General features: G+C 70.6%; 49 protein-coding genes and 1 riboswitch (2 of these 50 cut by a window edge). Of the genes, 33 read left to right on the top strand and 16 right to left on the bottom strand.

All coding sequences use genetic code 11. From position 1 onward, the window contains the following. Window positions 1-790, top strand: the 3' portion of a protein-coding gene (gene ku, locus EER30_RS12950; protein ID WP_127500634.1) for a non-homologous end joining protein Ku. Its footprint begins 158 nt before the window's first position; only the last 790 of its 948 coding nucleotides appear in the window; the start codon falls outside the window, past its left edge; its stop codon occupies window positions 788-790. Window positions 791-794: 4 nt separating this feature from the next. Here ku and EER30_RS12955 read toward each other — a convergent pair whose 3' ends face one another. Continuing rightward, a complete protein-coding gene (locus EER30_RS12955) occupies window positions 795-1,397 on the bottom strand; it encodes an acyltransferase (protein WP_127500635.1) in 603 nt (200 codons plus the stop codon). Window positions 1,398-1,697: 300 nt separating this feature from the next. On the opposite strand from EER30_RS12955, the gene EER30_RS12960 reads away from it, so the two are divergent. The 8 genes from EER30_RS12960 (at window position 1,698) to EER30_RS12995 (ending at window position 13,158) form a co-directional block, all read left to right on the top strand. Continuing rightward, window positions 1,698-2,768: a Gfo/Idh/MocA family protein gene (locus EER30_RS12960; RefSeq protein ID WP_240669986.1), complete on the top strand. Its 1,071-nt coding sequence runs from the start codon at window positions 1,698-1,700 to the stop codon at window positions 2,766-2,768. Next, window positions 2,765-3,730 carry an NAD-dependent epimerase/dehydratase family protein gene (locus EER30_RS12965; protein ID WP_127500637.1) on the top strand — a complete coding sequence of 322 codons (966 nt, stop codon included), beginning with the start codon at window positions 2,765-2,767 and terminating at the stop codon, window positions 3,728-3,730. Before EER30_RS12960 ends, EER30_RS12965 begins: the two co-directional genes overlap by 4 nt. Then, window positions 3,712-4,842, top strand: a complete 1,131-nt coding sequence (locus EER30_RS12970) for a DegT/DnrJ/EryC1/StrS family aminotransferase (protein WP_240669987.1) — start codon at window positions 3,712-3,714, stop codon at window positions 4,840-4,842. The genes EER30_RS12965 and EER30_RS12970 overlap by 19 nt, the downstream gene beginning before the upstream one ends. Then, entirely contained in the window at window positions 4,839-5,846 is a 1,008-nt protein-coding gene (locus EER30_RS12975) for a hypothetical protein (protein WP_127500638.1), read from the top strand. The genes EER30_RS12970 and EER30_RS12975 overlap by 4 nt, the downstream gene beginning before the upstream one ends. Next, the gene (locus EER30_RS12980) at window positions 5,833-6,804 is read left to right on the top strand and encodes a methionyl-tRNA formyltransferase (protein ID WP_127500639.1); all 972 of its coding nucleotides are present in this window, start codon (window positions 5,833-5,835) and stop codon (window positions 6,802-6,804) included. The genes EER30_RS12975 and EER30_RS12980 overlap by 14 nt, the downstream gene beginning before the upstream one ends. Beyond that, entirely contained in the window at window positions 6,801-7,892 is a 1,092-nt protein-coding gene (locus EER30_RS12985) for a DegT/DnrJ/EryC1/StrS family aminotransferase (RefSeq protein WP_127500640.1), read from the top strand. The genes EER30_RS12980 and EER30_RS12985 overlap by 4 nt, the downstream gene beginning before the upstream one ends. A 122-nt stretch (window positions 7,893-8,014) precedes the next feature. After that, the gene (locus EER30_RS12990; RefSeq protein ID WP_127500641.1) at window positions 8,015-11,695 is read left to right on the top strand and encodes a DUF4082 domain-containing protein; all 3,681 of its coding nucleotides are present in this window, start codon (window positions 8,015-8,017) and stop codon (window positions 11,693-11,695) included. Window positions 11,696-11,709: 14 nt separating this feature from the next. Next, window positions 11,710-13,158, top strand: a complete 1,449-nt coding sequence (locus tag EER30_RS12995; protein ID WP_205650210.1) for a lipopolysaccharide biosynthesis protein — start codon at window positions 11,710-11,712, stop codon at window positions 13,156-13,158. A 257-nt stretch (window positions 13,159-13,415) separates the two neighbouring features. Here EER30_RS12995 and EER30_RS13005 read toward each other — a convergent pair whose 3' ends face one another. Continuing rightward, on the bottom strand, window positions 13,416-14,699 hold the full coding sequence (locus tag EER30_RS13005; RefSeq protein ID WP_205650211.1) for a glycosyltransferase: 1,284 nt from the start codon (window positions 14,697-14,699) through the stop codon (window positions 13,416-13,418). Between the two features lie 269 nt (window positions 14,700-14,968). Here EER30_RS13005 and EER30_RS13010 point away from each other — a divergent pair, with 269 nt between their 5' ends. Further along, on the top strand, window positions 14,969-15,838 hold the full coding sequence (locus EER30_RS13010) for a hypothetical protein (protein WP_127500642.1): 870 nt from the start codon (window positions 14,969-14,971) through the stop codon (window positions 15,836-15,838). Beyond that, window positions 15,835-17,208, top strand: coding sequence for an O-antigen ligase family protein (locus EER30_RS13015; RefSeq protein ID WP_127500643.1), 1,374 nt, complete (start codon window positions 15,835-15,837; stop codon window positions 17,206-17,208). Before EER30_RS13010 ends, EER30_RS13015 begins: the two co-directional genes overlap by 4 nt. Window positions 17,209-17,389: 181 nt before the next feature. Here EER30_RS13015 and EER30_RS13020 read toward each other — a convergent pair whose 3' ends face one another. From EER30_RS13020 to EER30_RS13030, 3 genes are read right to left on the bottom strand one after another with little or no spacing between them, the layout of a single operon-like run. Next, on the bottom strand, window positions 17,390-18,568 hold the full coding sequence (locus EER30_RS13020) for a glycosyltransferase (protein ID WP_127500644.1): 1,179 nt from the start codon (window positions 18,566-18,568) through the stop codon (window positions 17,390-17,392). Continuing rightward, complete coding sequence (locus tag EER30_RS13025; protein WP_127500645.1) at window positions 18,565-19,710, bottom strand: GNAT family N-acetyltransferase; 1,146 nt, start codon at window positions 19,708-19,710, stop codon at window positions 18,565-18,567. Before EER30_RS13025 ends, EER30_RS13020 begins: the two co-directional genes overlap by 4 nt. An 11-nt stretch (window positions 19,711-19,721) precedes the next feature. Next, complete coding sequence (locus tag EER30_RS13030; RefSeq protein WP_127500646.1) at window positions 19,722-20,843, bottom strand: right-handed parallel beta-helix repeat-containing protein; 1,122 nt, start codon at window positions 20,841-20,843, stop codon at window positions 19,722-19,724. Window positions 20,844-21,022: 179 nt separating this feature from the next. Here EER30_RS13030 and EER30_RS13035 point away from each other — a divergent pair, with 179 nt between their 5' ends. Beyond that, a complete protein-coding gene (locus EER30_RS13035) occupies window positions 21,023-21,679 on the top strand; it encodes a class I SAM-dependent methyltransferase (RefSeq protein ID WP_127500647.1) in 657 nt (218 codons plus the stop codon). A gap of 4 nt (window positions 21,680-21,683) precedes the next feature. Here the strand turns inward: EER30_RS13035 and EER30_RS13040 are convergent, their stop codons facing one another. Both EER30_RS13040 and EER30_RS13045 read right to left on the bottom strand, forming a co-directional pair. Continuing rightward, window positions 21,684-22,700: a TolB-like translocation protein gene (locus EER30_RS13040; protein ID WP_127500648.1), complete on the bottom strand. Its 1,017-nt coding sequence runs from the start codon at window positions 22,698-22,700 to the stop codon at window positions 21,684-21,686. Beyond that, the gene (locus EER30_RS13045) at window positions 22,697-23,920 is read right to left on the bottom strand and encodes an MFS transporter (RefSeq protein ID WP_205650212.1); all 1,224 of its coding nucleotides are present in this window, start codon (window positions 23,918-23,920) and stop codon (window positions 22,697-22,699) included. The genes EER30_RS13040 and EER30_RS13045 overlap by 4 nt, the downstream gene beginning before the upstream one ends. A 180-nt stretch (window positions 23,921-24,100) precedes the next feature. Here EER30_RS13045 and EER30_RS13050 point away from each other — a divergent pair, with 180 nt between their 5' ends. The 6 genes from EER30_RS13050 (at window position 24,101) to wecB (ending at window position 30,509) form a co-directional block, all read left to right on the top strand. Beyond that, window positions 24,101-24,958 (top strand): glycosyltransferase family 2 protein, encoded by an 858-nt coding sequence (locus EER30_RS13050; RefSeq protein ID WP_127500649.1) that lies wholly within the window; start codon window positions 24,101-24,103, stop codon window positions 24,956-24,958. Next, a complete protein-coding gene (locus tag EER30_RS13055) occupies window positions 24,955-25,842 on the top strand; it encodes a glycosyltransferase family 2 protein (RefSeq protein WP_127500650.1) in 888 nt (295 codons plus the stop codon). Before EER30_RS13050 ends, EER30_RS13055 begins: the two co-directional genes overlap by 4 nt. 328 nt (window positions 25,843-26,170) lie before the next feature. Next, entirely contained in the window at window positions 26,171-27,355 is a 1,185-nt protein-coding gene (locus EER30_RS13060) for a hypothetical protein (RefSeq protein ID WP_127500651.1), read from the top strand. Further along, a complete protein-coding gene (locus EER30_RS13065; RefSeq protein WP_127500652.1) occupies window positions 27,352-28,116 on the top strand; it encodes a WecB/TagA/CpsF family glycosyltransferase in 765 nt (254 codons plus the stop codon). Before EER30_RS13060 ends, EER30_RS13065 begins: the two co-directional genes overlap by 4 nt. 3 nt (window positions 28,117-28,119) lie before the next feature. Further along, window positions 28,120-29,376, top strand: a complete 1,257-nt coding sequence (locus EER30_RS13070) for a nucleotide sugar dehydrogenase (protein ID WP_127500653.1) — start codon at window positions 28,120-28,122, stop codon at window positions 29,374-29,376. Window positions 29,377-29,378: 2 nt separating this feature from the next. Then, on the top strand, window positions 29,379-30,509 hold the full coding sequence (wecB, locus tag EER30_RS13075; RefSeq protein WP_127500654.1) for a non-hydrolyzing UDP-N-acetylglucosamine 2-epimerase: 1,131 nt from the start codon (window positions 29,379-29,381) through the stop codon (window positions 30,507-30,509). 374 nt (window positions 30,510-30,883) lie between these two features. On the opposite strand, the gene EER30_RS13080 is transcribed toward wecB, so the two are convergent. From EER30_RS13080 to rfbA, 3 genes are all read right to left on the bottom strand, one after another. After that, window positions 30,884-32,362 carry a sugar transferase gene (locus EER30_RS13080; protein WP_127500655.1) on the bottom strand — a complete coding sequence of 493 codons (1,479 nt, stop codon included), beginning with the start codon at window positions 32,360-32,362 and terminating at the stop codon, window positions 30,884-30,886. 292 nt (window positions 32,363-32,654) lie between these two features. Beyond that, a complete protein-coding gene (locus tag EER30_RS13085) occupies window positions 32,655-33,269 on the bottom strand; it encodes a dTDP-4-dehydrorhamnose 3,5-epimerase family protein (RefSeq protein WP_127500656.1) in 615 nt (204 codons plus the stop codon). Further along, complete coding sequence (rfbA, locus tag EER30_RS13090; RefSeq protein WP_127500657.1) at window positions 33,266-34,138, bottom strand: glucose-1-phosphate thymidylyltransferase RfbA; 873 nt, start codon at window positions 34,136-34,138, stop codon at window positions 33,266-33,268. Before rfbA ends, EER30_RS13085 begins: the two co-directional genes overlap by 4 nt. A 46-nt stretch (window positions 34,139-34,184) precedes the next feature. Here rfbA and rfbB point away from each other — a divergent pair, with 46 nt between their 5' ends. Both rfbB and rfbD read left to right on the top strand, forming a co-directional pair. Continuing rightward, on the top strand, window positions 34,185-35,144 hold the full coding sequence (gene rfbB, locus EER30_RS13095) for a dTDP-glucose 4,6-dehydratase (protein ID WP_127500658.1): 960 nt from the start codon (window positions 34,185-34,187) through the stop codon (window positions 35,142-35,144). Continuing rightward, window positions 35,144-35,977 carry a dTDP-4-dehydrorhamnose reductase gene (rfbD, locus tag EER30_RS13100; protein WP_205650213.1) on the top strand — a complete coding sequence of 278 codons (834 nt, stop codon included), beginning with the start codon at window positions 35,144-35,146 and terminating at the stop codon, window positions 35,975-35,977. The genes rfbB and rfbD overlap by 1 nt, the downstream gene beginning before the upstream one ends. Here the strand turns inward: rfbD and EER30_RS13105 are convergent. After that, window positions 35,955-36,602 carry a hypothetical protein gene (locus EER30_RS13105; protein ID WP_127500659.1) on the bottom strand — a complete coding sequence of 216 codons (648 nt, stop codon included), beginning with the start codon at window positions 36,600-36,602 and terminating at the stop codon, window positions 35,955-35,957. The two genes, rfbD and EER30_RS13105, sit on opposite strands and share 23 nt — an antisense overlap. Window positions 36,603-36,803: 201 nt before the next feature. Between EER30_RS13105 and EER30_RS13110 the strand changes: the two genes are divergently transcribed. Then, window positions 36,804-38,993: an ATP-dependent Clp protease ATP-binding subunit gene (locus tag EER30_RS13110; RefSeq protein ID WP_127500740.1), complete on the top strand. Its 2,190-nt coding sequence runs from the start codon at window positions 36,804-36,806 to the stop codon at window positions 38,991-38,993. A 79-nt stretch (window positions 38,994-39,072) separates the two neighbouring features. Beyond that, window positions 39,073-39,960 (top strand): patatin-like phospholipase family protein, encoded by an 888-nt coding sequence (locus tag EER30_RS13115; RefSeq protein WP_127500660.1) that lies wholly within the window; start codon window positions 39,073-39,075, stop codon window positions 39,958-39,960. Window positions 39,961-39,963: 3 nt separating this feature from the next. Here EER30_RS13115 and EER30_RS13120 read toward each other — a convergent pair whose 3' ends face one another. Continuing rightward, window positions 39,964-41,475, bottom strand: coding sequence for a hypothetical protein (locus EER30_RS13120; RefSeq protein WP_164842308.1), 1,512 nt, complete (start codon window positions 41,473-41,475; stop codon window positions 39,964-39,966). Between the two features lies 1 nt (window position 41,476). Next, window positions 41,477-43,504: a hypothetical protein gene (locus EER30_RS13125; protein ID WP_127500662.1), complete on the bottom strand. Its 2,028-nt coding sequence runs from the start codon at window positions 43,502-43,504 to the stop codon at window positions 41,477-41,479. A gap of 304 nt (window positions 43,505-43,808) precedes the next feature. On the opposite strand from EER30_RS13125, the gene EER30_RS13130 reads away from it, so the two are divergent. The 8 genes from EER30_RS13130 (at window position 43,809) to EER30_RS13165 (ending at window position 52,784) form a co-directional block, all read left to right on the top strand. Then, window positions 43,809-45,470 carry a SulP family inorganic anion transporter gene (locus EER30_RS13130; protein WP_127500663.1) on the top strand — a complete coding sequence of 554 codons (1,662 nt, stop codon included), beginning with the start codon at window positions 43,809-43,811 and terminating at the stop codon, window positions 45,468-45,470. Continuing rightward, the gene (locus EER30_RS13135) at window positions 45,467-46,876 is read left to right on the top strand and encodes an alpha-amylase family glycosyl hydrolase (RefSeq protein ID WP_127500664.1); all 1,410 of its coding nucleotides are present in this window, start codon (window positions 45,467-45,469) and stop codon (window positions 46,874-46,876) included. Before EER30_RS13130 ends, EER30_RS13135 begins: the two co-directional genes overlap by 4 nt. Window positions 46,877-46,884: 8 nt before the next feature. Further along, the gene (locus EER30_RS13140; RefSeq protein ID WP_127500741.1) at window positions 46,885-47,937 is read left to right on the top strand and encodes an aminopeptidase P family protein; all 1,053 of its coding nucleotides are present in this window, start codon (window positions 46,885-46,887) and stop codon (window positions 47,935-47,937) included. A gap of 81 nt (window positions 47,938-48,018) precedes the next feature. Further along, window positions 48,019-48,726 carry an alpha/beta fold hydrolase gene (locus tag EER30_RS13145; protein ID WP_127500665.1) on the top strand — a complete coding sequence of 236 codons (708 nt, stop codon included), beginning with the start codon at window positions 48,019-48,021 and terminating at the stop codon, window positions 48,724-48,726. Between the two features lie 36 nt (window positions 48,727-48,762). Next, on the top strand, window positions 48,763-49,827 hold the full coding sequence (locus EER30_RS13150; protein WP_127500666.1) for a winged helix DNA-binding domain-containing protein: 1,065 nt from the start codon (window positions 48,763-48,765) through the stop codon (window positions 49,825-49,827). A gap of 17 nt (window positions 49,828-49,844) precedes the next feature. Then, complete coding sequence (locus EER30_RS13155; RefSeq protein ID WP_127500667.1) at window positions 49,845-51,038, top strand: cytochrome P450 family protein; 1,194 nt, start codon at window positions 49,845-49,847, stop codon at window positions 51,036-51,038. A 34-nt stretch (window positions 51,039-51,072) separates the two neighbouring features. Then, window positions 51,073-51,420, top strand: coding sequence for a hypothetical protein (locus EER30_RS13160; protein WP_127500668.1), 348 nt, complete (start codon window positions 51,073-51,075; stop codon window positions 51,418-51,420). A gap of 167 nt (window positions 51,421-51,587) precedes the next feature. Beyond that, window positions 51,588-52,784 carry an esterase-like activity of phytase family protein gene (locus tag EER30_RS13165; RefSeq protein WP_127500669.1) on the top strand — a complete coding sequence of 399 codons (1,197 nt, stop codon included), beginning with the start codon at window positions 51,588-51,590 and terminating at the stop codon, window positions 52,782-52,784. Window positions 52,785-53,118: 334 nt separating this feature from the next. Here EER30_RS13165 and EER30_RS13170 read toward each other — a convergent pair whose 3' ends face one another. Both EER30_RS13170 and EER30_RS13175 read right to left on the bottom strand, forming a co-directional pair. After that, window positions 53,119-53,418 (bottom strand): hypothetical protein, encoded by a 300-nt coding sequence (locus EER30_RS13170; protein ID WP_240669988.1) that lies wholly within the window; start codon window positions 53,416-53,418, stop codon window positions 53,119-53,121. Window positions 53,419-53,529: 111 nt separating this feature from the next. Beyond that, window positions 53,530-53,709 carry a hypothetical protein gene (locus tag EER30_RS13175; RefSeq protein ID WP_127500670.1) on the bottom strand — a complete coding sequence of 60 codons (180 nt, stop codon included), beginning with the start codon at window positions 53,707-53,709 and terminating at the stop codon, window positions 53,530-53,532. 428 nt (window positions 53,710-54,137) lie between these two features. Between EER30_RS13175 and EER30_RS13180 the strand changes: the two genes are divergently transcribed. Together EER30_RS13180 and EER30_RS13185 are read left to right on the top strand one after the other, a co-directional pair. Next, window positions 54,138-54,698: a TetR/AcrR family transcriptional regulator gene (locus EER30_RS13180; protein ID WP_127500671.1), complete on the top strand. Its 561-nt coding sequence runs from the start codon at window positions 54,138-54,140 to the stop codon at window positions 54,696-54,698. Between the two features lie 146 nt (window positions 54,699-54,844). Then, on the top strand, window positions 54,845-56,191 hold the full coding sequence (locus EER30_RS13185) for an AMP-binding protein (RefSeq protein WP_127500672.1): 1,347 nt from the start codon (window positions 54,845-54,847) through the stop codon (window positions 56,189-56,191). On the opposite strand, the gene EER30_RS13190 is transcribed toward EER30_RS13185, so the two are convergent. After that, complete coding sequence (locus EER30_RS13190) at window positions 56,166-56,618, bottom strand: C40 family peptidase (RefSeq protein ID WP_205650214.1); 453 nt, start codon at window positions 56,616-56,618, stop codon at window positions 56,166-56,168. The genes EER30_RS13185 and EER30_RS13190 overlap by 26 nt on opposite strands. Before the next feature lie 5 nt (window positions 56,619-56,623). After that, window positions 56,624-56,761, bottom strand: a riboswitch (cyclic di-AMP (ydaO/yuaA leader). Window positions 56,762-57,092: 331 nt separating this feature from the next. On the opposite strand from EER30_RS13190, the gene EER30_RS13195 reads away from it, so the two are divergent. Further along, window positions 57,093-57,671: the 5' portion of an FAD binding domain-containing protein gene (locus tag EER30_RS13195; RefSeq protein ID WP_255436596.1), read on the top strand. The gene runs 291 nt beyond the window's last position; only the first 579 of its 870 coding nucleotides appear in the window; it begins with the start codon at window positions 57,093-57,095; its stop codon lies off the right edge, out of view.

Here is a 57,671-nt window from a genome sequence, read left to right on the forward strand (position 1 = left end):
CAAGGAGGTCGACCTCGACGACATCGTCAAGGGCGCCGAGGTCGGGGACGGCTACGTGGTGCTCGAACAGGACGAACTCGACTCGGTCGCGCCCGGCCGATCCAAGAGCCTCGACATCCACCGCTTCGTCGAGCTCGCCGAGATCGACCCGCTCTACTACCAGAAGACGTACTGGCTGGGCCCGGGCAACGACGAGACCGCCAAGGTGTACGGGTTGTTGCGCGACGCGATGTCCGAGACGGGCCGCGCCGCCGTCGGCACGCTGGTGATGCGCGGCAAGGAGTATCTGACCGCCATCCGCGCCGACGGCAACCTGCTGGTCCTGCAGACGATGTACTTCGCCGACGAGGTCCGCGACCCCAAGGAGCAACTCGGCGACCTGCCGACCCGCAAGACGGCCAAGCCGGCCGAGATGAGCATGGCCGAACAACTCATCGACTCGATGTCCGGCGCGTGGAAGCCCGCCGACTTCCGCGACACCTACACCGACCGCGTCAAGGCCCTCATCAAGGCGAAGTCCAAGGGCAAGAAGATCAAGACCGCCGACCCGGCCCCCGACCCCACCGCCGCCTCGGACCTGTTCGACGTCCTGCGCCGCAGCGTCGAGGCTGCCTCCCAGCGGCGCTCGTCCGCCAAACCCGCCAAGAAGGCGGCCAAGCAGACAACGGCCAAGCAGACAGTGCCCAAGAAGGCAGCGGCCAAGAAGACGGCTGCGAAGCCCGCGAAGAAGGCCACGACCGCCAAGAAAGCCGCGACCAAGAAAGCCGGGGCCACGAAGAAGGCGGCCTGACTGGTCAGCGTTCGGTGAGCACTCCGTCGGACTCGACGTACTCGGCGCCGGTTGACGGGCACACCCAGATGTCGTCGCCCTTGGCGGTCAGGGGCTGGCCGGCTCGGCCGACCCAGCCGACGCGGCGGGCCGGGACGCCGACGACCAGGGCGAAGTCGGGGACGTCCTTGGTGACGACCGCGCCCGCGGCGACCAGGGCCCAACGGCCGACGTGGACCGGAGCGACGCAGACGGCGCGGGCGCCGATGGCCGCTCCCTCACCGACAGTCACGGCGACGGCGGTCCAGTCGTCGCCGGTCTTCAGGCGGCCCTCGGGGGTCACGGCGCGGGGGAACTCGTCGTTGGTGAAGACGGCGGCGGGGCCGATGAAGACGCCGTCGGCCAGGCGGGCCGGCTCGTACACCAGGGCGTAGTTCTGCAGCTTCACGTTGTTGCCCAGCACGACACCGGGACCCACGTACGCTCCGCGGCCTATGTTGCAATTCTGGCCGAGCGCCGCGTTCTCGCGGATCTGCGCCAAGTGCCAGATTCGAGTGCCTGCACCGATTTCGGCGCTTTCGTCGACGTCGGCGGCCGGGGCGACGGTCACGCCCTCGCGCTCTCTCATGGCATCTCTCTTCCGACGGTGCGAAGACGGTGCGAACCAGCGACAGCCAACGCGAAGCCGGCCCCGAGCGCATCGACAATTCGGTCCACTCTGACCGATGGTTGTCGCCCGGTCCGGCCGAGCGGCGCGAGCTTTCGGCCGAACGTACGGCATCGGCTCGCGGCTTCCGCCGGAATTCTTACAGTGCTCTGGCGGGGGAGTGGATCGCGTCGATAGCTTCCGGTCGAAACGTACCGTCCACCATGCACCGATGCATGCCGTTCCCCAGAAGCCGCGGCTTCCTGAACGAAACGGATGTCAGTGAATTCTTCACCCGCGCCCGGCGCGCCGATCGGCGTCGCCGTCGTCGGGGCCGGCTACTGGGGCCCCAACCTCGTCCGCAACTTCCAGGCCACCCCCGCGTTCCGGCTGCGCCGGCTGTGCGACCTGGACGTCGACCGGGCCCGCCGGGTCCTCGGCGACTATTCGACCGTGCAGGTCACGGCCGCCCTCGACGAGGTGCTGGCCGACCCTGACGTGCACGCCGTCGCCATCGCCACCCCGGCCGGCACTCACCTCGACGTCGCGCTGGCCGCCCTGCGCGCGGGCAAGCACGTCCTCGTGGAGAAGCCGCTCGCCGCCACGTACGCGGAAGGGTTGAAGCTTGTCGAGGAGGCCGATCGGCGCGGGTTGACGCTGATGTGCGACCACACCTACTGCTACACCCCGGCGGTGCTGCGCATCCGCGAGCTGCTGCACGGCGGCGAGCTGGGTGAGCTGCACTTCCTCGACTCGGTGCGGATCAACCTGGGTCTGGTGCAGCGCGACATCGACGTGGTCTGGGACCTCGCTCCGCACGATTTGTCCATCCTCGACTTCGTCCTGCCGCAGGGCGTCGTCCCGGTCGCGGTGGCCGCGCACGGCGCCGACGGCATCGGGGCCGGCCGGGCCTGCGTGGCCTATCTCACGCTCGAGCTCAGCAGCGGCGCGATCGCCCATATCCACGTGAACTGGCTGTCCCCGGTGAAGATCCGTACGGCGATCGTCGGCGGGTCGAAGCGCACCCTGGTCTGGGACGACCTCAACCCCAGTCAGAGAATCGCCGTGTACGACCGGGGGGTCGACGTCGCCTCACCGGACGAGCTCGGCGACGAGCAGCGCCACGACATCCTGGTGTCGTACCGTTCCGGCGACATGGTCGCACCGGCGCTGGTCGAGCGGGAGGCGTTGCGCACGATGGTCGAGGAGTTCGCGCGAGCCATCACCACCGGTGAGCCGGCGCTGACCGACGGCCGCTCCGGGCTGCGTGTCCTCAGCATCCTCGAGGCGGCCTCGCGCAGCCTCGCCGAGGGCGGAACAATGATCAAACTCGATGAAGGGCACATGGCGTGACGGGCGTACAGATCGAGGGCGCGCGCGCCCTCGTCACGGGCGGGGCGGGCACCATCGGCTCGCACGTCGTCGACGAACTGGTCCGCGGCGGGGCGGCCGAGGTCGTCGTGCTGGACAACTTCGTGCGCGGCCGCCGCGACAACCTCGCGCAGTCGCTCGCGAACGGTCCGGTGCGGCTGGTCGAGGGCGACATCCGCGACGCCGCGCTGGTGCGCGAGCTGACCGCGGGCCAGGACCTGGTGTTCCACCTGGCCGCCATCCGCATCACGCAGTGCGCCGAGGAGCCCCGGCTGGCCAACGAGGTGCTGGTCGACGGCACCTTCAACGTCGTCGAGGCGGCGGCCGAGGCGGGCGTCAAGAAGCTCGTCGCGTCGTCGTCGGCCTCGGTCTACGGCCTGGCCGAGCAGTTCCCGACCACCGAGCGCCACCACCCGTACAACAACGACACCTTCTACGGCGCGGCCAAGGCCTTCAACGAGGCCACGCTGCGCAGCTTCCACGCGATGAAGGGGCTCGACTACGTCGCGCTGCGCTACTTCAACGTGTACGGACCGCGGATGGACATCCACGGCCTCTACACCGAGGTGCTCATCCGCTGGATGGAGCGCATCGAGTCGGGCACGGCGCCGCTGATCCTGGGCGACGGGCTGCAGACGATGGACTTCGTGCACGTGGCCGACATCGCGAGGGCCAACATCCTGGCCGCCCGCGCCGACGTCACCGACGAGGTGTTCAACGTGGCCAGCGGAACCGAGACGAGCCTGTGTGAGCTGGCCCAGGCGCTCAGCGACGTGATGAAGTCCGACCTGGCCCCCGAGTTCGGCCCGGCCCGCGCGGTCAACGGCGTCACCCGCCGCCTGGCCGACACGAATGCCGCGGCCGACAAGCTGGGCTTCCGCGCCGAACTGTCGCTCGACGAGGGCCTGCGGGGCCTCGTCGACTGGTGGCGGTCGTCGCGATGATCCCGGTGATGATTCCCCAGCTCGGCGAGGAGGAGGCCCAGGCCGCGGCCGACGCCGTCCGCTCCGGCTGGGTCGCCCAGGGTCCCCGCGTGGCCCGCTTCGAGCAGGAGTTCGCGGCCGCCGTCGGCGCGACCCACGGCGTCGCGGTCAGCTCCTGCACCACCGCCCTGCACCTGGCCCTGGTGCTGCTCGACGTGCAGCCGGGCGACGAGGTCGTCGTACCGTCGCTGTCGTTCATCGCGACGGCGAACGCGGTCCGCTACGTCGGAGCCACCCCGGTCTTCGCCGACGTCGATCTGGCCACCGGCAACGTCACGGTCGAGACGATCGAGGCCGTACGCACCCCGCGCACCCGGGCGGTCATCGCGGTGCATCAGGGCGGTGTCCCGTTCGACACGGCCGCGCTGCGCAAGGCGGCCGACGGCTGGGGCGTCCACCTGGTCGAAGATGCCGCGTGTGCCGCCGGTTCGACCGCCTACGGGCAGCCGGCCGGGGCGGGCGCGACCATCGCCGCCTGGTCGTTCCACCCGCGCAAGCTGCTCACCACCGGGGAGGGCGGCATGGTCACGGTGGACGACGCCGCGCACGCGGCCCGGCTGCGGCGGCTGCGTGAGCACGGCATGAACGTCTCGGCCGCCGATCGCCACGCCAGCAGCCAGCCGGTGCTGGAGGCATACCTGGAGACCGCCTTCAACTACCGGATGACCGACATCCAGGCCGCGGTCGGGCTCGTGCAGCTCGGCCGTCTCGCCGGACTGGTCGCCCAGCGCCGTGAACTGGCCGCGCGGTATCAGGAGTTGCTGGCCGACGTCGAGGGCCTCACCCCGGTGCGGGACCCGGCGTACGGCCAGACCAACTACCAGTCGTTCTGGGTCCTGCTCGACGAACGGCATGAACGGGACGAGGTGCTGGCCGAGCTGGCCCGCCAGGGCGTGTCGGCCCGACGCGGCATCATGGCCGCCCACCTCGAACCGGCGTACGCGGACGTCGAGGCGGGACCGCTGCCGAACACCGAGCGGATCACCCGCGAGTCGCTGATCCTGCCCCTGCACCACAAACTGACCGCGGACGACCAGGAGCACATCGTGGGCGTCCTGAAAGGGCTCGCATGACGCCCGGTCTGACCACGACCCGGCTGCTGCGGCTGATGCGCCGCTCGATCGACGAGACCCGGCTCGACCTCACCGGGGCCGTCGTCCTCACCGAGGCGGCGACCGGACCGTACGCGGTCACGCCCGTGCTGGCCGCGATGGCCGGCGCGACCGAGGTCGTCGCGCTGACCCGCAGCACCCGGTACGGTACGGCGGCCGAGGTCACCCGCCAGACGATGGCCCTCGCCGAACCGGCCGGGGTCGCCGGGCGCATCACCGTCACCGCCGAACGCCGGCCGGCCGACATCGCGCGGGCCGACGTGGTCACCAACAGCGGCCACGTGCGCCCGATCGACCAGGCGATGGTCGATCTGATGAAACCCACCGCGGTCGTCCCGCTGATGTTCGAGGCGTGGGAGGCCGAGGCCGGGCGCACCGACCTCGACCTGGCCGCCCTGCGCAAACGGGGCATCGCGGTGGCCGGCACCAACGAGCGGCACCCCGCGGTCGACGTCTTCTCCTACCTCGGGCTGATGGCCGTCAAGCTGCTGCTCGACGCGGGAATCCCGCCCTACCGCAGCCGCATCGCCGTGCTGTGCGACAACCCGTTCCTCGACTTCCTGGTGCGCGGCCTGATCGCCGCCGGGGCCGAGGTGACGGCGGCGGCGTCGCTGGGCGAGCTGGTCAACGCCCCGCGACCCGAGGCCCTGATCGTCTCGATGCGCCCGACCGGCGGCCCGGTCCTCAGCCGCGCCGAGATGGACGTGGTCGCCACCCGCTGGCCGGGTCTGGTGGTCGCTCAGTACTGGGGCGACCTCGACCGCGACGGCCTGACCGATCGCGGCCTGGCCGTCTGGCCCGCGGTCCCGCCGGGCGCCGGCCACATGGGCGTGCTGCCCTCGGCCGTGGGCCCCGACCCGATCGTCCGGCTGCAGACCGGCGGGCTCAAGGTGGCCGAGGTGCTGCTGCGACCGGCCGGGGAGCGTACCGCCGAAGACCTGGAGTTCGTGGATGAGCTCGGCTGACCGGCCGCGGGTCGTGCTGGTCGGCGTCGGCCCCACCACCGCCACGGCGCTCGCCGGGCTGCTCGACGGCTTCGAGGTCACCACCCTGCTGCGGCCCGGCGACGACGACGTGACCGGCCTGGCCGCCCGAGAGGGAGTGACGGTCGAGGGCGACACGTCGGTCGCGTCGCTGACCCGGGTCGTCGACCGCGACCGGCCCGACGCCGTCGTGGTCTCGTCGTACGACCGGATCCTGCCCGCGGCCCTGGTCGCCGGGCGGCCGTTCGTCAACGTGCACTACGCGCCGCTGCCCCGATACCGGGGACGGGCGACGGTCAACTGGGCGCTCATCAACGGCGAGCCGGACGCGCACATCAGCATCCACTGCCTCGAACCGTCGCTCGACGCGGGCGGGTTGCTGTTCACCGGCAGCGTGCCGATCGGCCCGGCCGACACCGTGTCCACGCTGTACGACCAGCTCAACGACCTGCAGCGCAAACACCTCGGCGACGCCGTACGCCGCCGGCTCGCGGGCGACCTGGGCACAGCGCAGGACGAGAGTGCGGCCAGCTACTCGTGCACCCGGCTGCCTGAGGACGGTGAGATCACCTGGGCCGAGCCGACGGCGAAGCTCGACCGGCTGATCCGCGCCCTCGCGCCGCCGTTCCCGGCCGCCTACACCTACCTCGGTTTGCGCCGGCTGGAAGTGCTGCGCGCCGAGGTGCGGCACGACGCGCCCCGCTACGACGGGCGGGTCCCGGGCCGTCCAGTCGGCCGGTCGTCCGCCGAGGGCTGGGTCGACGTGCTCACCGGCGACGGCGTCCTGCGCCTGCGCACCGTACGGCTGGAGGGTTCGGAACCCGCTCCGGCCGCCACGGTCATCCGCTCGGTGAAACAGACCCTCGGCCTGCACACCCACGGCTTGCTGACCCTCATCGCCGAGCTCCAGAGCCGGCTCGAACCGCTTGGAGAGGCATGAACAAGATCCCGCTCGTCGACCTGGCCGCCGCCCACCAGGAGGTGGCCGAGGAGGTCGAGGCCGGATTCAAACGCGTCCTCGCCGCCACCGCGTTCGTCGGCGGGCCCGAGGTCGCGGCGTTCGAGCAGGAGTACGCGGCCTTCTCCGGCCTGCCGCACTGCGTCGGGGTGGCCAACGGCACCGACGCCCTCGAACTCGCGCTGCGGGCCGTCGGTGTGGGACCGGGCGCCGAGGTGATCCTGCCGGCCAACACGTTCATCGCGACGGCCGAGGCGGTGGCCCGCGCGGGCGCCCGGGTCGTGCTCGTGGACTGCGACCCCCGCACCTACCTGATCGACGTCGACGCCGCCCTCGCCGCCGTCACCCCGGCCACCCGCGCGATCGTGCCGGTGCACCTGTACGGTCAGCTCGCGCCGGTCGAGCGGCTGCGTGCCGGGCTCGCCGGTCGGGACGTCACCATCGTCGAGGACGCGGCGCAGTGTCAGGGCGCGACCCGTCACGGCCGTGGCGCCGGGGTCGACGGCATCGCCTCGACCAGCTTCTACCCGGGCAAGAACCTCGGGGCGTACGGGGACGCCGGTGCTGTGGTCACCGACTCGGAGCAGTGGGCGACGACCGTACGCACTCTGGGCAGTCACGGCGGCCTCAAGCGCTACACCCATGACCTGATCGGCGTGAACAGCCGTCTCGACGGTCTGCAGGCGGTGGTGCTGCGGGCCAAACTGGACCGGCTGGCCACCTGGAACGCGCGCCGTCGCGCGGCCGCCGCCCGCTACGACGAGCTGCTCGCCGGCCTCGACGTCGTGCTGCCCGAGACCCTCGAGGGCAACGAGCACGTGTGGCACATCTACTGCGTACGGGTTCCCCGGCGCGACGAGGTGCTCGCCAAGCTCAACGCCGAGGGCGTCGGCGCCGCCATCCACTATCCGATCCCCGTGCACCGCACCGGCGCCTTCGAACACCTCGGCGGATCGTTCCCGAACGCCGAGGCCGTCGCCCCGCAACTGCTGTCGCTTCCGATATATCCGCAGATCACCGAGGAACAGCAGGTCCGGGTGGCCGATGTGCTGGCGCGGGCGCTCCGCTAAGTTGCCCCTTCCTGGCTTAACGGTGGAGTCCGTGGTGTCGTACGCGGGCCATATCGTCGCCTGTGGACGAATCTGAATCTTCGAACTCCCCCTTTTCTCCGGCGTAGAGGCTGCAGGACGATATGAGCAACGCTTACTTCGATGCCGGTCCGATCCGGCGTCATCCGATACGGGCGGCGCTGGCCGCCGCCGCGACCGCCGCGCTGGTCGCCGCGGGCCTGGTCGGCCTGCAAACGGCCCCGGCGTCGGCGGCGACCTGCTCGCCGAACCCGGTGGTCTGCGAGAACGCGAAGGACGGCAACCCGTCGGGGGAGTGGGACATCCTCGGCGCGGGCGACGAGACCGTGCAGGGCTTCTCCACCGACATGAGCGTCAACGCCGGTGAGACCGTCCGCTTCAAGGTGCGGGCCGAGCACGCCTTCACCATCGACATCTACCGGCTCGGCTACTACGGCGGTGACGGCGCCCGCAAGGTGACGCCGCTCGGCACGACCTACCCGGCGCAGAACCAGAACACCGCCTGCGTCACCGACGAGGTCACCCAGATCTACGACTGCGGCTCCTGGGCCCAGACGGCGAGCTGGGCGGTGCCGTCCACGGCGGTCTCCGGCGTCTACATCGCGCTGCTCAAGCGCACCGACACGCCCACCGTGCCCGGCAGTCACATCACCTTCGTCGTACGGGATGACGCGAGCACGTCCGACGTCTTCTTCAAGACTTCCGACGCGACGTGGCAGGCCTACAACACGTACGGTGGCACCAGCTTCTACACCGGGCCGCAGGGGCGGGCCACGAAGCTGAGCTACAACCGGCCCTTCGCGACCCGTGGTGCGCTCGGCGGCCGCGACTTCCTGTTCAGCACCGAATATCCGACGATCCGCTTCCTCGAGCGCAACGGCTACGACGTCACGTACACCACCGACGTCGACGCCGACCGCCGCGGCGGGCTGATCGCCAACCACAAGGTGTTCCTCTCCGTCGGCCACGACGAATACTGGTCCGGCACGCAGCGCACGGCCGTCGAGGCCGCCCGCGACGCCGGGGTCAACCTCGCGTTCCTCAGCGGCAACGAGGTCTACTGGAAGACCCGCTGGGAGAACAGCAAGGACGGCGCCAACACGGCCTACCGCACGGTGGTCTGCTACAAGGAGACCTGGGACGGCACCAAGAGCGACCCGACCCCCGAGTGGACCGGCACCTGGCGTGACCCCACCTACAGCCCGCCCTCCAACGGCGGCCGCCCCGAGAACGGCCTGACCGGCACCATGTTCCAGGCCAACCAGGACGACCTCACGATGGAGGTCCCGTCCGCGATGGGCAAGAACCGGCTGTGGCGTCACACCAACGTCGCGCAGGTGGCGCCGGGCGGCAAGGCGACCCTCGCCCCGCACACCATCGGCTACGAGTCGGACGAGGACATCGACAACGGCTTCCGCCCCGCCGGCCTGATCCGGCTGTCCGAGACGACCGGCCCGACGCCGGAATACCTCATCGACTTCGGCAAGACGGTCGTCGAGGGCACCACCACCCACCACATGACGCTCTACAAGGCGCCCAGCGGCGCCCTGGTCTTCGGGGCCGGCACCATCCAGTACGCCTGGGGCCTCGACGACTACCACGACACGTTCTTCGAAGAGATCGACCCGCCCGACAGCCGCATGCAGCAGGCGATCATCAACCTGCTCGCCGACATGCGGGCCCAGCCGGCCACCCGGATGAGCAACCTCACCGCGGCGACCGCCTCGACCGACACCGTCGGCCCGACCGCGGCCGTCACCTCCCCGGCGGCGAGCGCCACGGCGGCCAACGGCGCGAAGATCACCGTGTCGGGCACCGCGGCCGACACCGGCGGTGGCGTCGTGGCCGGCGTCGAGGTGTCACTCGACAACGGCTCCACCTGGCACCCGGCCACCGGCACGACGAGCTGGTCCTACGCCGGGTACGTCTCCGGCGACGGCGCGGCGGCCATCAAGGTGCGGGCCACCGACGACAGCGCGAACATCGGCGCGATCGCCACCCGGTCGTTCACGCTGACCGGCTCGTCCACCCTGTTCGGGGCTCGGGTCCCGAAGGTCACGGCCACCAACGACTCCGACGCCACCGAGCTCGGCGTCAAGGTGATCCCGCAGACCGACGGGTTCATCAAGGGCGTCCGCTTCTACAAGGCCGCCACGAACACCGGCCAGCACCACGGCAGCTTCTGGTCGGTCGACGGTGACCTGCTCGCCAGCGGCACCTTCACCGACGAGACGACCAGCGGCTGGCAGACCCTCGTCTTCCAGCAGGCCGTACCGGTCGTCGCCGGCGCCACGTACGTCGCCTCGTACACGGCGCCGAACGGGCGCTTCGCGGCCGACCAGTGGTCGTTCGCCTATCACAACTGGCAGGCGCCACCCCTGGTCGCGCCGCGCAGCCAGGACTCGGGCGGCAACGGCGTCTACGGCAACCCGGGCGACTTCCCGGTGCAGTCGTACAAGGCCACCAACTACTACGTCGACGTGCTGTTCGACTCGTCCGCGCTGACCGCGCCCACCGTCTCGACGGTGACGCCCACGCCGAACGCGATCTACATGCCCACGTCGACCGCCCCCACGGCCACGTTCAGCAAGCCGGTCAACCCGGCGACCATCCAGTTCACGATGACCGCCGACGGCAACGGCCCGGTCACGGGCACGGCGTCCTACAACGCCACGACCCGCACCGCCACGTTCACCCCGGCGGCGCCGCTCGAAGCCGGCCGCAAGTTCACGCTCGAAGTGACCGCGGCCGACCCCAACGGCAACGTCGTGGCGTCGCCGCCGACCTGGTCGTTCACCACCGACCCGGGCACGACGACGGTGAGCAAGCTGTTCTCGCCGACCGACCTGCCGGCCACCCCCGCGATCAAGGACTCCGGCGCCATCTCGCTCGGCGTGAAGTTCACCCCGAACGCCGACGGCGAGGTCATCGGCATCCGGTTCTTCAAGGGCACCGGCAACGGCGGCACCCACACCGGATCGTTGTGGACGGCCACCGGCGGCCGGCTGCGGCAGGCCACGTTCGTCGGCGAGTCGTCATCCGGCTGGCAGACGGTCTACTTCGACGAACCGGTCGACGTGGCCGCGGGCACGAGCTACGTGGCGTCCTACTTCGCGCCCCGCGGCAACTACGCGGTCAGCAACGGGTTCTTCAACACCAACTGGACGAACGGCCCGCTCAGCGCACCCGGCGGGGGCAACGGCGTCTACCTGTACGGGTCCGACGGCTGGCCGCAGAGCTCGTGGAACAACACGAACTACTGGGTCGACCCGCTGTTCGTGGCCGCGCCCCCGCAACCGCAGCCCGAGATGCCCGCCGACGCGGTCACGCTGTTCGACCCGTCCACGGTCCCGGCCAACCCGAACTGGAACGACTCGGGCAACGTCGAACTGGGCCTGCGGTTCACCTCGGACGTGGCCGGTCAGGTCAAGGGCATCCGCTTCTACAAGGGCGTCGACAACACCGGCTCGCACACCGCGACCCTGTGGTCGTCCGACGGTGACCCGCTCCGCACCGGCACGTTCGTCGGTGAGACCGGCTCGGGCTGGCAGACGATGCTCTTCTCCAGCCCGATGACGATCACCCCCAACACGCAGTACGTGGTCTCGTACCGGGCGCCGGTCGGCCACTACGCGGTGCAGGCCGGGGGCTTGAGCACCCCGGTCGTCAACGCCCCGCTCAGATCGGTCGCCACCGGCGGTTCCTACCGCTACGGCGGCGGCTTCCCGACCAACCAGGTGGGCAGCAACTACTACGTGGACGTCGTGTTCACACCCGCGAGCTGAGAGGGAAAGGTTCGTTGAAGCTGGGGGTCCGGGAGGACAGTTCGCTGTCCTCCCGCGCCGGCCGGGCGCTCGGCTGGAGTTTCGCCAGCACCGCCCTGTCGAAACTGAGCACACTGGCCATCGGCATCGTGCTGGCCCGCATCCTCGGCCCGCACGAGTTCGGCACCTTCGCGGTAGCCACCGTGGCGCTGCTGGCCCTGCTCAGCTTCAACGAACTCGGGGTGAGCCTGGCCATCGTGCGATGGCCGGGCGACCCCCGCGAGATCGCCCCCACGGTCGCGACGATCTCGGTGCTGACCAGCACGTTGGTCTTCGCGGCCTGCTGGTTCGGCGCCCCCGCGTTCGCGACGGCGATGGGCGAACCCGACGCCGCCTCGGTCGTACGGGTGCTCGGCCTCAGCGTCATCGTCAGCGGCCTGGCCGCCACCCCGGTCGCCCTGCTGCAACGCGAGTTCCGCCAGGACCGCAAGATGATCGCCGACCAGGTCGGAAGCTGGACGAGCGCCCTGACCTCGGTCGGCTTCGCCCTGGCCGGCACCGGCGCCATGAGCCTGGCCATCGGACAGCTCACCGGCTCGATCATCGGCGCCGTCCTGTTCATCGCGTTCGCCCCCCGCTCCCTCCGCTTCGGCTTCGACCCGGCCAAAGCGCGCGCCCTGCTGCGCTTCGGCCTGCCGCTGGCCGGTTCCAGCATCGTGGTCTTCGCCGCCACCAACGTCGACAAACTCGTCGTCGGCGCCGTGCTCGGCCCGGTGCCGCTCGGCTTCTACGTGCTCGCCACGAACCTGTCGAACTGGCCGGCCACGATGTTCGCCCTGCCGGTGCGCTCGGTAGCCCCCGCCCTGCTGGCCCGCCTCCAGGGCGACCCACCGGCGATGCGCTCCACGTTCCTGTCCGCCGGCGGCCTGCTCGCCGCCATCACGCTGCCCGCCTGCGTGGTCCTGGCCGCCGCCTCCGGCCCGATCATCGGCCTGGTCTACGGCGCCGTATGGCAGCCGGCCGCGGCGGTGCTGGTCTGGCTGGCCCTGCTGGCCGCCCTGCGCATTCTCTTCGAGCTGGTGTACGACTATTTCGTCGTCCTCACGCACACCAGGGTCGTCTTCACGGTGCAGGTCGTGTGGCTGGCCGCCCTCATCCCAGCCCTGTACGCCGGCGCCCACCTCGGCGGCGTCAACGGCGCGGCCCTGGCCGCCTTCGCCGTGGCGGCAGTGGTGGTTGCCCCGATCTACCTCTTCGAACTGTCCCGTACGGGCATCGCGGTCTCGGCCGTGGCCCGCCGGCTCGCCCTTCCGGCCCTGGCATCTCTGGCCGTCGCGGCCGTGGCAGCGACCGCTTCCCACCTCATCGAGAACAACCTGCTGGCCGCTGCGGTGGCCGGTCTTGCCGCGGGGGTGGGGCTGGCGCTTCTCCTTTACGGCATGCGGGGGGCGATTCGAGCACTCCGCTCAGTCGACGCGACGTAGCCGGTTTGCGTCGGTCTCCCGCTCGTTGCATCGGGTGCGGCGGGCTTTCCAGGCGGCCGTTCGTCGTGGTTGGGCTTCGGTGGGACTGGTTGCGCTGGTGGGGTGGTCGCGGTGGGCTTTCCAGGCGACCAGGGAAAGCCCTATTAGGAACTTTTCAGGCACGCACGAGCTGGGACCACGACGGCTGCCCGCCTGGGAAGCCCTCGCGACCACGCAGCCACCGTGACGGGAAGCGGGAAGCCGCACCCCTGAGCGACCTACCCGCCTGGCTTCTCCAGCACTGTGCTGGCCAGTTTCACCGCGTTGAAGTCGTCGGTCTTGCGAGTTCCGCGCAACGATCGATACCGCTGCCGCACCTTATGACCGCCGACCCCGACCGCCGACCGCAACCCGTCCGCGGCCTGCCCCAGCACCGGCCGCCGCGCCGCCTCGAGGGCTTCGCGATAAATGCTCTCCTGCACCACCGCGGCCCGCCCCAAACTGAACCGTGACACCGCCAATTCCCGCCCGAATGCCCCCAATGTGGACCGCATTCCAGCATCCGCGATCACGGAGCGCAGGATCGCCGCCAGCCGCTGATGCCCGGCGGCCGGGTCGTCGGCCACTCCGTACCAGCCCTGGTGCAGAAACAGGTCGCGGCTTTCCGGCGTGAGCAGCTTCCAGAAGCCCTGCTCGCCCTGCACGACCAGCGGTTTGGCGAAGGCCAGCGACCGCAGGGCCGAGCCGCCCATGCCCAGCATCACGTCGGCCGCCGCGTACGCCGGCCGGGGGTCGAAGAGCTGCCCGGTGAGCACGACCGCCCGCCGCCCCGCCCGCGCGTCGGCCTTGGCCGCCCGTTCCCGTACGAGGTCGCGGGCGTTGCCGTCGCCGACCACGATGAGTCGCACCGGCAGGTCGCGGGCCAGTTCACCGACGACGTCGATCGCCGTCAGCACGCCCTCGAGTTTGAGTTCGGGCACCAGCCGGCAGACCACCACGACGTCGACCGTGGGTCCGGCCGGGTGGTCGTCGCGCAGGTCGAAGCGGGTGCGGAAGTCGTCGACGGGGTGCCCGGGAGCGTTTGCCTCGACGTCGACCGGCGGCTCGATGAGATGGGTCGGTCCGCGCCGCCCGCGCGCGGCCTGTTCCTGCAGCGCCCGGGTTCCGACCACCAGCGACATGTCGCGCGGCAGGAACGGCGCGATCGCCATCGACATGACCGTGCAGACCGCGGCCGGTCCTCCCCGGGGGAACGTGGCCGCCGCCGCTTCCAGGCCGGGTGGCCACTCGTACCCGTGGATGATGTCGAGGCCCTCGTCGCGGATCATGCGGCGTAGCTGGCGGGTGACCGCGGGGGAGGGGCGGCGGCGGCTCGCGGGCACCGGCACGTGCCGCAGGCCGAGGTCGTGGACCATCTCGACCAGTTCGCCGTCGTCGCCGACCACGGTCACGCGGTGGCCCAGGTCGCGTACGGCCGCGGCCAGCTCGATGGCGTTGAGCTGGCTGCCGCCCATGGCCATGTCGTGGGGGTACACCGCGATGTTCAACTGGGAGTCACCCATCGTTCCCGCCCGTCCTCGCTCGATACCGGACGGATTCTAATGAGGATCGCGGGCGCCGTTCGGGCCTAAATGACGAGGCAGTCGTCGGCTTGCCGACACGACCAAAAATGTTCCCGTCACATCGTTGGGATCTCCGGCCTTCCAGCGGATGGTGGAGAGGTCAGAGGCCTCGCTAAGGTTCCCCACAGTTGCAGGCGAGGTCGATGGCTGCCCGCTCAGCGCCATCCACTCGGCACGGTGGCGGGGCCGCCCGTTGAGGAGAGACATCTGTGGACTTTTGGGACGCCACCAAGGTGATGTTCCGTCGCTGGTACCTGACTTTGCCGCTGTTGCTGCTGACAGCCGCGGGTACCGGTTATACGGCCACCGCCATCGAGGCCGACTACGTCCTCACGTCGTACGTTCAGCTCATCCCCTCACAGACCGCGCTGCCCGAGGAGGAAGCCCGGAAATATCCGGTCAACCCCTGGAACCAGCTCGGCCTCGAGGCGCTGACCCAGGCGGCCAACTACTCGACGGTGGACGCCGTCTTCCTCGAGCGACTCGAGAAGGACGGCTACAGCACCAACGTCAAGATCACCACGGGTGACCCGGTGGCCGGGGCGACGTTCGAGGTGATCGGCAAGACCCAGGAACAGGCGACCCTGACCACCGACGCGCTCATCAAGCGATACACCGAGAGCACGCGGGCGCTGCAGGCGCAATACCGGGTCCGCCCCCAAGACATGATCACGGTGCAGCGCCTCGACCAGGGTGAGAACCTCGAGCGCCCGGGCGGCAAGGTCAAGCGCGCCATCATCGCCGTCTTCGGCACCGGGGTGCTGTTCACCGCCGCCCTGACCATCGGTGTCGACGCGTGGCTGCGGCGCCGCAAGCGCAAGGTCGCCACCCCGGAGCCGCAGGCCGCCGAGAAGGCCACCGGTCTGGCCACCGCCGTCGCGAAGCAGGGACGGGTGTTCAACGGAAACCAGGGGCGCGACCAGGCAACGGGCCGCGACCAGGTCGCTGAGACCGTGCGCATCCACCTGCCCAACGGCGTACGCCGCGAGGTCGGCGTGAAGCGCGAGACCGGCGAGGCGACCATCGTCCTGCCGACGCCGCAGAGCACGATGAACGACAACCGCGGCAAGCCACGTTGAGCGCGCCGTCCATTCACCCGGCTGACTTCGAGCCCGCGGTCGCTGGACGGCAAACCTACGTCACCCGCCGGCGGATCGGCGGGTTCGACGCGGCCGCTCTCTTCTGCGTGATGATCGGCCTGCTGACGATCCTGCCGTCGCTGGCGATCCTGCCCAGCACCAGCGCCGACGTCGGCCGGCCCGCCGTCATCCTGTGCGTCCTGATGTTCGCGTGGTGGCTCGGCTCCCGGTTCCACCCGCGACTGGCGATGCCGGGGCCGCAGCCCATCCGCTGGGTGGTCCTCGTCTTCTTCCTCTCACTGCTCATCTCGTACGCCGTGGGCTTCGAACGGGGCCTGACCGGCATGGAGGCGAACGCGGCCGACCGTCTGCTGCTGGGCGCCGTGGCCTTCTTCGGCGCCATCCTGCTGACCGCGGACGGCCTGTCGAACTGGGACCGGCTGCGCCTGGTTCTGAAGGTCTTCATCTGGTGCTGCGTCTACATGTCGATCGTCGGCACGCTGCAGCAGATCCTCCCGTTCGACCCGGTGTCCTACCTGAAGGTCCCCGGCCTGCAGACCGGCGAGCTCATCGGCCTGCAGGAACGAGGCGGCGGCGTACGGGTCGCCGCCACCACGACGCACTATCTGGAGCTCTGCGGCACCCTCGGGCTGGCCTGGCCGATCGCCATTCACTTCGCGATGTTCTCCGATACGGTCCGTGAACGCCGCCGCTACATCCTGGCCGCGTTGCTCGTCACCGTGGGCATCCTCGAGACGATCTCCCGGTCGGGCATCCTGGCGATGGCGATCAGCATCCTCGTGCTGATGCCGCTGTGGACGTGGCGCCGCCGCTACAACCTTCTCGTGATGGGCCTGGGCATGTTCGCCGCGGTCTCGGCGGTCTCCCCGGGCATCGGGCGCACGCTGATCAACCTGTTCGCCGACGCCAGCGACGACCCGAGCATCACGTCGAGAACCGAGCGGTACGCGATGGTCGGCCACTACTTCGCCCAGCGTCCGTGGTTCGGCCGGGGCACGGGCACGTGGGTGCCCCCGCAATACCAATATCTTGACAATCAGTGGCTGCGAACGGCGCTCGAGAACGGCGTCGCCGGCATGCTGGCCCTGGCGGTGCTGCACATCGTCGCGCTCGTCCTGGCCGCGATCGCCTTCCGCCGCGCCACCGAGAAGGCCGACAAGCACCTGTGCCTGTCCCTGGTCGCCATCCAGATCATGGCGGTCTTCATCGCGTACACGTTCGACGTCTTCGCCTACTCGACCTACACGATGATGCTGGGCGTGATGATCGGCCTGTGCGGAACGGTGTGGCGCTTCACCCACCCCGCCCGCCAGGTCCGCACGTCAACCACCCATTGGTTCGGTCCCTGACAAAGCCCCCGAACCGGGGCCGTGTGGGCTTTCGTCGTGGAAGGGCACACGTCAGCCCTGGTGCCGGCTTGCTCGGACAGTCGGTGGCCCGGGGGCCCGAGCCACCGCCACGGAGCCGGCCGACGACGTGGTCGCCGTGTCCGTCCAGGACAGGTCAGGCCGTTGCTGCCGCGAAGACTTCCTATCCGCGGCTGTAAGCGGCTTCCAGACCGAGCAACCCGGCGATCTGGGCCGCCCGCACGTGCCAGCTGTGCCGCTCGGCGAATTCCCGGCGCGGGCCGGCCGGCCGACGCTGGGCGAGCGCCTCCCCGACCCCCGCGGCGAACGCGGCCGGACCATCAGCCAGGGTGACCAGATCGGTGTCCAGCCACACGTGGGCCGGCAGTGACGTCGCCACCACGGCACGGCCCGCGGCGAGGTATTCGAGCGTCTTCAGCGGGAAACTGGCCCGGTTGAAGGCGTTGTCCGCGTACGGGGTGAGTCCGACATCGATCAGGCGCAGGAACGACGGCATTTCCTCGTACGGCCGTGAGCCCGCCCAATGCACGTTGGCCCGCCCGGTCAGCGCCGTGAACCGTTCCGCCTGCCGGTACCCGTGAGCCAGCGGCCCGACGATCAGCAGTGAGCATCCGGCGTCGGCCACGGCTTCCAGCAGCGACAGGTCGATGCGGTCGTTGACGTGGCCCACGAACCCGGCCACCGGCCCCGCTAGCGAGACCCCGGCCGGCCGGGGAGCGTCGTCTACCGCGGCGTACACCTCGGGCGAGCATCCGTTGGGCACGAGCACCGCCTGATGGCCGTCGGCCGAGTAACGGTCCCGCAGCCCCGGCGACACGACCGTGACCGAATCGGCCCCTCGCAGTGCCGCGTTCTCGAGCCCGATCAGCCTTTCCCGGGGCAGCCCGAGCATCTCGGCGCCGGCCACGAGGTCGTCGGTGACGTGCAGCAGCCGGTGGCGGGCGGGGAGGTCGGGCCAGCTCTCGTCCACGCGGCTCGACACGACCGCCGCGACCGGATCACCGGGCCCGAGCAGTTCGCGCACCGCGGCCCGCACCGCCCGATGAATCAACGGGGCCCGCAGATGCCGCAGCACCGGCCGTGTCATCCCCGGCGTCACCCGGGTGACCAGCCGGGCCAGACGCGGCGTCTGCACCTGAATGCGCGGTGCCGCCGCCACTCCGGCCAACTGCGGCTTCAGAAACCGGGTGAGAGCCGAAACGGGCGGGTCGACGTACAGGACCGGGCCGTAGCGGCCGAGAGCCGTGGCCAGCTGCCTGTCGGTCCCGGCGGGCCCGTCCCACCACCCGGTGGCCAGATAGACGATGAGATCCTGACGGCGGCCCTGGAGCTCTGAGCTCACGCGGACTCCGCCAGCTCGGCCCGCTTACGCCGCCGCAGCGCGGCGACCCGCTCCCGGCCCAGCACCCGTTTGCCGAGAGCGACCGCCCCGGCCGCCGCCGTGCTGAGCAGGTTCAGCGCCTGCGCCCGGGGCCGCGCGGCGAAGAACAGCAGGTCGGTCTCCTCCCACGACTTGTCGCTCATCGACTGCTTGTACTGCGCGTCGCCGTAGCCGTAGTCGAACGTGTCGACGTCCGGGTCGCCGGCCAGTTCCTCGAGCACCCGGGCCAGCAGGATCCCGCCCGGCTCGTCGTCCGACCGGGCGCCGTCGAACGCGGTCTCGAAGAGCTGGAACGTGCCGTTGTAGGTCACGCCGTTGAGGTAGGCGACCGGCACCTCGCCCATCGAGAGGAGCCAGATGCCGTACGGGCCCCCGTCCGTCGCCCACCGCACGAGAGCGCGATGCAGAGCGTCGTCGGCGAACCCGACCCCGATGCCGCGCTGGTAGCTGGTCGACGCGATCTGGTCGAGGGTCCGTACGACGTCGGTCACGTCGTCGCCGGGCCCGATCCGGCGGACGCTCATCTTCGACTCGGGGTCGGCCAGACGCTTCAACCGTTTGCGCATGCGCCAGCGGGTGCCCTTCGACCGCCGGCCCAGCAGCGCGTCGAATCCGCCGCTGAGATCGGAGGTGTGGTGGACCTGCCGGGTGGCCCCGTGCCCGCGACGATGCCACGACAGGTGCGTGGCGGCGACCCGGTGCAGCTCGCCGTCGACGAGCACCTTGGAGAGTTGAAGGATGTCGGCGACCCCGCGGCGCAGGCAGGCCGTGAGCGCGTCGAGGACCGCACGCTGGTCGTCGGCTGTCTCGGCGCCCACGATGCCGCCGTCGACGACGACCAGCCACCGGGCCTGCGCGGTGAGCAGCGTGCGGTAGCCGGCCTTGACCCGCACCGGACGACGTTCGACGCGCGCGACCACGAGGATCGGTCCGCGACCCTCCCGTTCGAGCAGCAGGACGTACGGCTTCCCGTCGTCGCCCAGTGCGTCCTGCACCAGGGTGAACAGCGGCCGTCCGGCGTGCGGGACGGTTATCGCCAGCGAGTCCCATCGTGGGCCGAGTGCGTCCAGGTCGGCGCGGGTGGTGGCGACGGTGATCTGCATGGTGACCTCTCTCAGCCCCAGTCCGGCTCGTCGTCGGCGGGCTGACCCGTCTCGAAAATCTTGTTGCCGCGCCGTACCAGGTCGGCCGGGAGCTGGCTCTGGTACCAGATGCCGTACACGCCGACCTTCGGGTTCTCCGAGGTCGAGAACCAGTTGTCGATGACCTGGATGCGGGTGGCGGGGTGGCCCTGGTCCTGGACGTAGACGGTGTAGTTGCCGCCGGCGAGCAGGTTGTCACGGATGACGACGTTGTCGATCGCGCCGATCGAGCTGCCGACGCTCACCGCACCCGTGAGGCTGCCGCCGGTCAGGGTGATGGTGTTGCGGCGGATTATGCCGTTGTTGCCGATCGAGCTGATGATGCCGTCGACGTGCCAGTCGTCGTCCGGCCCGTCGTCGGTGGAGTGGATCCACGAGTCCTCGACGATGTAGTTGTCGCCGACCTCGACGCCGTGCCCGATGTTACGCAGCTCGCAGCGTTGCAGGTGCACGCCGTCGCTGCCCATGACCGCGCGGTAGACGAGTTTGGATCCGTCGATCTCGCAGTCCTGCAGCTTCAGGCCCTTCACCGACGTGTACTGGTGGACGACGGTGAACGAGTCGCGGCCCTTGTTGGGCAGGTCGGGCGGCGCGGTGATGCGCGAGCGTTTGATGGTGACGTTGTTGGCCTGCACCGAGATGCTACCGACCAGGTCGATCCCGTCGATGACGGTGCCGGCCTTCTTGACGATGATTTCGCCCTTCATTTTCTTCAGCTTCACCCCCTTCGGCACGCCGGTGTTGCCGGCGCCCGGGAAGCGGGCTCGCGCCGGAGCGGGCACGACGGGCTGGGCCGAGGTCGGCTTCGCGGTCGGCGAGGCTGACGGCGACGTGAGGCTGGTGGCCGGGCCTAGGCTGGCCGACGGCGACACCGGGGCGGAGGGCGCGGTGCGGCCGGGCGTCGGAGCCGGTTCCGCCGACTGCGCGGCGGCCGCCTCGCTCGCGGCCGGTGAGGGGTTGCCGGATCTGAGCGCCAGGGCTGTTCCGCCGCTGGCGACGAGCACCACGGCCACTGCGGCGGTGATGATGAGCCGGCGCCGCAGCGACCACGGCTCCCGGTGTGTTCCGTCCGTTGGGGCTTGGTCGCTGTGCATCCACGTAGGGTGCCGTACAGACTGGACACCGGCCTATGAGCGGGTCGGCCAAGGTTGTGTCGGGTAAACGACCGAGACATCCGGACCGTTGGGTCGGGCAGACTGCGGGTCTACGTTGCTCGCAGAGCCGATTCGTCAGGCCGTGGTGCTCGTCCGGCCGCATAGGGAGTCAATCAACAATGGGCTGGAAGTCGATTCGCGACCGTCTCGTCGGCGGCGATGAGTCCTGGGGCGGGCGCCGCCGGGCCGAGCGGTGGGCGTGGTTCACGCGCTCGTTCCCCGAGCTCGACCAGATGACGGTCATCGACCTCGGCGGTGACCCGCACACGTGGATGCAGTCGCCGGTCCACCCCAAGCACGTGCACGTCGTCAACATCGAGCCGCTCGAGACCGAACTGCCCGACTGGATCGAGACCGACTACGCCGACGCCTGCGCGCTGCCCGAGCCGATCGCGTCCCGCCGCTACGACCTGGTCTTCTCCAATTCGGTGCTGGAGCACGTCGGCGGCCACGAGCGGCGCGTGCGGTTCGCCGAGAACGCGCACAAGCTGGCGGACAACCACTGGGTCCAGACGCCGTACCGCTACTTCCCGGTCGAGCCGCACTGGGTCGCCCCCGGCATGCAGTTCCTGCCGGTGCGGGCCCGGGCGACCCTGGCCCAGAAGTGGCCGCTGGCCCACGTGAAGTCGTCCGGCGTGCAGGACGCCCTCGACGGCGTGCTGTGGACCGAGCTGATCGACCGCACCCAGCTGCGCTACCTGTTCCCCGATTCGCGCATCCTCAACGAGCGCCTCGCCGGTCTGACCAAGTCGATCATCGCGGTCAAGAAAGACTGAGCCCCTACCGTACGACGGCCGGCGACCACGCGTCCGGCACCAGGACGCGCGGTTCGCCCGAGCCGTCGGCCGGCACGGCCCACACGTCGCTGGTCGACGCGCCCGCGTCGCTGGTGCGGGCCAGGCTGTAGAGCACGGTCGTGTCGTCGAGCCATTCGGCCTGGTCGTCCACGCTGCGCGTTTCGGCCAGCACCGTCTCGACGCCCGTGCGCAGGTCATAGACGGCCAGGCGCCACTGGCCGGGCGGCAGGTCGCCGTGCTTCTTGAAGGCGACCCGGGTGCCGTCGGGCGACAGCGACGGGCATTCGACGTCCTCCCGGAGCGAGGTCATCGTCTGCTTGCTCAGGCTGCCCCGCACCAGCCACGTCTTCCCGCCGGAGGCGGCGGTGGCGAAGAACGCGTCGTCGCCGGCGAACGTCACGCCCCAGAAGTTGCGGTCGGCCGCCGTGACCCGCTTGCCGCCGACGAAGAGCTTGAAGTCCTCGAGGTCGAGCGACTTCTTGGTGGCCAGCCGCGTCACCACCGTGCGGGTCGAGAACTGCCCGATGGCCGCGTACGAGTCCCCGTAGACGAACGTCGTGGTCGCGGCGAGCGCGGCGTCGCGTGACAGCCGCACCCGGCTCGGCAGCCCGGTCAGCGGCAACGTGCCGGTGGCGGCCAGGTCGGCCCCGAGCACCTCGGCCCGGTAGGTGTTGGACAATCCACGCCGAGCGGACAGGCACACCGTGCGCTGCATGGCCGCGTACGCCCGCTCGCAGGAAACCTCGGTCACCGCGCGCGGCCCGCCGGGCGCGCTCAGCGGAACCGCGGCGAGGCGGCCGTAACCGCCGCCCAGCGCGGTGTTGCGGAAGACCAGGTGGGGCGCGGCCATCGTCGTCGCCAGGTCGGCCACCGGCACGGACGGCGCGGAACCGGCCGCGGCGGCCTGGTCGCGATGCACCCGCAGCACGTAGAAGCCGGCCGCGGCCAGGGCCAGCACGACGACGCTGGCCAGAGCGGCCAGCCGGATACGGGTGTTCACGGACGGGCCTCCGAGGGGCGCAGCATCAGCCAGGCGACGGGCAGGGCGGCGGCGAGCAGCACGCCGATGACGAGCAGGGCGTTGCCCCGGCCGATCAGCACCCACAGGCTGCCGAACGCCAGGGCGGAGACGAACCGCGAGAGGGCGACGACGGTCTGCGCGGCCGCGATGCCGCTGCCCCGGATCTCGTCGCTGACCAGCCGGCTCACCAGTGCGGGCAGCACACCGTCGGTGGCCGCGTAATAGGTGCCGAGTAACAGCAGCACGAGGATCGTGGTCGCCACCCCGCCGAACCGGCCGCCCGCCGCCAGGTACGCCGCGAGCAGGGCGACGTGGCCGCCCACGAAGACGCGGGCCCGGCCGATACGGTCGGCCAGCCGGCCGAGGGGGAGCGCGAACAGCAGGTAGGCGACGTTCGTGCCGACGTAGAGCAGCGGGAACAGACTCGCGGTCAGGTCGTCGCGCTGCTGCACGGCCAGGTAGAGGAATCCATCACCGACGGTGAGCACGCCGAGCAGCGCGGTCGCGGCCAGCGGGCGGCGCAGCCCCTTGCCGGCGATCTCGCGGAACACACGGCGCAGACCGACCCGCGCGGCGCTCGCCCGGGTGCGGACGTCGGGCACGAACAGCAGCAGGACGGCGAACCCGACCACGGCGAAGGCGAACGAGACGACGAAGACCGAGTCGTAGCTGCCGGGGACGAGCGCCAGCAGCGCGAACGCGACCAGCGGGCCGAGCACGGCGCCGATCGTGTCGAGGGTGCGGTGCACGCCGAACGCGCGGCCGAGCTGGGCCGGTTCGGACGACTCGGCGATGATGGCGTCGCGCGGCGCGGTCCGCAGGCCCTTGCCGAGCCGGTCGGCCGAGATGACACCGACGATCGCGGCGAAGCCGTGGGCCGGCAGCAGCGCGATGCGGCTGAGCGCCGAGACGCCGTAGCCGACGACCGCGATCCACTTGGGGTGGCCGCCGCGGTCGGCCGCGTAGCCGCCGCCGATCCGTACGACCGCACTGACGCCCTGGTAGAGGCCGTCGACGAAACCGTAGGCGAGGTAGCCGAGCCCGACCGCGGTGGTCAGGTAGAGGGGGAGCACGGCGGCGACCATCTCGGACGAGATGTCGGTGAACATGCTCACGATGCCGAGCAGGACCACCGTCGAGGCCACCCGGCCCGCGGGACCCGCGGAATTCGCGGGCCGGTCGCGTACCGAGACGTACACGTATAGCCCTTCCTCTCCTGCTGTAGCCGGTATTGCCCGACCACCACCTTGACGCACGAGCACGTGTGCGCGGGAGTCGGCCGTCCGGTCGGGGCTGACCGGCCGAGAAGCCGTCCATCGTGGCCGTCCGGTGTGTCCGGCGGGGTGGTGCCCGCCCGCGCGCATCGAGATACTGCCTGCGTGATCAGCGTGGTTGTCCCGGCGCACAACGAGGCGCCCGTGATCGGACGGTTACTCCGAGGTCTCCTGGACGGTGCGAAACCGGACGAGCTAGAGGTCGTGGTCGTGCCCAACGGGTGCACAGACGACACTGCCCGGGTCGCCGGCTCGTTCGGCGATCCGGTGCAGGTCGTCGAGGTGGAGAGGCCCGGCAAGTACGCCGCGTTACGAGCCGGTGACGACCGGGTCTCCGGCTCCGAAGTGGTCTATCTGGACGCCGACGTCGAGATCGGCGCCGACGACGTACGCCGTCTCGCCGAGGCCCTGCGCGAGCCCGGTGTGCTCGCGGTCGCGCCGCAACGGGTCGTGGCCACCGAGCGGTCGTCCTGGCCGGTGCGGTGGTACTACGACGTGTGGCAAGACCTGCCGGTCGTACGGGAGGGACTGTTCGGCCGTGGCGTCATCGCGGTGTCGGCCCCGGCCCGCGAGCGGCTGCGCGCGGTGCCCGACGTGATGGGCGACGACCTCGCCGCCTCGGTCGCGTTCACCCCGGCCGAGCGGCGCGTCGTCACCGGCGCCACCGTGGTCGTGCACCCGCCCCGCACGCTGGCCGACCTGCTGCGCCGCCGGGTGCGGTCGGTCACCGCGACGACCCAGCTCCAGCAGGCTCAGCTCCAGATGGGTCGGCCCGGCGCGGTCGACGCCGCCCGCACGACGAAGGCCGACCTGCTCGGCGTCGTGCGCGCCAAACCCTGGGCCGCCCCGAAACTCGCCGTCTTCCTGGCCGTCACGCTGGTGACCCGCCGCCGGGCCCGCCGCGCGGTGCGGGCCGGCGACTTCAGCACGTGGCTGCGCGACGAGAGCAGCCGGGCCGCATGAGGGTCGCCGTGGTCGTCGTGACCTACAACAGCGCCGCCGTGCTGCCGGGCCTGCTCGAGTCGCTGCCCGAGGGGCTCGACGGGGTCGAGTGGGGCCTCTACGTGGCCGACAACGCCTCGGCCGACGACAGCGTGGCCATCGCCCGCGGTCTCGTGCCCGGCTGCCACATCGAGCAGACCGGACGAAACGCCGGATACGCCGCCGCCTTCAACGCCGCGCTGCGGGTCGCCGAGCCGTACGACGCCGTGCTCCTGCTCAACCCCGACGTGCGCCTGAAACCGGGTTCGGTGGCCACGCTGTTGGCCCGGCTGGGCGACGGCGTCGGTATCGCCGTGCCGCGCATCCTCGGCGAGGACGGCCACGTCGCCTACTCACTGCGCCGGGAACCGACCGTGCGCCGTGCCCTCGGCGAGGCCGTACTGGGCCAGCGCGCCGGGCGGTTCCCCGCGCTCGGTGAGACGGTCCTCGACCGCGAGGCCTACTTCCGCGACGGCGCGACCGACTGGGCCACCGGCGCCGTCATGCTCATGTCCCGCGAGTGCCTGCAAGCGTGCGGCCCGTGGGAGGAGCGGTTCTTCCTGTATTCCGAGGAGACGGAGTTCGCCCTGCGGGCCCGCGACCGGGGCTTCGTGACCGAGCTGGTCGCCGCGGCCGAGGTCGTGCACATCGGCGGCGAGTCGCGGGTCTCGCCGGCCCTGTGGAGCCTGCTGACCGTCAACCGGGTGCGGCTCTACCGCATGCGGCACTCCCGGCCGGCCTCGGCGTTCTACTGGTCGGCGGTCTTCCTGCGTGAGGCATCTCGTGCCATGCTGGGGCATCAGCGCAGCCGGCAGGCCGTGGCCGCGTTGCTGCGCCCGGCCCGCCTGCCGTTCCCGCCCGCTTAACCGTTCGTCCACTTTAGAGGCATGCGCCCCGGCGCATGCCTTTTTGTGTGCCCCGAGTCATCACCGGAACGGTTGCCGATCAGCCCTGAACCGTCGAATCCGTATTGACCTTTCTGAGTGGGGCTCGCTCCGGTCGGACGGAGTAATCGGTTGGGTCGCCGCAATTCGGGGCGTACCGGCATGTCAGCTACCGGTCACACCTTCCGGTGGACTCTTCGTACTCAGTAGCCTCACCCTCGGCTCCGCAGAAGGCGCGACAGCTCCGCAGAAGCGTTGGCGGGCAAGAACTTCAGGCCTCTCGGCCGTCCCTGCTGCTCGGAAGGACGACATGACGTCAGCACCCGCGAGATATGTCCACCTCGACGGTGAGACGGCCGAGCTGACAAATCGGCTTATCGCCCTCGCCACGCGCGGACTCCCGGACATGTACCGGGCCGAGAGCGACGAATTCGCCTTCACGCGCATATTCGCGCCGGAGCAGACATACCTGTCCGGAACGAGCCTTCGGTACGCCGCCATCGTGGCCCTCGGGGTGACCTGGCTGCCCGCCGCCCAGCAACCCGCGCTGCTGGGCGGGCACGAGCTCGAGAAGTTCGTCTCGCTGCTGATCGAGCGTCAGGCGAGCAGCGGCAACCTCGGCGACATCGCGCTGGTCGCCTGGAGCGCCGCCCAGATCGGCCACCCGATGCTGTCCGAGGCCCTGCGCCGCCTGCACGAGTTCGACCGCCGCACCGCCCCGGAATACGTCGTCGAGGCCGCCTGGGTCGTCTCCGCGCTGGCCGCCGCCCGCACCCACGCCGACGTCGAGGAGCATCTGGCCCAGGCCCGCCTGCGGCTGCTCGCGAGCGTGCGGCCGGGCAGCCCGCTCTTCCCCCACGCCACCGGCCCCGGCCTCGTCAAGCCCTACCGCGACCACGTTGCCTGTTTCGCCGACCAGGTCTATCCGATTCAGGCACTGGCCCGGCTGCACCACACGGCCGACGACCCGGCCGCGCTGAAGGCCGCCCGCACGGCGGCCGAGCAGATCTGCCGCCTGCAGGGGCCCGACGGGCAGTGGTGGTGGCACTACGACGCCCGCACCGGCGATGTGGTCGAGGGCTACCCGGTCTACACCGTGCATCAGCACGCGATGGGGCCGATGGCGCTGCTCGACCTGACCGACGCGGGCGGCGGCGACTACGCCGAGCCGATCCGCAAGGGCCTGCGCTGGCTGCTCGGCCCGGCCGAGCTGAGCGAGAACGACGAACACGGCGAGACCGTCGGGAACGGCGAGCCGATGCTGCTCGACGAGCAGGGGCTGACCGTCCGCAAGGTGTTCCGCGGCGACCCGCGCAAGGTCGTGCGGGCCGCGCGCACGCTCGCCACCCGGGCCAAGCCGGGGCTCGACGTGCCACTGCTCGACCGCGTCTATCAACCGACCTCCCTCGACCGCGAGTGCCGGCCGTACGAGTTCGGCTGGCTCTACTTCGCGTGGCTGGCCCAGCTCGACGAGCCGATCGAGGTCATCCGATGACGACCACCACCGCCGGCAAACGCGACCTTTTCGGCGTACGGCTCGACGCGCTCACCCTCGAGCAGACCGTGCAGCGCTGCCTCGACTCGGTCGCCACCGGCGAACTGCTCGAGGTCGGCGTGGTCAACGCCGCGAAGATCGTGAAGATGCGCGGCGACGACGCCCTGCGCGAGGCGGTGACCGGCTGCGGCCTGATCGTGGCCGACGGCCAGTCCGTGGTCTGGGCGAGCCGGGTCCTCAAGCAGCCGCTGCCCGAGCGCGTCGCCGGCATCGACCTGTTCCAGCGCCTGCTCTACATGGCCGAGCTGCAGGGCCATTCCGTCTACTTCCTCGGCGCCCGGCCCGAGGTGCTCGAGACGATGGTCGAGCGCATCCGCAAGCAGCACCCGCGGCTGTCCGTCGCCGGCTGTCGCGACGGCTACTACCCCGCCGAGGAGTCCGAGGCGGTCGCCGACACCATCAAGGGCAGCGGCGCCGATCTGTTGTTCCTGGGCATGACCTCGCCCAAGAAGGAGGTCTTCGTGGCCACGCACGGCGCCCGCACCGGCGCCAAAGTGGTGCACGGAGTGGGGGGCTCCTTCGACGTGCTGGCCGGGGTCGTCAAACGGGCGCCGGTCGTCTGGCAGCGCCTGGGCTGCGAGTGGCTCTACCGGGCCCTGCAGGAACCGCGCCGTCTGGGCCGCCGGTACCTCACCACAAATGTCGCCTTCGTCGGGCTCGTCGCCCGCGAATGGCTGCGCAAGCCATCTGGGGGGATTTAACACATGCGAGTCGTCATCGCCGGTCAGGGCTACGTGGGGCTGCCTCTGGCCGTCCGCGCGGCCGAGGTCGGTCACGAGGTCGTCGGCTACGACGTCGACACCGTCCGGATCGGCCGTCTGACCGGGGGAGACTCTTACGTCGAGGACATCCCGGCCGAGCGGCTGCGGGCGGCGCTCGACAGCGGGCGTTACCGGCCGAGCCTCGACGCGGCCGACTGCGCCGGGTTCGACGTCGCCGTCATCACCGTGCCGACGCCGCTGCGCGACGGGGTGCCCGACCTGTCGTACGTGGAAGCCTGTTCCGAGATGCTCGGCGGGCACCTGCGTCCCGGCGCGCTCGTCGTGCTCGAGTCGACCACCTATCCCGGCACCACCGAAGAGGTCGTCGGCCCGATCCTCGAGAAGGCGTCCGGGCTGACCGTCGGCGCCGACTTCGCGCTGGGCTTCAGCCCCGAGCGCATCGACCCGGGCAACCCGACGTGGAACCTGGTCAACACCCCCAAGGTCGTCTCCGGTACGGACGAGGCGTCGCTCAAGCGGGTCAAGGAGTTCTACGACACGGTCGTCGAGACCACCGTGACCGTCTCGTCGATGCGCGAGGCCGAGCTGGCCAAGCTCATCGAGAACACGTTCCGCCACGTCAACATCGCGCTGGTCAACGAGATGGCGATGATCTCGCACGACCTCGGCATCGACGTGTGGCAGGCGATCGACGCGGCCTCGACCAAGCCGTTCGGCTTCATGAAGTTCACCCCCGGCCCCGGCGTCGGCGGCCACTGCCTGCCGATCGACCCGTCCTACCTGTCGTGGCGCGTGCAGCGGGCCCTCGGCCAGAGTTTCCGCTTCGTCGACCTGGCCAACGACATCAACAACCACATGCCCGACTACGTCGTACGCCGCCTGACCGCCGCCCTGAACAGCCGGCAGCGCTCGGTCTCGGGCAGCCGCATCCTGCTGCTCGGCCTGGCCTACAAGAAGAACACCGGCGACGCCCGCGAGTCGCCCGCCGTCCGGGTCGTGCAGCTGCTGCGCCAGATGGGCGCCGAGGTGCGCGTGGCCGACCCGCACGTCGTCGAGGCCGTGCACGGCGCCGACGACCTGACGATGGTCACCGCCGACGCCGCGGAGCTGCGCGCGGCCGACGCCGTCGTGCTGCTGGCCGACCACGACGAGTTCGACTACGACCTGATCGGCCGCGAGGCCCGGTGCCTGCTCGACACGCGGCGGCGCCTGAGTGGCCCGACGGTCGAGGTGATCTGAGGATGCCGAGGATCGTCATCGTGGCCGGCGCCCGGCCCAACTTCATGAAGGTCAAGCCGGTGATGGACGCGCTCGAGGCGCGCGGCGCCGACGTCGTGCTCGTGCACACCGGCCAGCACTACGACGCCGCGATGAACGACGTGTTCTTCGCCGACCTCGGCCTGCGCCCGCCCGACCGGCATCTGGGCACCGGCTCGGGCACCCACGCCGAGCAGACCGCCCGGGTGATGACCGCGTTCGAGCCGCTGGTCGAGGAGCTCAGCCCCGACGCGGTCGTGGTCGTCGGCGACGTCACCTCGACCCTGGCCTGCGCGCTCGTCGCGGCGAAGGCGGGCGTCGTCGTCGCGCACGTCGAGGCGGGCCTGCGCAGCCGCGACTGGAGCATGCCCGAAGAGGTCAACCGGCTGGTCACCGACCGGCTCAGCGACCTGCTCTTCGCGCCCTCGCCCGACGGCGTCGACAACTTGCGGGCCGAGGGCTACCACGACGACCAGATCCACCTGGCCGGCAACGTCATGATCGACACGCTGTTCGCCAACCTCGACCGCGCGCTCGCCTCCGACGTGCTGCACCGGCACGGGCTCACCCCTGGCGGGTACGCCCTGGCGACCCTGCACCGGCCGGCCAATGTGGACGACCCGGCGGTGCTGGCCGGGTTGCTGCGCGCGTTCGGCGAGGTGGCGCGGGAGCTGCCCGTGGTGCTGCCCGTGCACCCCCGCACCGCGGTGCGGCTCGAGTCGGCCGGCGTACCCGAGGGTCTGCGTCTCGTGCCGCCGGCCGGGTATCTCGACTTCATCGCGTTGCAGGCGTCGGCCCGGCTTGTGCTGACCGACTCGGGCGGCATCCAGGAGGAGACCACCGCGCTCGGCGTGCCCTGCCTGACCACCCGCGACTCGACCGAGCGACCGATCACCCTGACCGAGGGCACCAACCTCCTGGTCGGACGCGACCCGGCGCGCATCGTGGCCGCGGCCCGCGAAGTTCTCGCGAACCCGCCGGCCAAGCGCTCGCCGGCCCTGTGGGACGGGCACGCGGGGGACCGGGTCGCCGACGTCCTGCTGGCCCACCTGGCGTCGCCGGTCCGGCCGCGCCCGACCGACGTACGGGACACGGCGGTCGGCTCACCGGCCTGATCGGCACGGAAACCGGCCCGGCTCCTGCTCACACGGGGGCCGGGCCGGATTTCACCCCGGCCCGCCACCGGCGCCACGGGGTCCGGGCCGCCGGTCGTCGTGGTGGCGGGCCGAGCGGCCGGTCGCGCTGGTTCGAGGTTGCGCGAAGCGAAAATCGCAGGCCCTATTTCAAGAGAACCGGCCTCTCCTTATCCATCGTCAACGCGAGATCATGGATATGGGCCCCTCGGACGTGACCGAGGCACCTACATCCTTGATCAGCTGAGTGCTCAAAGTGCTGAGGGCCCAGGTTCCTGGAATTCGGTAGGGGTCATGCGATCACCGTGACAGCCGCACCAAATTGGTCGGGGCCACCGGCATCGGCTGTGGCTGCTCTAGTAGGCGCCCGAGCTACGGGCGACGGCACTGACGGTTCGCGCCAAAATGGCCAGATCCATGGAAAGCGACCAGTTCTCCACATACGTGAGATCGAGCCGGATCGACTCTTCCCACGACAGGTCGGAGCGCCCGGAAACCTGCCACAGCCCGGTGAGCCCCGGCTTGACGACGAGGCGTCGCAACATGTCGGACGGGTAACCCGCGACCTCTTTGGCGAGCGGCGGCCGGGGCCCCACCAACGACATGTCGCCCTTCAGCACGTTGACCAGCTGCGGCAGCTCGTCGAGCGAGAACCGCCGCAACCACCGACCGACGGGCGTGACCCGCGGGTCTTTGCGCATCTTGAACAGCTCGCCGTCTGTGTCGTTGAGGTTCCGCAGTTCGATCAGGCGCGCTTCCGCGTTCACGACCATCGTGCGGAACTTGTACAACGTGAACAGCCGGCCGTCCTTGCCGACCCGTTCCTGCCGGAAGATGGCCGGCCCTCGCCCGCCGCGGCCGAACATGACCAGCGCGGCCACGACGGCCAGCGCCGGCGATGCGAGTGTCAGCAGGACCAACGCCCCGATCCGGTCGAATCCCGCCTTGACGAGCCGGGCGCTGCCTTTCAGGCGCGGATGCTCGACGTGCAGCATCGGCAGGCCGTCCACGGGCCGGATCGTTGTGCGGTCACCGGCCACGTCGACCAGGGTGCTCGCCACGATGAGGTCGATGTCGTCTCGTTCGAGCTGCCACGCGAGCCGCCGCAAGGCCGCCCCGTCGATCTCCGGGCACGACAGTACGACCACTGTGTCGGCCTCGCAGCGGGTCACCGCCGTCGCCACTCCGTCGAAGTTGCCGAAGATCGGCGGCAGCCCGAGCGTGATCCCGTTGCGGATGTGCCCGGGCGGCAGGCAGGCTCCGATGACGTCGAGCCCGTGGTGCCGTTCGCGGCTGAGGCGCCGGGTCATGTCCGCGACCGCCCGCTCGTGTCCCACCAGGATGACCCGATGCAGGTGTTGCCCTCGGGCCCAGCGCCGGTGCAGGATCTGCCGGCTGCCGAAGCGCCCGGCCAGCGTGACCAGCACCGCCATCGGGATCGCGATAATGATGTAGCCGCGCGCCAATCGCAGGTCGAATGCGAACGAAACGACCGCGAGCCCGGCGGTCAGGGCCAGTCCGGCGCGAAACACTCGAGCATACTCGTCGGTGCCGACGAACAGATGGCGGGGTTCGTACGCGCGGTTCAGTGTGAGGCAGGCGACCCACGCAACAGGAATTACAAATGTCAATAGAAAATAGCCGTTGGCGAACGGGTCGCGGTTCGGCGACCCGAACCTGAGGAACAGGGCCGAGCCGGCCGCGGCCAGGGCGACGAGGAAGTCGAGAACGTAGAGGGTCAGCAGGTAGCGGTTCTGCCAGCCGGATCGGGCGGCGTTGGGCCTCGGGTCCGTGTTGAGCTGCGCTGTTCGGTCTCTGAGGTCAACTGTCGACATCGACTCGACTGTCCGCACGCGGTGCCCCCATCATCGACTTCTGTCAATCGCCTGTCCGCCTGTCGGGGCCGGCCGGATCGGCCTCCCGCCCCGCGCGGACGCACACCACAGAGATTGCTGAATGGTCACCCGTCCGCGCTACGCCCGTCCGTATGAGACGTGTACCGGTTCGGATGAGGGGGCTTCAGGAACGGTGTCCAAAGTGGTCACAATGGACGTTCTGCTATTTCGGCACGCATCGACGCGCACCGTAGCGAAATTGCGGGCGATATAGCAAGAGATCAGGCCCGGGTCAACGATCGCCGCTGTCATGCTCCCGACGCTTCTCCGTCCAGCGGACACAGTCGTCGTACCGGGGGAGCAGTCCCGCCTCGCGCGCCTCGCTCAGCGTCGGCGCCGCCGCGTCCTTCGGCGAGAGCAGCGCCGCGCCGGCCGGCCACGCAATGCCCAGTGAAGGGTCCAGCGGGTGCACACCGTGTTCGTGGCCGGGCCGATAGGTGGCCGAGCAGAGGTACGCCACCGTCGCCCCCTCGGTCAGCGCACAGAACGCATGCCCGAGCCCTTCGGCCAGATAGACCGCCCGCCGTGAGACGTCGTCGAGCGGCACCGCCTCCCACGCGCCGAACGTGGGCGAGCCGACGCGCAGGTCGACCACCACGTCGAGGATCGCGCCCGACACGCACGTCACGTACTTCGCCTGCCCGGGCGGCACATCAGCGAAGTGGACCCCTCGTACGACGTCCCGCGCCGAGGTCGACAGGTTGGCCTGGGCCAGATCGAGCCGGTGCCCGACCGCGGCGGCCAGGGCGTCGAAGCGGTACCACTCCAGGAACGCGCCACGCTCGTCGCGGTGCTGGACCGGCGTGACCTCGAAGGCGCCCTCGACGCTCAGGGGTCGTACCTTCACCGGAATCTCCCATCGAGAAGCCCGAGCAGATATTCTCCGTAGCCGCTCTTCATCAGGGGTGTGGCCAGGCGGCGCACGTCGTCGTCGGAGATGAAGCCGAGCCGCCAGGCCGCCTCCTCGACACAGCCGATCTTCAAGCCCTGCCGTTCCTCGATGACCCGTACGTACTCCGACGCCTGCACCATCGACTGGAAGGTGCCGGTGTCGAGCCACACCGTGCCGCGCTCCAGCACGGTCACGTCGAGGCGGCCCTGGCGCAGATACTCCTCGTTCACCGCCGTGATCTCCAGCTCGCCGCGCGCGCTCGGTTCGAGTTTGTCGGCGATGGCGACGACGTCCGCGTCGTAGAAGTAGAGCCCCGGGACGACGTACGTGCTCTTGGGCTGGGCGGGCTTCTCCTCGATGGAGACGACGTGGCCCTCGCCGTCGAACTCGACGACCCCGTACCGCTGGGGGTCGGCCACCGGATAGGCGAAGACGCGGCCGCCGCCGGGTTCGCGGAAACGGGACAACTGCCGGCCCAGGCCGACGCCGTGGAAGATGTTGTCGCCCAGGATCAACGCCACCGGCTGGTCACCGATGAAGTCGGCGCCGATCCGGAACGCCTGGGCGATGCCGTTGGGTTCCGGTTGCACGGCATAGGTCAGGGAAAGCCCGAAACTGCTCCCGTCGCCCAGCAATCGCTGGAATTGTGGCTGGTCCTCGGGGGTCGTGATGACCAGGATCTCGCGGATCCCGGCCGACACGAGCGTGGTCAACGGGTAGTAGACCATCGGCTTGTCGAAGATCGGCATCAGCTGCTTCGAGGTCGCGATGGTAAGGGGCCAGAGTCGCGAGCCGGTTCCCCCGGCGAGCAGAATTCCGCGCACGGACGAAGGTTACGGAGCGCGCCCACCCTGTCTACACTCGCCAGCCGTGCACATTTTTGTGACCGGCGGAGCCGGATTCATCGGATCGGCCTATGTCCGTGCCGTCCTTCAGGACGATGCCGTTTCCGTGACCGTCCTTGACTTACTGTCCTATTCGGGCAACCGCGACAACCTGCCGGAATCGCACCCGCGGTTACGCTTCGTGCAGGGCGACATCACCGATACGGACCTGCTGCGCTCGCTCCTGCCGGGGCACGACGCGGTCGTTCACTTCGCGGCCGAGTCCCACGTGGACCGTTCGATTGCCGGGGCCGAGCCCTTCGTACGCACCAACGTGCTCGGCACCCAGGCCCTGCTCGACGCCGCCCGCGTGGCCGGAACCGGCCGGTTCGTGCACGTTTCGACCGACGAGGTCTACGGCTCGATCGACGAGGGTTCGTGGACCGAGACGTGGCCGCTCGCCCCGAACTCCCCGTACGCCGCCTCCAAGGCCGGCTCCGACCTGATGGCCCTGGCCGCGCACCGCACCCACGGTATGGACGTCGTCGTCACCCGGTGCTCGAACAACTACGGCACGCACCAGTTCCCCGAGAAGGTCATCCCGCTCTTCGTCACCAACCTGATGGACGGCGGCACGGTCCCGCTCTACGGCGACGGCGGCAACGTGCGCGACTGGCTGCACGTCTCCGACCACGTCCGCGGCATCCAGCTCGTGCTCGAGAAGGGCCGGGCGGGCGAGGTCTACAACATCGGCGGCGGCACCGAACTGACCAACCGCGAACTGACCGAGCGGCTGCTCGACGCGTGTGGCGCCGGCTGGGACAGGGTCGTCCCGGTCACCGACCGCAAGGGGCACGATCGCCGCTACTCACTCGACGTCACCAAAATCAGTGAAGAGCTCGGGTACGCCCCCCAGGTCGGACTCGACGAGGGTCTGGCCGCGACGGTCGCCTGGTATCGCGACAACCGCGCGTGGTGGGAGCCCCTGAAGGCGCGGGCACTCTGATGCGGTGGCTCGTGACCGGCGCGGGCGGCATGCTCGGCCAGGACCTGTGCGCGGCCCTGGCCTCGGCGGGGGAGACCGACGTGGTCGCGGCTTCCCGCAGCGACCTCGACATCACCGACCCGTCGTCCGTGCGCGCCGCGGTCGCCGGGGCCGACTTCGTCCTGAACGCGGCGGCCTGGACCGACGTCGACGGTGCCGAAGCCGCGGAGGAGGCGGCCACGGCGGTCAACGGCGACGCCGTACGACTCCTGGCCTCCTTCGCCGGCCCTCGTCTGATCCACTTCTCCACCGACTACGTCTTCGACGGCTCGGCATCGGTGCCCTACCTCGCCGACCACCCCCAGGCGCCCGTCAACGCGTACGGCCGGAGCAAGGCCGTCGGCGAGCGAGCCGTTCTCGACGCGGGCGGTTACGTGATTCGAACCGCCTGGCTCTACGGCGCCCACGGCCCCAACTTCGTACGCACCATGCTCCGCTTGGCCGAGTCGCGCGACACCCTCGATGTGGTCGACGACCAGACCGGCCCGCCGACGTGGTCGTGGGCCCTGGCCCAGCAGACCGTCGCCCTGGCCCTGGCCGACGCCCCGCCCGGCGCCTACCACGGAACCGCGGCCGGCAGCACCACGTGGTTCTGGCTGGCCCGAGCCGTGTTCGCCGACGCGGGTCTGGACCCCGCCCGCGTGCGGCCCACCACCAGCGACCGTTTCCCCCGCCCGGCCCGCCGCCCGTCCTACAGCGTGCTCTCCCACGACGGCTGGACCGGCACCGGCGTCGCCCCGCTCGGCCACTGGCGTTCGATGCTCACCGACGCTATGCCGGCTCTTCGTCGCTGACGTCCCGTTCGCTGGATCCCGCCGGGCGGTCGGGACCCTCGGCCAGCAGGGCGTCCAGGGTCCGGCGGGCCGCGGGCAGGGAACCGCGCAGGCTCACCGTGCGCAGTTCGCGGTCGAGGGCGGTGGCCGCGTCGCGGACGTGCCGGTCCGGGCTGGTCGCGCCGGCGGTCAGGGCCGCCTCGACTCGGGTCCACAGGTGCCAGGTGTCGTCGTCGAGCAGGCGGTGGGCCGCCCGGTCGAGCGCGACGCAGGTGATGTCGACGGCCGCTTCCTCGCCCAACTCGGCCACCCAGGCCAGTTCGTCGGCGGCCGGCTTCAGCGAGGGCGACTCGTGCAGGACCACGGCATAGAGCATCGCGAGGACGGTTGTCCGGTGCGGTTCGGTCGCAAGGTGCGGGAAACGGGCGGTCAGTCGTGCGGCGCGGCCCAGTGGCAGGTCGACGGACTCGCGGGTGTCGCGGACGCGGGCGTGGTACGGCCGCTGTTCGCGCTGGGCGAACGGCGTCTCGCGGCGGCCCTCGGCCAGCAGGCGCGCGGCGACCGAATAGGCCACCCCGAGCTGGGCGGCCAGCGCCCGGACGGCGCGGCGGCGGGCCCGGTCGTTGCCCTGTTTCGTCCCGGTCATGGCGGCCTCCCCTCCCCGCCATCGTAGGGCGATCCGTCGTATGCTGTGGGGGCCGCGCGCCGGCACGAGCGTCGCGAGCCCCCCACGCGGGCCCGCCTGAAACGCCAAGAGGCTCCGACTCAGCGCATCTCACCCGATCGCGATGACACGCGTCTATCCCGGTGAGGTGCGTGGGGCCTCGCCGTCGAGGACGTGATTGTCGTGTTCGAACGGTTCACCGACCAGGCGCGCCGCGTGGTGGTGCTCGCCCAGGAGCAGGCCCGCCTTCTCAACCATCCCTACATCGGCACCGAACATCTGTTGCTCGGTCTGACCCAGGAGGGCATTGCGGCCAAAGCCCTCAACAGTCTCGGCGTCACTCTCGACGGGGTTCGCCGCGCCGTCGAGGCAAAGGTCGGCCTGGGCGCCTCGTCGCCGGGCGGGCACATTCCCTTCACACCCCGCGCGAAGACCGTGCTCGAACTGGCGTTGCGCGAGGCCCTGCAACTCGGCCACAACCACATCGGCGCCGAGCACCTCCTTCTCGGCCTGATCCGTTCCGGCGAGGGCGTCGCTCTCGACGTTTTGGAAGCGGACCCCCAGCGCGTTCGGGAAAAGGTGCTCTCCCTCATGTCGGAGCCCCCGGTCGTCGTCCATTCCACCCTGCTCGACCAGTTCGGCGAGAACCTGACGCAGCGCGCCCGGGACGGGAAACTCGACCCGGTCATCGGCCGGGACAGCGAGATCGAACGGGTCATGGTGGTGCTTTCCTGCCGCATGAAGAACAACCCGATTCTTCTCGGCGAACCGGGCGTCGGAAAGACCGCCGTCGTCGACGGCCTGTCGCAGCTCATCGTCCGCGGCGCGGTGCCCGGGACGCTGCGCGACAAGCAGGTCTACACGCTCGACATGAGCTCGCTGGTGGCCGGCTCGCGCTATCGCGGCGACTTCGAGGAACGGCTCAAGAAGGTCGTCCGGGAATGCCGCTCGCGCGGTGACATCATCCTGTTCATCGACGAGATCCACCAGCTCGTCGGGGCCGGCGCGGCCGAGGGGGCGATCGACGCGGCCAGCATTCTCAAGCCGATGCTGGCCCGCGGCGAACTGCAGACCATCGGCGCGACGACCACCACCGAATACCGCAAGTATTTCGAGAAGGACGCGGCGCTGGCCCGGCGCTTCCAGCCGGTACGCGTCGAGGAGCCGACCCAGGCGGCGGCGGTCGAGATCCTGAAGGGCCTGCGGGACCGGTACGAGGCGCACCACCGCGTGTCCTACAGCGACGACGCCCTGACCGCGGCGGTGACGCTGGCCGGCCGGTACGTGCCCGACCGGTTCCTGCCCGACAAGGCGATCGACCTGATCGACGAGGCGGGCGCGCGGATGCGGCTGCGCGGGGACGACACGATCGACGACGAGCGGATCGCCGAGGTGCTGGCGAGCTGGACCGGCATTCCCGTTCACAAGCTGACCGAGCGGGAGACGTCCCGGCTGCTGGGCATGGAGGACGAACTGCACAAGCGCGTGATCGGTCAGGACTTGGCGGTGGCGGCGGTGTCGCGCGCGATAAGGCGTACGCGGGCCGGGTTGAAGGATCCTCGGCGCCCGAGCGGATCGTTCATTTTCGCGGGCCCGTCCGGCGTCGGTAAGAGCTCGCTGGCCAAAGCGCTGGCCGAATTCCTGTTCGGCGACGAGGACGCGCTGATCCAGCTCGACATGTCGGAGTTCCACGATCACTCCACGGTGTCACGGCTCGTCGGGGCGCCGCCTGGATACGTCGGCCACGACGAGGGCGGCCAGTTGACCGAGAAGGTGCGCCGCAAGCCGTTCTCGGTCGTGCTCTTCGACGAGATCGAGAAGGCGCACACCGATGTCTTCAACGCGCTGCTGCAGATTCTCGAGGACGGTCACCTCACCGACGGCCAGGGCCGGCGGGTCGACTTCAAGAACACCGTCATCGTCCTGACGACGAATTTGGGAACGCGTGGTTCCTCGGTGCCGGTCGGCTTCGGCCGGTCGAGCCGCGCGGACGACGACCGGGTGAAGCAGGCGCTGAAGGAGCATTTCCGTCCCGAGTTCCTCAACCGCGTCGACGACACGATCGTCTTCCCGCCGCTGACCGAGGACGAGGTGCTGCGCATCGTCGACGTGATGATGGCGCGCGTCGATGCCCAACTGCGTACGAAAGGCATCGAACTGGAACTGACCCCGGCCGCCCGCGCCCACCTGGCCCGGCGCGGCTTCGACCCGGCGATGGGCGCCCGCCCGCTACGCCGCGTGATCCAGCGCGAGATCGAGGACCCCCTGGCCGAGAAGCTGCTGCTCGACGACGTCCGCGCCGGCGACCGCCTGGTGATCGACTCCAGCGGGGACAGCCTCGTGTTCGGGGTCACGCAGGGCGCGGCGTCCTGACGAAAGCCCGGTGTGGTCGCGGCCACCGCGCCCAGCGCTGCACCGGCCGCCGGAGAACAAGCTCCACTAGCATCGGGGCATGTCACGGACCGTTGCTCTGGCGCTGGGCTCCGGCGGGGCCCGGGGGTTCGCGCACATCGGCGTCATCCAGGTGCTCGAGGAGCGCGGCTTCGAGGTGTGCGCCGTCGCCGGGTCGTCGATGGGGGCGCTGGTCGGCGGGGTGATGGCGGCCGGGCGGCTCAAGGACTTCACCGACTGGGCGGTCAGCCTCAAACAGCGCGACGTGCTGCGCCTGATCGACCCGAAGTGGGCGGCGGCCGGGGCGATGGGCGCCGACCGGCTGATCAACCACCTCAACGAGTTCCTGACCGACGTCGAGATCGAGAACCTGCCGATCCCGTACACCGCCGTGGCCACCGACATCGAGGCGCGCCGCGAGGTCTGGTTCCAGAAAGGCCTGCTCCGCTCGGCGATCCGCGCCTCCATCGCGATCCCCGGCGTGATCACCCCGGTGGTCATCGACGGCCGCCTGCTGGCCGACGGCGGGCTGCTCAACCCGGTCCCGATCGAGCCGACCGCGGCCTCCGGCGCCGAGCTGACCGTCGCCGTGTCGTTGCAGGCCCCGCGCGCGTCGCAGGAGCCCACCAGCCCGGTCCGCGCGGCCGCCGCACCGCAGTGGGTCGAGGAGTGGCGCGGCCGCTTCCGCCAGGTCTTCCGCACCCGTACGCCGAAGGCCACCGCCCCGACCGCGCTCCCCGACGACCTGCGCATCGGCCACGTGCTGGGCCTGTCCCTCGACGCGATGCAGGACCTGATCGCCCGCTACCGCATGGCCGGCCTGCCACCCGACATCCACATCACCGTCCCGGTCAGCGCGAGCGGCATCCTCGACTTCCACCGGGCCGCCGACCTGGTAGCCATCGGCCGCGAGCTGACGATGAAGGCCCTGGACGACGCCGGCTACTGAGACTCAGGCCGAGATTCCCGCGTACGTCAACCAGCGCTCGCGCGGTGACAACCGTAAGCGGACCTTGCTCGGGTCGACGCGGCCCAGGGCGGGCAGCCGTTCGCGGATGCGCAGCTGGGCCTGCTCGGTGGCGTCGGTCAGGAGGCGTTGCACGTGGGCGTGGTCGCGGTGTTCCTGGGAGAGCATCACGATCAGTTTCGCGCGGCCGCGCACCACGTCGCCGCGGCACAGGCGCGACTGGGCGTACGCGATCTCGCAGCGCCGCGTGTGAGGCTGCAGCGCGGCCTGCACCTCGGCCAGCAGCGCCGGTGTGTCGACCGAGCGGTGCGGGAGCTGCCACCAGAGCCAGATCGGGTACGGCACCCGGCCGGTGATCGTGGCGCCGGTCTGCTGGCTCGACGGCGGATAGGTGCAGCGCATCGACGGGCTCACCGCCACCTTCCAGTCGGCGATCAGGCTCTCGTCGGAGGAGTCGCCGCCCTCGAACGGCGGCCCGGTGCACGCGGTCAGCCGGGGCAGCGCCTCGACCCAGCCGCCGGTCCATTGCGGGAGTGTGCCGGGGACGCCGGCCGCGACCGGCAGCAGCAGGTTGATGAACGTCGTCTTGCGCATGCTGGAGATCGACGCGGCCAGCACGCCGATGCCGCGGGCGCGCAGGGCCGCGACCGCCGCCGCCGTCGTGCCGGGGCGCGACGGGCCGACCACGCTCGCGATCACGGCCCGGCGTGGGGTGAGCACCGGCGCGTCGGGGAAGAGCCGCCCGCGCGCCGAGCGGTAGCGTTCGCGGTCGAATCCGCGGATCGTGAACCACTCACCCCGTACGCGGTTGAGCCTTTGATCGCTGAGTTTGAGGCCGAAGCCGTACTCCTCGGCCAGCGCGGCCAGCTCGGTCTCGAGGTCGAGCCGGGCCTCGGCCATCTTGGGATCCATGCCGATCGAGAAGCGCAGGCAGGGGCCGATGGCGTCGCGCAGCCGCTCGTTGGAACCGTCGCCGCGCTCGTTCTTGTTGGTCTGCGGCACCGGGGCGACGGGGGAGTGCAGGTGCAGCACGGGCGCGTCGCGTTCGGCGGCCAGGCCGGTGACCTTCTCGATGACCAGCGCCTGCATGAGCGCCTCGCGGTAGGTCGGCGACCAGTGGGTATTGCCCAGCGTGACGAGGACCTCGAACTTGCGGGTCGACTGGTTGAGGAAGCCGGGGTTGGGCACGGCGTGGCCGAAGTACGTGTACGTCTCGCGCTGCCCGAGGTCCTCGGCCGGGCCGAGCTGCACCCGGCCGCTGAACGCCGACACCGCCGACGGCCAGGTCGACACCGACACCGACAGCCCGGCCGCGGAGAAGTGGCAGAAGTCGGTCGGCCAGCCGTTCGGGTCCTCCTTGTCCGGGTCGACGATCGACACCGGCAGCGACGAGCCGTGGGTCAGCGTGAACTGCACCGACGAGAAATGGGTGCCGGCCGCCTCGGCCGCGATCCGGGCCAGTTCGGACGACTTCGTCGATCCCGCGGGAGACGTCACCTCACACCTCGCCGCGCGCGTCGAAGAAGTCATCGGGCACGACCGTACGGCCGGTGGCCCTGCGGGCGTCGCGCAACCAGCGCGGCACTCGCGTCGAGCGGGGCACCGAGCTGCTGCGATGTCGGCGCCGGGCCGAGAACTCGCACAGGCAGCAGATCAGGATCACGATCAGCACGGCCAGGGCGAGCTGGAACCATCGGGTCATCTCGCGATCGGAGTGCACCGTGCCGACGACGATGGCCAGCGCGGTCGTCACCACGACCGAGGCGGCGGCCAGCGTGCGCTGGAACTTGTGCAGCTGACCCAGCACCGATTTGGTGCTGGGCAGATCGAGCCGGGCCAGAAGCAGACCGGGTACGAGCAACAGCACCGCGACGACCGCGTCGGCCTGGTCGGGTGCGAAGTGGTCGGAGACGCGCGACGAGTAGAGCCAGTCGACCCCGCCCGACAGCAGCGTCCCGATGCCCAGCACGACCAGGGCCAGCCCGGCCACCATGCGGGTGATGCTCTCGATCAGGGCGGGCGCCTCGTCGGCCAGCGCCATGAACGCGAACACCCGCACCGGCTCGGTCGACTGCGGGCTGAGCTCGACCGAGGGCCGCCGCCAGTGCGCGTGGGCGCCGTGCTCGCGGGGGTCGTTGTCGGTGGTGACGTCCCGCCCGACCTGGGCCGCGCGCAACCCGGCGGCGATGTTGAGCAGGGCGGGCCCGGCCAGCCCGGTCCTGGCCAGGTGCTGCAGGCCGTCGGTGGCGTAGTGGGCGCAGAACGCGGCGAGCACGTCGAGCGAGCAGTCGCCGTCGGACAGCTTCCGCAGCACCTGCTCGGCGGTCAGCCTCAACGGCGGCGTCGCGTCGGGACGGACGGGGATCGGCAGACGGGCCAGGTAGGCCTCGTAGCCGGCCAGGTCGACCAGCCGCCGCCGGCCCAGCTCGGCCAGCCGCGACGCGATGCCCTGCATCTCGAGCTCGAACAGTTTGTGGTGGGGGCCGAGCCGCTCGGCGCGCCGGGCCACCGACTCGAGGTCCTGGGCGAGTACCTCGACGAACTCCTCGTCGACGTCGGAGGACATGAGGAACCGCCGTACGCTGATCTCCTGCCGGACGTCGAGGGTCAGGTGGTAGGCCTTGACCGAGCGCGGGATCTCGGTCTCGTACTCGACGACGAACTCGCGGTTGACCGGCAGCACGTTCTTGGCCAGCGACTGCAGCGGGGCCGGGCGGTGCTGGGCCGGCAGCAGCGGCGCCTCCCAGGTCAGGAACCGTCGCGGCCGTTCCGGTCCGAGCTGGGCGACCAGAATGTACTGGCGGACGGCGAGTTGCAACAGCCGGGCGTACGGGACGTCGTCGGTGGCGAAGAGGGCCTCGACGCCGGCCAGCGCGAGGTCCCGTACGGAGGAAGTGGTGTTCGGCGGCGCGGCGTGATCGAGTGGGGTGCGCAAGCGCTGACCGGCCGGGGAACCGACCATGATCAGTTCGGTGATCGCGGCCTCGACCAGCCAGCGCGACCGCTGATGGGTGTGGCGCAGCTGGTGGATCGGGCTGGCCGGCGCGGACACGTCGTCGTGCGCGTTGATCAGCATGAAGAGCAGCTTGACGAAGGCGGCCGCGGTGACCCGGTTGGCGTCGCGATGCGACAGGCGCGGCACGACCTCGCCGTTCGAGTCCTTGATGACCACGGGGGCCAGGTCACGGCGGCTGTAGCGGGAGACCGGCACCCACAGGGCCGAGTCGCCGGGCACGGTCAGCGTGTCGCGCAACCGGCCCGAGATCAGGTCGAGGTCGACGTCGACGCTGATCGTGCGGCTCATGTGGCCGCGGTCCATCAGGGTCAGGTGCTCCGAGAGCCGCGGCAGATGGTCGAGCCGGAAGGACAGGTCCATCAGGGCCAGGCCCAGCGCCGCCTCCCGGCTCGGGAACGTCAGCGGCGAGGTGGGGACCGGCAGCGCCCTGATCATCGTCCGGAGCTGATCGAGCGGCCCGTCGCCCCGCCGGTCGGCCACCGCGGAAGGCCCCCGAAGGTGGACAGTCATGATTCGATCCTGACCGCAACTAGGACCCCGACGACTGATCTGTCGCCATGACGACTGCAGACCCGGCCGAAGCTTCCGCTTCGTCGTCCCGCCGGGCTGGCCGGCCCCGCCGGCGAACTGGATCCCGCCCGCAGGCTGGCGCCCCGACCCCACCTGGCCGCCCGCCCCGGAGGGCTGGCAGTGGTGGGAGCTCGTCTGGGAGTAGCGGGCTTCGGCGGCCGGTCACCGGGCGGCCGGGCAATCCGGTAGGCACGCAGGTCCCGGTCCATGCGCCCATTCGTAGCGCGGGCGTTACGGTGGCAGCGTGCGCGGCGCGGAGTGGGTTCCCGGGATCGGGCTCGCCACGTCCTACCAGGCGAAGTGGCTGCCGCGTGACCTGGTCGCGGGCATTGTTCTGACGACGTTGCTCGTGCCGCAGGGCATGGCCTACGCCGAGCTGGCCGGGCTGCCCGCGATCACCGGGCTCTACACGTCGATTCTCTGCCTGCTGGCGTACGCCGTCTTCGGGCCTTCGAAGGTTCTGGTGCTCGGCCCCGACTCGGCGCTCGGGCCGATGATCGCCGCGGCTGTCGTGCCGCTCGTCGTCGCCGGGGGAGACCCGGGCAAGGCGGTCGCGCTCGCCTCGGTGCTGGCGCTGCTCGTCGGGCTGTTCATGACCGTCGCCGCCGTCGCCAAGCTCGGTTTCGTCGCCGACCTGCTCTCGCACCCCACCCAGCTCGGCTACATCAACGGTCTCGCCCTCACGATCTTCGTCGGTCAGCTCCCGAAGCTGTTCGGGTTCTCGGTCGACGGCGACGGGCTGTTCGACGACGTCCGCGGCTTCGTGACGGGCGTGGGCGACACCGTGCCCGCCGCGATCGCCGTCGGCGGCGGGGGACTCGTCGTGATCCTGCTGCTCCAGAGGACCATGCCGAAGATCCCCGCGATCCTGGTCGCCGTCGTCGGGGCGATCGTGGCCGTGCAGACGATGGATCTCGATCTCGACGTGGTCGGCCCCCTGCCGCGGGGCTTCCCGCCGTTCACGATCCCCACCGTCTCGTGGTCCGAGCTCGGCACGCTCGCCGCCGCGGCGGTCGGCATCACGCTCGTCTCGGTCACCGACACGATCTCGACCGCCTCGTCGTTCGCCGCCCGCGCCGGTCAGGAGGTGCGCGGCAACCAGGAGATGGCCGGCATCGGCGCCGCCAACCTCGCCGCCGGCCTGTTCCAGGGCTTCCCGGTCAGCACGAGCGCCTCCCGCACGGCCGTGGCCGTCACCGCCGGCGCCAAGACCCAGGTCACCGGCCTGGTCGGGGCGGTCGCCATCACGCTCATGCTCGTGCTGGTCCCGGGCCTGCTCGCCGACCTGCCGCAGCCGATGCTCGCCGCCGTCGTCGTCGCCGCGAGCATCGGCCTGGCCGACCTGGCCGGCATGGTGCGGCTGTGGAAGCAGCGCCGTGTCGAGTTCGCCCTGGCCACGGCCGCGTTCGTCGGGGTCGCCTTGCTCGGCGTGCTGCCCGGCATCGCCGTCGCGGTGGCGCTGAGCGTGCTCAACGTGTTCCGCCGCGCCTGGTGGCCCTACCGCACCGAGCTGGCCCGGCCGGTCGGCGTCGACGGCTTCCACGACCTGCGGCAATATCCGGACGCCGCGAAGATTCCCGGGCTGGTGGTCTTCCGGTTCGACGCGCCGCTGATCTTCGCCAACGCGCGTACGTTCCGCGAGGAGATCCGCCGCCTCGCCACCCCGGACATAAGGTGGATCGTGATCGCGGCCGAGCCGATCACCGACGTCGACACCACGGCGGCCGACATGCTCACCGAACTCGACGAGGAGCTCAACGCGAAGGGCATCTCGCTGGTCTTCGCCGAGCTCAAGAACCCCGTCAAGCAGAAGATCGACCGGTACGAGCTGACCCGCACGATCGACCCGGCGCACTTCTATCCGACACTGGACGACGCGATCGCGGCCTACAGGGAGTTGAGATGACGGCGGTCTACGAGATCAACACGTGGCCGTGGCTGGCCGGTCTGAGCCGCTCCGAGGGCCGCCCGGTGACTCTTGGCGATGTGCCAACGGCGGCGTGGGACGCGCTGGCCGGGTTCGACGCCGTCTGGCTCATGGGCGTGTGGCAGCGCAGCCCCGCCGGTCTTGCGATCGCCCTGCACAACGAGGGCCTGCTCAAGAGCTTCCACGAGGCCCTGCCCGACCTGAACCCGGCCGACGTGGTGGGTTCCCCCTATTGCGTACGGGGTTACGAGGTCGACGACCACCTCGGCGGACCCGCCGGCCTCGCCACCGCCCGCGCCGAGCTGCGCAGGCGCGGAGTGAAGCTGATCCTTGACTACGTGCCCAACCACGTGGCCCCCGACCACCCCGCGACCACCGAGAACCCCGAGTGGTTCATCACCGGAACCGCCGACGACCTCGCCGCCGACCCGGCCGGCTGGTTCGCGGCCGGTGACCACGTCATCGCCCGCGGCCGCGACCCCTACTTCCCGCCCTGGCCCGACGTCGCCCAGCTCAACGCGTTCAACCCGGTGCTGCGCGAGGCGACCACCGAGACCCTGCTGGCGATCGCCGCGCAGAGCGACGGCGTGCGCTGCGACATGGCCATGCTGGTCTTCAACGACATTTTCGCCCGCACCTGGGGCCACCGGGCCGGCCCGCCGCCGCCCGACGAGTTCTGGCCCTCGATCATCGACGAGGTCCGCGCCGTCCACCCCGAGTTCCTGTTCGTGGCCGAGGCCTACTGGGACACCGAGTGGACCCTGCAGCAACAGGGCTTCGACCTCTGCTACGACAAGCGGCTGTACGACCGGCTGGCCCACGAGGACGCCCACGCGGTGCGCCTGCACCTGACCGCCGGGGCCGACTTCCAGCAGCGGCTGATCCGCTTCACCGAGAACCACGACGAGCCGCGGGCCGCCACCGCTCTGCCCGGCGCTCGGGGGAGGGCCGCCGCGGTCGCGATCGTCACGCTGCCGGGGGCCACGCTGTGGCACGACGGCCAGTTCGAGGGCCGCCGCGTCAGGCTGCCGGTGTTCCTGGGCCGCTATCCCGGCGAGGCGGTCGACGACGATCTGCGCGCCTTCTACGAGCGGCTGCTCTCCACGAATGTCAAGACCGGCGACTGGCAGCTCATCGACAACCACGACATGCTCGCCTGGGCCTGGCAGAGCGGCGAGACCCGCCACCTCATCGTGATCAACTTCTCGGGGGCCGACGCCTGGACCCGCGTACGGCTTCCGTGGTCCTCGCCGGGCAAGCGGTGGCGCTTGACCGACCTGCTCGACGGCCAGGTCTACGACCGTGACGGCGACGAGCTGGCGACCGAGGGCCTCTACGTCGAGCTGCCCGCCTGGGGCGCCCACGTGCTGGAGGTGACGGCGTGAACGCGCGCATGAGCAGGGCCCTCGACCAGGCGGCCGGGCTGGACGGGCTGCTGATCACGCCCGGGCCCGACCTCGCCTACTTCACCGGCCAACGCCCGCCGATCACCGAGCGGCTCACCCTGCTGGTGCTGCGGCCCGGCCACCAGCCGCACCTGATCGTGCCGGCCCTCGAGCTGCCCCACGACCCCGGCGAGCTCACGCTGATCGCCTGGGAGGACGGCGACGACCCGTACGCCCTGGTTGCCGATCTTCTCGACCCGCGCGGCCGCTATGCCGTCTCGGACTCGGCCTGGGCCCTGCACCTGCTCGCGCTGCAGCAGGTCGCTCCGCAGACCCGCTACACGTCGATGACCGCGACCCTGCCGATGCTGCGCGCCGTCAAGGACGCCGACGAGGTCGCTCTGCTCGCCGCGGCCGGAGCGGCCGCCGACGCGACCTATGAGCAGATCTTGGGCGTACGTTTCGCCGGGCGCACCGAACGGGCGATCGCCGACGATCTCGCCCGGCTGCTGCGCGAACACGGACATTCGCAGGTCGACTTCACGATCGTCGCCTCCGGGCCCAACGGCGCCGACCCGCATCACGAGGCCGGCGACCGGGTGATCGGCGAGGGCGACATGGTGGTGCTCGACTTCGGCGGGCTCAAGGACGGCTACGGCTCCGACACGACCCGCACCGTCCACGTGGGAGAGCCGTCGGCGGTCGAGCGGGAGGTGTTCGACGTGGTGCGCGCCGCGCAACAGGCCGCTTTCGAAGCCGTACGCCCGGGGGTGGCCTGTCAGGACATCGACCGGGTGGCTCGCCGCATCATCGAGGACGCCGGATATGGCGAATTCTTCATCCACCGCACGGGGCACGGGATCGGGCTGACCACGCACGAACCGCCCTATCTCGTACGCGGTGAGGAGCAGCCGCTGGTGCCGGGAATGTGTTTCTCCATCGAACCGGGCATTTACCTTCCCGGGCGATTCGGCGTACGAATCGAGGACATTGTGACCGTCACCTCATCGGGTGGTCGCCGTCTCAATGACACTGATCATGAATTGGCCGTAATTTGGTGACCAGTCGTTCTACGGATCCGGTCGCGGCCGAGGGGGCCGACCATCGACGGGACACCGAAATCTGACCCTGGGGGGTAATTCATGGCACCGACGATCGTTCTTGTGCACGGCGCATTCGCCGAGTCGCAAAGCTGGGCCGGGGTGATCGAGCGGTTGCGGGCGGAGGGTTTCCCGGCGGTCGCGGTCGCCAACCCCTTGCGCGGCGTACGCTCCGACGGCGACTACCTGAAGGCCACGCTGGCCGGCATCGACGGTGACATCGTGCTCGTCGGCCACTCCTACGGCGGCATGGTCATCTCGAACGGGGGCGGCGGTAACCCGAACGTGAAGGCGCTGGTCTACGTCGGCGCGTTCGCTCCCGACGCGGGGGAGAGCGCGATCGAGCTCTCCGGCAAGTTCCCGGGCAGCTCCTTGGGCGAGACGCTCAAGCCGACCAAGCTGCCCGACGGCACCAACGACTTCTACATCCAGCAGGACCGCTACCACAGCCAGTTCGCGGCCGACTCGTCGGCTGAGGACGCGGCCGTGTGGGCGGTGACGCAGCGTCCGATCACCGACGCCGCGCTGGGCGAGGCCTCGGGCGAGCCGGCCTGGAAGACGATCCCGTCGTGGTTCCTGTTCGGCAGCGACGACAAGAACATCCCGGTGGCCGCGCTGCGCTTCATGGCCGAGCGGGCCGGTTCGCGCCGCACGGTCGAGATCGAGGGCGGCTCCCACACGGTGGCGATCCCCGAGGCGGCCCAGCTGGTCGAGCTGATCAAGGAAGCGGCCGCCGCCACCGCCTCCTGACACCTCGCCGAGCGCGGGGGCGACTACGGTCGTCGCATGACCGTGCTCGACAACCGCGCGCTCAACCGGGCCCTGCTCGCCCGGCAACTGCTCGACCGTCGACGGGTGATGCCCGCCCTCGACGCCGTCGAGCACCTCGTCGGGCTGCAGGGTCAGGAGCCGCACGAGCCGTACGTGGGCCTCTGGAGCAGGCTCGACGGGTTCCGGCCGCCGGAACTCGCCGAGCTGCTCGAGAACCGGCGGGTCGTCCGGACGCTGCTGATGCGCCGCACGATCCACCTGGTCTCGGCGGCCGACTGCCTCGCGCTGCGGTCGCTGCACCAGCCGATGCTCGAGGCCCGCACCTACGCGGTGCTGCGCCGGCGGCTCGAAGGGGTCGACCTCGCCGAGCTGAGGGCGGCCGGGCAGCCCCACTTCGAGCGGGAGCCCCGCACACTGCCCGACGTGGGGCGCGCTGTCGGTGCGCGCTGGCCCGACGTGGCTCCGCGCGACCTGGGGGACGCGCTCAGCTCGCTGGTGCCGCTCGTGCAGGTGCCGCCGCGCGGGGTGTGGGGTGTGAAAGCACCGGCCCGGAACACGACCATCGAAGCGTGGCTGGGTTCGCCCGTTTCGCCGGCCTCCTCCGCGGACGATCTCGTGCTGCGCTATCTGCGCGCGTTCGGGCCGGCCTCCTCGTCCGACATCCGCGCCTGGTCGGGGCTGAGCGGCCTGCGCGAGTCGATCCAGCGGCTGCGGCCCCGGCTGCGCAGCTTCCGGGACGTTCGCGGCCGCGAGCTGCTCGACGTTCTCGACGCGCCGCTGCCCGACCCGGCCACGCCGGCGCCGCCCCGGTTCCTGCCCGCGTTCGACAACGTGGTGCTCGGCTTCGACGACCGCACCCGCGTCATCGACAACGCCCACCGCGGTCTCAGCGTCGCCGGGGCCCGGTTCCTGCTCGTCGACGGCCGCGTCGCCGGCACCTGGACGATCACACCGGACGCGCTGCGGGTCACGATGCTGACCTCGCAACCCGCCTCCGAGCTCGACGCCGTCGCCGCCGAGGGTGAGGATCTGCTTGCCTGGCACGGGATCCAGGGGCGTATTGTCATAGACGCCGGTTGATGACCGAGGGGACGGTAATGTCGCAGAGCGTCGCTGACGACCTGATGGATCCGCAGTTCCACGCCAACCCCCACCCGTCGTACGCCACCTGGCGGCGCGAAGGCCCGGTCCGCCCGGTGCTGCTCGCGGGCGGCGCCGAAGCCTGGCTCGTGACCCGCTACGACGACGCGCGCAAGGCCCTCAGCGACCCGCGGCTGTCGAAGGTGCGCGGCGGCCTCAGCACGCTGCAGGGCGACATCGACCAGGCCCTGTCCAGCCACATGCTCGCCGTCGACCCGCCCGACCACACCCGGCTGCGCCGCCTCGTCTCGACCGCGTTCACCGTTCGCCGCATCGAGGCGCTGCGCCCCCGCATCACCGAGATCACCAACTCGCTGCTCGAGTCCGCTGCGGCCGGCCCGTCGTCGTTCGACCTGATCGACGCGTTCGCGTTCCCGCTGCCCATCCAGGTGATCTGCGAGCTGCTCGGCATCCCGGCCGACGACCGCGACGACTTCCGCACCTGGTCGAACGTCATCGTCGGCGGCGTCGCCTACAAGGACGAGTTCCCGGGGGCGGCGACCGCGATGGTCGCCTACATCCGCGCGCTGCTCGCCGCCCGGCGCACCGACCCCGGCGACGACCTGCTCTCCGGCCTGATCGAGGTGCGCGACAGCGCCGACCGGCTCTCCGAGCACGAGCTCATCTCGATGGTCTTCCTGCTGCTCATCGCCGGCCACGAGACGACCGTCAACCTGATCGGCAACGGCACCTGTCTGCTGCTCTCCGACCGCTCGCGATGGGAGCGGCTGCGCGCCGACCCGACCCTGCTGCCCACGGCCATCGAGGAGTTCCTGCGGTACGAGGCTCCGGTGGAGACAGCCACGTTCCGCATCACGACCGAGGAGGTCATGCTCGGCGGGCAGCGCATCCCGCCCCGCTCGATGGTCGTGATCGGTCTGCTGTCGGCCAACCACGACGAGGACCGCTTCCCCGACCCGGCCGAACTGCGGCTCGACCGGGCCCAGAACCCGCACCTGGCCTTCGGGCACGGCATCCACTATTGTCTGGGCGCCCCGCTGGCCCGGCTGGAGGCGCAGATCGCGTTCGGGGCCCTGCTCGAACGCTTCCCGTCACTGCGGCTGGCCGTCCCGGCGTCGTCGCTGGCCTGGCGGCCCGGGTTGCTGTTGCGAGGACTGTTCACGCTGCCGGTGACCACGGCCCCCGAGTGACGCCCGAGATCGCCGGTTTGGCAAGCTTGCGCGGGTGGAAGAACTCCGGCTGATCCTGCTCTTCATTCACCTGATCGGTTTCGCCCTGCTCCTGGGCGGCGCGACCGCCCAGCTTCTGAGCGGCAAGATCCGCATCAACCCGGCCGTCCTGTGGGGCTCGATCATCCAGCTCGTGTCGGGCCTGGCCCTGGCCGCCCCGTTGCGCGGCGGCGGCGACGCCGAACCCAGCCCGATCAAGCTGGGCGTCAAGCTCGTCATCGCCATCCTGATCTTCATTATGGTCTTCATCCCCCGCAAGCGCGAAGCGGTCAACAAGGGCCACTTCATCGGCATCATCACGTTGACCCTGGCCAACGCCGCGGTCGCCGTCTTCTGGCGTTGATCTGAGCCGGGCCACCGGGGCCGGCCCGGTGGCCGGGTGATCGGCCGGTGTTGCAGGCAGCGGCCCGCATCCCACCGAACTGGTCCTATCCCCGTACTCCCAAAGCTTTTGACTTCTCGACGCCTGATGACGCCCGCGGCTTAACCCCGTTTCCCTACCGTGCGGGCATGCGAAAGATCGTGCGCAACCTCCTCGCCGGGACCGGTGTCCTGGCGCTCTCGTTCTCGTTGGCCGGAACCGCGTCGGCCGGCGGTCACAAGGTCACCAAGCCGACGCTGACCGGGTGGGCCTCGCTGCCCGCCGGCACGTTCGTTCCCGGCAGTGAGCCCTCGGGCGCGCTGGTCACGGGCAACCTGAACGGGTTCACGGCGCCGTTCGCCGACCAGCCGGTGCAGGGCTTTTCGGGGATCGTCAACAATGGAGACGGCACATTCGACGTGCTGTCCGACAACGGCTACGGCCAGCAGGCGAACTCGGGTGACTTCCTGCTGCGCGTCCACAGGCTGGCCCCTGTGTTCGGCCGCAAGCAGGTCGACGTGCTCGGCGGTGTGAACCTGACCGACCCGTCGGGCAAGGTGCCGTGGAAGCTGACCCGCGACGACCGGGTGCTGACCGGCGCCGACTTCGACGTCGAGTCGATCCAGAAGGTGTCCGACGGCTCGTACTGGATCGGCGACGAGTTCGGACCGTACCTGCTGCACTTCGACCGGGCGGGCCGCCTGCTGAGCGCGCCCGTCGCCCTCGACGGCGTGATCGCGCCCGAGACGGCCGCCCGCACCGGCGCGACCGCGACCGCCCGCAGCAGCAAGGGCTTCGAGGGCCTGGCCCAGTCGCCCGACGGCCGCTACCTCTACGCGCTGCTCGAGGGTTCGATCACCGGTGACCCCGCCGGTGCGCTGCGCCTGAACGAGTTCGACACGCGGACCGGCCGCTACACGGGCAAGCGTTTCGTCTACCAGCTCGACAACCCCGACTTCGCCATCGGCGACGCGATCGCGGTCGACAACAACCGCTTCCTCATCATCGAGCGCGACAACGGCCAGGGTGCCACCGCGGTCGTCAAGAAGATCTACCTGGCCGACAAGCGCGACCGTGACCGCGACGGCAAGCTCGACAAGAAACTCGTCGTCGACCTGATGAACATCGCCAACCCGCGCCGCCTGGCCGGCTTCGGCCCGACGTTCACGTTCCCGTTCCAGACCATCGAGGACGTGGTCATCCTCGACGACCGCACCATCGCCGTCCTGAACGACAACAACTTCCCGTTCTCCACCGGGCGCTCGGCCACCGCCGCCGACAACAACGAGTGGATCACGATCGCCCTCCCCGAGTCGCTGCACGCCGACAAGCGCCTGCTGAAGTAACTCGCCCACCCGCGGGTCGGTCCGCCATCGCCCGGCCGTCCGATGCCGCAGCCACGTCGGCGGGAGTCGTCGGCTCCGACCGTGCCGTAGGTCTCGACCGTGTCGTCGGCCGGATTGTCGGCGTTCGCCTGTCTGCCCACTTGAATCCAGCCGGCGGCTGAGCGTCCTTTCGCTCGGCCGCCGGTCCCGTTCGGCGTGCATATCCGCCACAGGAGCCTCAGCGCCGAACTCCAGGAACCCGCTCCGTGGCCGGCCGTCCTCGCCCGATCGCTCGGCGCCCAGCACCAAGACGTAAGGACTGCGCCGGGGACGGCTAGGCGAGAACCTGAACGGATCAGATGACGGTGACCGGAACTTCGTGCCCGCCGTAGAGCTCGGGGATTCGGGTGAAGACAACGGCGTTGGTCTCCGCCGCTTCGCGGACAACGTGGCCGACCATGAGCGGACCGGTGAGAACCGCCTGCATCGGATGGTGCTCAAGTCGAGGACTCGCCAGGACACCGACTGCCACCGCGTTGTAGCCGGTGAGGTTGAGGACGACGGCCCTTGGGCGTTTGAAAATGTGGTCCCACAGCGCGGCCGGAATCTTCAACGCGGCCTGCGCCTCGGCGACTGCGGTAGCGGGCAGCAGCACACTGAAGCCGCCGGGCGCGGGCGTTCTCCAGAAGCCTCATCGGCTCTGGATGCCCCTGGGTCAACTCGACCAGCGCGGAAGCGTCGAGGACGCCCGGCTGACCACTGACGGTCATGTGGGGTGCCCCTCGCGCTCGGAGATCACGAAGATGCCGGTCTTCTCGCTCTCGCGCAGGCGCGCCTGGAAGTTCGCCTCATCATCCGCCGTCCAGACAGGAGTCGGGACGCCGAGCATCTCGGCGATTTCGCTGAGGTCGACGACGGATTCCGTAGGGGTCTCGTTTTCTGCCATGCGCCCACGCTAGTGACGGGGCGGCTGAGGGCGATACCCCTCGTCACCCTCCTGTGGACAACCCCGACGCGAGTCCGGAAGGAGCGCTTTCCTTGTGGATAAGCCATCGACCTTTCAGGCTCGGGTGGTAGCGGCGGTCGAGCCGCGCGACGGGGTCTCAGCCTCCGCGCGGAGTGTTCTGTCGGACACAGAGGGGGCTAATCGAGGGCATTTCGATTGCCTAGCCTCCTAGGATGCCCAAGAGGGTGGAGCGAAGTGCACCGCCGGGGGAAGCCCCGGGGGTGGAACGGAAGAGAAACTTCTGGCACGGCCCCAGTGTCTAAAGTGGAGTGATCACTCCGTTACAAAGGGGACGCTAGGCTAAGAACGGTCAACCGACGGTCAACCCGACAAAAGGGACCGTGATGGAAGAGACGGAGGGTGGGCTCATGGCCGCACGCGCGCCGCGTGCTGACGCGTTGCGTAATCGGTCCCGCGTGCTCGCCGCGGCCGAGCAGGTCTTCGTGGCCCGGGGCACCTCGGTCTCGACCGAAGAGGTCGCGCGCGCGGCGGGGGTCGGCATCGGCACCGTCTTCCGGCACTTCCCGACCAAGGCGGCGCTGATCGAGGCGGTCTTCCGGGAACGGCTGCGACGCTTCGGGGAAGAGGCCGACCGGCTGGCCGCCTCCGACGACCCGGGCGCCGCGATCTGGGTCTTCCTGAGCCGCATCGCCGAGGTGGCGGCGGGTAAGCAGGAGTGGGCCGACGCGTTCGCCGCCGGGGCTCTGCACGACGCGTTCTCCCCGGCCCGCGACGAGCTGCCGCGCACGCTCGGCATGGTCCTGGCCCGCGCCCAGCAGACCGGCTCGATCCGCGACGACGTCGACGTCCCCGAACTGGTCGCGCTGATGCTGGCCGTCTCCCGCGTTCCCGAGCTGAGCGCCGAGGGCGCCGCCCTGCGCGCCCGCGTCCTGTCGATCGTGTTCGACGGCCTGCGCGCCCGCAAGTGACACTTCCCGCGCCCGCAAGTGACACCCCACGCGCCCGTGGATGACGCCCCGCGCCTGTAGATGACGCCCCGCGCGTAGACAAGTGACGCCCCACGCGAGCGGATAGGCTGGCCGGGTCCGCGAGCCGAAGCCCGGAGGTTCACGCCATGACGAGGCTTCTCGGAGCGCTCCACGACGACGCCGACCAGACCGACGCCGTACGGGATGGGCAGTCTTCTCTGTCGCGCCATGAGCTGCTGGCCCGTGCCTGTGCCCTGGCCGCCGAGATCGCCGGCCGTCCGGTCGTCGCCGTCGAAGCCACGCCCACCCTCGACACCGTCGTCACGATCACCGCCGCTCTGCTGGCCGGCGTCCCCGTCGTGCCGGTCCCGCCCGACGCCGGCGAGCTGGAACGAGCCCACATCCTCACCGATTCAGGCGCCGAGTTGCTGTCCGCCTCCCCGAGGCACGGCGCCGGCGTCCCCGCCGAACCCGACCCGAGCGCTCCCGCCCTGATCCTCTACACCAGCGGCACCACCGGCCCGCCCAAGGGGGCCGTCATCTCCCGCGCCGCCCTCGCCGCCGACCTCGACGCCCTGGCCGCCGTCTGGCGGTGGACCCCGGACGACACCCTGGTCCACGGCCTGCCCCTGTTCCACGTCCACGGCCTGGTCCTCGGCGTCCTTGGCCCGCTCCGCATCGGTTCGCGCCTCGTGCACACCGGCCGACCCACACCCCAGGCGTACGCCGCCACGCCGGGATCCATCTACTTCGGAGTCCCCACCGTCTGGTCGCGCGTCTGCGCCGCCCCGGCCGAGGCTCGTGAGCTGAGAAGTGCCCGCCTCCTGGTGTCCGGCAGCGCCCCTCTGCCCGTCCCCGTCTTCGACGACCTCAAGGCGCTGACCGGCCAGGCCCCCGTCGAGCGCTACGGCATGACCGAAACCCTGATCACGGTGAGCGCGCGGGCCGACGGTGAACGCCGCCCCGGCCACGTCGGCCTGCCCGTCCCCGGCGTCGAGACCCGCGTGGTCGACGACTCCGGCGCTCCGGCCGAGCCGGGCACGATAGGCCACCTGCAGGTGCGGGGCGCCACCCTGTTCGACGGCTACCTGCGTACCGGCCGCCCCGAGACCCCCGACGGCTGGTACGTCACCGGCGACGTCGCCACGATCGGCGAGGACGGCTGGCACCGCATCGTCGGCCGCGCCTCCACCGACCTCATCAAGACCGGCGGCTACCGGGTCGGCGCGGGCGAGGTCGAAGACGCGCTGCTCCTGCATCCGGCGGTGCGCGAGGCGGCCGTCATCGGCACCCCGCACCCCGATCTGGGCGAGCAGATCACCGCGTACGTCGTGGCGGGCGGGCCGACCGAGAAGGAGCTGATCGACTTCGTGGCCGACCGCCTGGCCGCCCACAAGCGTCCCCGGTCGGTTCATCTGGTCGACACCCTGCCGCGCAACGCGATGGGCAAGGTCCAGAAGGCGGCGCTCAAGCCCCGATCCGGCCGAATCTGACCTGGTTCCGCGACCAGATCGGCGCGAGCTTGACCCGGTCCCCGGGCTTGGGCGCGTGCCACACCCGGCCGCCCCCGGCGTAGACCGCCACGTGGTAGGCGCGTCCGCCGGCCAGCCAGAACACCAGGTCGCCCGGACGTGCCGCCGGCGGGGAGACCTTACGGGCCGCGCGATACTGGGCCTGCGCCGTACGGGGCAGGGTGATGCGGACCTGCGCGTACGCGAAACCGGTGAGCCCGGAGCAGTCGAAGGCGCCCGGTCCGTGGGAGCCGTGCTTGTAGGGCTTGCCCTGCTGAGCGCGGGCCGCCGCGACGATCTGGTTGCCCCGCACGGTGGTGACCGCCTGGGCGGGTGCGGGAAGCAGCGTGCCGAAGACGACCGCCGTCAGGATCACGAGCAGGGAGCGGCGAAAGAGATGGAAAGACAAGACGATCCTCGGTCCTTCAACCGCCTGCGAGGTTAGCTGTCGGGTTGGGCTTGAAGGCAGCCCGCCGCTCGCGCGACTTCACCCCAGAAACGTGGTTCCCCCGTTCCCGCCCACTGAAGCTTTCCGATCGGTGTCAGGTCGGGCCACCCTCGGTGGGCGGGACTCGGCGTCCCGGGCGGCACGAGATGACGATCGGCCGGGTCCGGCGATCCGCGAACCTTCCACCCCGCCCCGGCCGCAACACGTGTCACGGATCGGATTCCGCGTCGGAAGTCGTACCGGACATCGGGGTTGCACGGTGGGTAATCGGCGCGATATCGGGCGCGTTCCCGCGTGAGGCTAGTCACCGAATTTGTCCGGCTTTGCCGGCCCGTCAGATCACTCACGGCAACTTAAGGCATCTCTTAGGTAGCTGTTGACATTGGACCCCCGGCAGGAGAGATTGCAGCGCAATCCGGGAGGTGCAGCGTGCAGGTGCCGGCTCCGTTCGAATACGAACGTGCCACCAGTGTGGACCAGGCAATCGGCCTGTTGGAACGTTTGGGCAGCTCAGCGCGGTTGGTGGCGGGCGGGCACAGCCTGCTGCCCATGATGAAGCTGCGGCTGGCCAACTTCGAGTATCTGATCGACATCAACCCGCTGCACGCCGAGCTGGGCTACATCCGCTCGGGGTCCGACGAGGTACGCATCGGGGCGCTGACCCGCCACCGTGAGCTGCTCGAGAGCGACGAGCTGGCCGCCGCGTTCCCGATCTTCCGGGACGCCGAGCGGGTCATCGCCGACCCCGTGGTCCGTAACCGGGGCACGCTGGGCGGCTCGCTGTGCCAGGCCGACCCGTCCGAAGACCTGTCCGCGGTGTGCACGACGCTCGACGCGAGCTGCGTGATCCGGGGTCCGGGCGGCGCCGAGCGGGTCGTGACGATGAAGGAGTTCCACGTCGGGCCCTACGAGACGGCGGTCGGCGACGGCGAGATGCTCACCGAGATCCGCCTGCCGCTGCGTTCCGGCGGCGGCAGCGCGTACGAGAAGGTCGAACGCCGCGCCGGTGACTGG

This window comes from Actinoplanes solisilvae, from assembly GCF_003999975.1.
In the GTDB taxonomy this organism is placed as follows: domain Bacteria; phylum Actinomycetota; class Actinomycetes; order Mycobacteriales; family Micromonosporaceae; genus Actinoplanes; species Actinoplanes solisilvae.

Excerpts from the sequence above, each read along its gene's own strand:
- wecB (WP_127500654.1), top strand. The coding sequence starts at position 29,379 with ATGCCGAGGATCGTCATCGTGGCCGGCGCCCGGCCCAACTTCATGAAG.
- EER30_RS12985 (WP_127500640.1), top strand. The coding sequence starts at position 6,801 with ATGAACAAGATCCCGCTCGTCGACCTGGCCGCCGCCCACCAGGAGGTG.
- EER30_RS13125 (WP_127500662.1), bottom strand. The coding sequence starts at position 43,504 with ATGACTGTCCACCTTCGGGGGCCTTCCGCGGTGGCCGACCGGCGGGGC.
- EER30_RS13145 (WP_127500665.1), top strand. The coding sequence starts at position 48,019 with ATGGCACCGACGATCGTTCTTGTGCACGGCGCATTCGCCGAGTCGCAA.
- EER30_RS13055 (WP_127500650.1), top strand. The coding sequence starts at position 24,955 with ATGAGGGTCGCCGTGGTCGTCGTGACCTACAACAGCGCCGCCGTGCTG.
- EER30_RS13185 (WP_127500672.1), top strand. The coding sequence starts at position 54,845 with ATGACGAGGCTTCTCGGAGCGCTCCACGACGACGCCGACCAGACCGAC.
- EER30_RS13030 (WP_127500646.1), bottom strand. The coding sequence starts at position 20,843 with ATGCACAGCGACCAAGCCCCAACGGACGGAACACACCGGGAGCCGTGG.
- EER30_RS12990 (WP_127500641.1), top strand. The coding sequence starts at position 8,015 with ATGAGCAACGCTTACTTCGATGCCGGTCCGATCCGGCGTCATCCGATA.
- EER30_RS13005 (WP_205650211.1), bottom strand. The coding sequence starts at position 14,699 with ATGGGTGACTCCCAGTTGAACATCGCGGTGTACCCCCACGACATGGCC.
- EER30_RS13070 (WP_127500653.1), top strand. The coding sequence starts at position 28,120 with ATGCGAGTCGTCATCGCCGGTCAGGGCTACGTGGGGCTGCCTCTGGCC.
- EER30_RS13155 (WP_127500667.1), top strand. The coding sequence starts at position 49,845 with ATGTCGCAGAGCGTCGCTGACGACCTGATGGATCCGCAGTTCCACGCC.
- EER30_RS13135 (WP_127500664.1), top strand. The coding sequence starts at position 45,467 with ATGACGGCGGTCTACGAGATCAACACGTGGCCGTGGCTGGCCGGTCTG.
- EER30_RS12980 (WP_127500639.1), top strand. The coding sequence starts at position 5,833 with ATGAGCTCGGCTGACCGGCCGCGGGTCGTGCTGGTCGGCGTCGGCCCC.
- EER30_RS13140 (WP_127500741.1), top strand. The coding sequence starts at position 46,885 with ATGAGCAGGGCCCTCGACCAGGCGGCCGGGCTGGACGGGCTGCTGATC.
- EER30_RS12975 (WP_127500638.1), top strand. The coding sequence starts at position 4,839 with ATGACGCCCGGTCTGACCACGACCCGGCTGCTGCGGCTGATGCGCCGC.
- rfbD (WP_205650213.1), top strand. The coding sequence starts at position 35,144 with ATGCGGTGGCTCGTGACCGGCGCGGGCGGCATGCTCGGCCAGGACCTG.
- EER30_RS13175 (WP_127500670.1), bottom strand. The coding sequence starts at position 53,709 with ATGGCAGAAAACGAGACCCCTACGGAATCCGTCGTCGACCTCAGCGAA.
- EER30_RS13165 (WP_127500669.1), top strand. The coding sequence starts at position 51,588 with ATGCGAAAGATCGTGCGCAACCTCCTCGCCGGGACCGGTGTCCTGGCG.
- EER30_RS13065 (WP_127500652.1), top strand. The coding sequence starts at position 27,352 with ATGACGACCACCACCGCCGGCAAACGCGACCTTTTCGGCGTACGGCTC.
- EER30_RS13180 (WP_127500671.1), top strand. The coding sequence starts at position 54,138 with ATGGCCGCACGCGCGCCGCGTGCTGACGCGTTGCGTAATCGGTCCCGC.
- EER30_RS13035 (WP_127500647.1), top strand. The coding sequence starts at position 21,023 with ATGGGCTGGAAGTCGATTCGCGACCGTCTCGTCGGCGGCGATGAGTCC.
- EER30_RS12955 (WP_127500635.1), bottom strand. The coding sequence starts at position 1,397 with ATGAGAGAGCGCGAGGGCGTGACCGTCGCCCCGGCCGCCGACGTCGAC.
- EER30_RS13080 (WP_127500655.1), bottom strand. The coding sequence starts at position 32,362 with ATGTCGACAGTTGACCTCAGAGACCGAACAGCGCAGCTCAACACGGAC.
- EER30_RS13115 (WP_127500660.1), top strand. The coding sequence starts at position 39,073 with ATGTCACGGACCGTTGCTCTGGCGCTGGGCTCCGGCGGGGCCCGGGGG.
- EER30_RS13025 (WP_127500645.1), bottom strand. The coding sequence starts at position 19,710 with ATGCAGATCACCGTCGCCACCACCCGCGCCGACCTGGACGCACTCGGC.
- EER30_RS13060 (WP_127500651.1), top strand. The coding sequence starts at position 26,171 with ATGACGTCAGCACCCGCGAGATATGTCCACCTCGACGGTGAGACGGCC.
- EER30_RS13150 (WP_127500666.1), top strand. The coding sequence starts at position 48,763 with ATGACCGTGCTCGACAACCGCGCGCTCAACCGGGCCCTGCTCGCCCGG.
- EER30_RS13105 (WP_127500659.1), bottom strand. The coding sequence starts at position 36,602 with ATGACCGGGACGAAACAGGGCAACGACCGGGCCCGCCGCCGCGCCGTC.